Origin of the sequence: uncultured Phascolarctobacterium sp., assembly GCF_905212365.1 — a bacterium.
In the GTDB taxonomy this organism is placed as follows: Bacteria; Bacillota; Negativicutes; order Acidaminococcales; family Acidaminococcaceae; genus Phascolarctobacterium_A.
Genome location: NZ_CAJMEH010000010.1, coordinates 1 through 43,277, shown reverse-complemented (window position 1 = coordinate 43,277; position 43,277 = coordinate 1). Strand labels below are relative to the sequence as shown.

Sequence of the window (43,277 nt, the reverse complement as noted above, 5' to 3'; positions counted from 1 at the left end):
TCAAAAACCCGCCGCTGGTCAGCCGCACCCGGTTGCAGGCCGCGCAGAATTTATTGTGCAGCGGCTCGATAAAGCCGATAGGCACGCCGCAGCCCGCAGCGCGGTAATAAACCGCCGGGCCGTTGCCGTAGGACGCCCCGTCAGGCTGCAGCTCAACGCCTGCCTGCGCCAGCAAAGCGCGCACCTGCGCTCCGGAAAGCCCTTGCAGGCCTTGGTTGCAGGCCAGCGGCATCAGCTCGATAAAGCGCAGCGGCGTACCGCAGCTGTCGGCAAAGCACAGCAGCTCCCAAAGCTCCTGAGGCGTTCTGCCAGCCAAAGGCACACAGTTCAGCTTACAGGGCAGGCCTGCCTGCACCGCCGCCTTGACGCCTTGTAAAGCTAAAGCCAGCTCTCCGCCTGTCAGCTGCCGGTACAGTGCCGCATCCACCGTATCCAGGCTGAAATTTACGCCGTCCAGCCCCGCCGCCAGCAGCTGCGGCAGATGAGCGGCAAAACAGCTTCCGTTAGTCGTCAGGGTTACCTGCCGCACTCCCGGCAGCTTTTTCAACGCGCCGATAAAAGCGGCAGCCCCCGCACGCACCAGGGGCTCGCCGCCCGTTATCTTAAATCTGTCCACACCTAAAGCGGTAGCGCAGCGGCAAATACGCAGCAGCTCCTCGTAGGACAGGGCTTCGCTGCCCGCCGCGCCGCTGCCCTCCTGCGGTCGGCAGTAGCGGCAGCGCAGATTACAGCGGTCGGTTATCGAAACGCGCAGATAATTTATCCTGCGCTTAAATTGATCGTACATCAAAGCTTATTCACCCAAGGCTATTTTTTCCGGCGTCAGCGGCAGCGTGCAGATGCGGTGCCCCGTAGCCTGGTAAATAGCGTCGGCAATAGCGGGGGCAGGCGTGTTGATGACCAGCTCTCCTATGGATTTAGCGCCGAAGGGACCGCTGCTTTCATAGCTGCAGGCAAAGTCCACATGGAGATGCCCGATATCCTCGCGACAGGGGATTCTATACTGCATCAAAGAATTTTCGCAGACGCGGCCCTTGGGGCTGTAGGTAACGTTTTCCATCAGCGTCATGCCGATGCCCTGCAACAGGCCGCCCTCCGTCTGCACTCGCGCCAGATGCGGATTGATAGGCGTACCGCAGTCCACGGAAGCATAATAATTAACTACCTCGGTTTCGCCGGTCAAAAGGTCGGTTTCCATTTCGGCCACTCCGGCCATAAACGGCGGCGGCGACAGCACACTGTTCATCTGCACCGTTTCCTCCAAGGCGATATCGTTATCACATTGTGAGGCAGTGGCTATATCAACAAGGGAAATAGACTTGCCATCAGGCGCGTTGCGCACCATTCTGCCGTCGAAAATTACGTTCTCTATGGCGCAGCCCAGCTTTTTAGCGCCTAAAGCGCAGATTTTATCGCGCAGCTTATTGGCGCAGGCATAAACGGCATTGCCTGTAATATAGGTCGTGCTGGAAGCGTAGGAGCCGGAATCGTAAGGAGACGCATCCGTATCCGCGCCGAAAACCGTAATATCGTCCATGGAGCAATCCAATGCTTCTGCGGCCACCTGCGCCAGAATCGTATCGCAGCCGGTTCCCATATCTGCCGCGCCGATAAGCAGCGTATAGCTGCCATCGTCGTTCAGCTTCAGCGTTGCGCCGCCCACGTCGCAATAAGGTATGGACGAACCCTGCATAGCGATAGCCACGCCCACGGAGCGCACCTTGCCGTTGGGCAGTACGCGCTTCGGGAACTTTTCATCCCAGCCGCTCATCTGCCGCACCTGCGCCAGGCATTTATCCAAGGCGCAGCTGGTATTGGGCGCATTATAATAAGCGGGCATCATATCGCCCTCGCGGGTAATATTCATCTCGCGCAGGGTAATAGGATCTATGTTCAGCTTATGGGCCAGCTCGTTGACCGCCGTTTCCACAGCAAAGATTCCCTGAGGTGCGCCATAGCCGCGGTATGCGCCCGCAGCCTGCAAATTGGTATAAACCACATCGTAAGCAAAACGGAAAGCCTCCGTGCGGTACAGGGGAATGGATTTATGCCCCGACAAGCCTACCGTGGTGGGGCCGTGCTCGCCGTAAGCGCCCGTATTGGAAAGAGTGTAAAGGTCGATAGCGCGAATCTTACCTTCTTTAGTCGCGCCCAAACGCACCCTGACCTCCATTTCATGGCGGGGACTGGCCGCAATATGGCATTCCTCGCGGGAAAAAACCATCTTGGAAGGCTTTTTCAAGCGCCAGGTAACGAAGGCCGGGTACATTTCGCTAACGCAGCTCTGCTTAGCGCCGAAGCCGCCGCCGATACGGGGCTTAGTCACGCGAACCTTGGCTTTAGGCAGATGCAGGGCGTTGGAGATAATGCGCCGCGCATGGAAAACTATCTGCGTAGAGCTTACCACATGCAAGCGGCCGTAGGTATCGATAGTGCAGAAGGTGCAAAACGGCTCCATCATATCCTGCTGCACCGCCTTCACGCGGCAGGTGCGGTCGATGATAACGTCGCACTCCGCCAGCACAGCGTCCACATCGCCGTCGCCGCAGACGTCGTGAGCGCATAAATTGCGCTTATTATCCGCTCCTACAGGCGCGAGGGACTCCCAGGTCGCCTCAGGATGCACCAGCACAGGATTATCCAGCGCCGTATGAAAATCAAGCACTGCCTCCAGCACCTGATACTTAACCTTGAGCAGGGACAAAGCCTTGTCCACCGCTTTTTCCGTTCTGCCGGCAACTATGGCCACCACGTCGCCCACAAAGCGCACATGGCGGTCCAGCAGCAGACGGTCGTAGGGACTGGGCTCCGGATAGGTCTGGCCTGCATAGGTGCAGCGCCGTCCCTCCTGGTCCACGTCCTCATAGGTAAAAATAGCCTCGATATCCGGCACCTTGGACGCTGCCATCTTATTAATGCTTTCGATAATGGCGTTGGCGTGGGGCGAACGCAACACCTTAACGATCAGGCAATCCTTGGGCGCAAGATCGTCGGTGTACACGGGCTGACCAGTTACCAGCTGCATAGCGTCCTTTTTACGATAAGACTGATTAACGATCTTCATGCCTCACACCTCCCCTGCCCGCGCCTTTTTCCAGGCGATAAAGGCCTGAATGCCGCGCAGCTGGCCTTCATAGCCCGAACAGCGGCACAAGTTTCCGGCCAGATATTCCTTAATTTCCGCTTCCGTCGGGTCGGGATTATCCCGCAGCAGCGCCAAAGCGTTCATAATCATGCCAGGATTGCAGAAGCCGCACTGCTCCGCTCCCTGGTCGGCAATAAACGCGCCAAACTCCGCCGCCTCCTTCTGCAAACCCTCCATGGTCACTATCCTATGCCCGTCGGCTCTGGCGACCAAAACCGAGCAGGACAGCACCGGCAGATCGTCTAAAAAAACCGTACACAAGCCGCAGTTGCTGGTATCGCAGCCGCGCTTGACGCTGTAACAGCCCTCGCTGCGAACAAAATCCAGCAGCATCGTATCCGCATCAACAGAACGGGTTATTTTTTTGCCGTTTAAAGTCAGCGTAATCTCCATCAGTCTTTACCTCCTAAGGCCAAAACCGTGCGCATAGCTAATACGCGAATCAAATGAGTACGGTAGGCGGCGCTGCCGCGGGGATTACTGGAAGTAGACAGCCGGGCGGCGGCATAATCGGCCAGAGCCCGCGCCTTTTCCTCCGTAATCGGCAGCGAGGCAAGCCCCTGCGTATCCTTGAGCAGCGCAGCCCTGGCCGGACGCGCGCCCACGGCCAGCTGTACGCCTGCGCCGGTCAGCGCCGCCGCGCAGGTCAGCACGGGAAAATCAGTCTTGGATATCCGCACTGACTGATAGCAGCATTGCAGCTTTTGCTTAGGAATAATCACATACGCCAGAATATCGCGGTCATATTTCATATTGACAAAATCGCTCAAAGGAATCGTGCCTGCCTTATACAGCTCTACGCTGGCATCCAAAGCCAGCAAAATAGTCAGCACGTCGCTGAAGCCAAAGCGGCCGAATACGCTGCCGCCCACCGTAGCCAAATTGCGGAACTGCACGCCCACAATATGACGCAGCGCCTCCTTCATAGCGCCGCCGGTGTAATCCGCCAGCCCGGCGTGCAGCTCCAGCTGCCGCAGCGTTACCATAGCGCCGATGCGGAATTCCGTATCGCTTTCTTCTATTTTATCAAGGCCCAGAGCGGACAAATCGATAAGCGTCGCCACATTGCCCTTGCTTAAACGCATCCACATCATACCGCCCATAACGCGATTAGGACGCTTTTGATTCAGCTGCCACGCCTCCTCCAGCGTCGCCGCTTTTTTATATTCGCGAACTGTCAGCATAAAAATCCTCCCGAAAAGTACTTGCAATCATGTCTAATTTATCACCTTATCAGCTGATATGCCTATATAGTTACTATTTTTCTTCAGCTATTTACTTGATTCTTTTCTGAATATCTTCCACAGACGGAAATTGTTTTTCTAGTTCACCAGTCAATTTGCTAGTCACTTTATATTCACTCACACCAATGGGTTTGGAAATATCTTTAAGTGAATATTCAGCAACGAGATCATTTTTACTCTTACATAGGAGCAACCCAATAGAAGGATTGTCATTTTCTCTTTTCAAAATACCGTCTACTGCGGATAAATAAAAATTAAGCTGCCCAGCATACTCCGGTTTAAAATCACCAGTTTTCAATTCAATCACCACATAACAGCTAAGATTAATATTATAAAACAGTAAATCAATGAAAAAATCATCGCCGCCCACATTCAGATGATATTGATTTCCTAAAAAAGCAAAACCTGTGCCAAGTTCCAGTAACAACTTAGTCACATCCCGCACTAACGCCTGCTCAATATCACGCTCCCACATGTCCTCCTTAAATGGAATAAAATCGAACACATACGGGTCTTTCATAGTCTGAACAGCAAGTTCGCTCTGTGGCGAAGGCAAACGGCGTTCAAAGTTAGAAACTTTATTTGCCAATACCTGTCGCTCGTATAAATTACTCTCAATTTGATGTATTAAAACATTTCTTGACCAACCGTTCTTCCAACAAGCTTCGGCATACCAGAGACGTTTGTCAGCGTCCTGCACTTTATCCATCAATATGGTATTGTGCCCCCAAGGAATTTGTGCAACAGCCTGTTGCACAAATTTGTAATTCTTGTAAGTAGAAGCAAATTTTGCCATATACTTTAAATTTCTTACGGAAAATCCTTTTTTATCGGGAAACTCTAAACGAATATCTCGTGCCAAATTCTCTATGAACTTATTGCCCCAAACTTTATGATCATTAATGACGCAACCAATATCATAATATAGCAACAGTAGTTCAGCATTTGTACGAACTATCGCTCTATACTGCGCCTTCTTTATCTCTTTTTTGATATTATCCACGACAGAAATATACTCTGTTGAGTTCATCAACATTCTCGATACTACCTCGCTCTCAACATTTTACAAGAATAGCAATCTTATCAATTCTCTTTTCTTTCATTCATTTGCTCTTTAAATTACTACTACATTTTATCATAAGCCGCGCGCTTTTAAAAGGATTTTGACCCTGACGGCTAGAATAATAACTATATCTTTTATCGGACAAGGCCAGTACTACGCGGCCTTGACAGGTGTTTATGATGAAACAAAATACCCTTTACCCCATCGGCTGCATTATCATGGCGTCGGGCAGTGCTCTGCGCTTCGGCAGCAATAAGCTGCTGACGAGCTTTAACGACCAGCCGCTTATCCAGCATATTCTCGATATTACGAACGGACTGTTTATAAAGCGCGTCGTCGTTACCCGCTACGACAAAATTGCCCAAATCTGCCAGCGGCAGGCCATACCCTATATTCTGCACAACAAGCCTTATCTCAACGATACTATTCGTTTGGGCATGGCTTATCTGGAGCCGCAGAAGCCGCTCGGCTATCTGTTCTGCACCAGCGACCAGCCCTTTTTGCAGCAGGCCAGCCTGCGCCAATTATGCGGCAGCTTTCTTTCCGCGCCCTACGCCATCGAACGTCTGGCCTACGGCAGCTCGCCTGGCAATCCCATGCTCTTTCCTCAGGACCTAGCCGAAGAATTAAAGACGCTGCCCCAAGACAGGGGCGGCAGCGCCGTAGCAAAAAAATATCCTGAACGAGTACGCTTAGTACAGGTTCAGGATAAGTACGAGCTTTTTGATATCGATACGGTGCGCGACCTGCGCCAGGGGCTTAATCTTGCGGCAGCAAAACGTTCAGAACAATAGCCACAAGCGCCGCGGGCACAATGCCGGAGCCGCCGAAAATCAGCTTGACAGATTCCGGCGCGCTGACTAAAATGCCGGGGTTAGCGCCCATGCCATAGCCCACGCCTAAAGCGACGGCCACAATGGTCAGATTGCGCGGCGTTAATTTTTCCTTCGTAATCAGCAAAATACCGCTGACCACAATGCTGGAAAACATCATAACGGCTGCGCCGCCCAAAACCGATTGAGGCATAATGGAAACCAACGCGCCCAGTTTGGGAATCAAGCCGCACAGAATCAAAAAGACCGCGCCGGTGGCCAACGCAAAGCGGTTGACAACCTTAGTCATAGCTACCAGGCCTACGTTCTGGCTGAAGGAAGTGTTGGGCAGCACGCCGAAAATCGCCGCAAAGCTGGAGCCCAGTCCGTCGCAGATAACGCCGCCGGATAATTCCTTATCCGTAGCCTCGCGGTTCAGGCCGCCCTCCATAACGCCGGAAATATCGCCGACGGTTTCCACGGCTGTAACGATAAACATAATCATTACTGGAACGATGGCGCGCATATCGAAAACGATATCCACGGGCATAAATTCCGGCACGGCAAACCAACCGGCGTTCGCCACCTTATCCCAGTTCAGCGCCCAGGATTTAGTATATTCCACGCCCTGAGCTGTTACGCCGGTAGTGGGCAGGAACAGCCCCATAAGTATAGCGGCGAAATATCCGGCAATGATGCCGAACAAAATGGACGAAGAGCTGAAAAAGCCTTTGGTGCCGTGCTTAAAGACTAAAATAACAACCAATACGAAAAGGCCCAGCAGCAGGTTTTCCATTGAGCCAAAATCCTTAGCCTTAAAGCCGCCGCCGAAGGAGCCGATGCCCACGGAAATCAGCGACAGGCCGATGGAAAGCACGACGGTACCGGTTACAACAGCCGGGAAAAAGCGCCGCAGCGGCTTGAGGAAGAAGCCGAGGATGCCTTCAAAAATACCGCCTAAAATGGACGCGCCCATAATCGCTCCGTAGGCTGCCACCCCGCTGCCCATAGTAGCGACAACGCTGCTGAACACGCCGATAAAGCCGGAGCTGGTACCCATAATAATGGGCACCTTGCCGCCGCAGGGACCGATAGCATACAGCTGTACCAGCGTCACAATACCGGCGATAATCATAGCGTTCTGCAGCAGGCTGATTTGCAGCTCGACAAAGGCGTTGTCGCCCATAATGCCGCAGGCGCCGCCGATAATCAAAAGCGGCGTTAAATTGCCGACGAACATGGCCAGCACATGCTGCAGGCCCAAAGGAATAGCCTGACCTAATGGCATTTTCCCCTCGAACTGATAGGCTGCCTTGGATAAATTAACATATTTTGCCATACAAACACCCCTCATTTGCTTTGGAATACACATATTTTAACGCATAATGCCTCTTACTGTAAAGATATTTAGTAAAGAACGTAAAATCTTTTACAGAAAGAGGCATCTTCATTTCTTTATTTATCTTTAGCGGCGCGCACCTGAATCAGCTGCGCCGCAATGCTCACGGCAATCTCCGCCGGAGTTTCGCTGCCGATAGCCAACCCGATGGGTGTTACTATACGCGCCAGCTGCGCTTCCGTATAGCCTTCGGCCAGCAGCGCCTCCCGCGCCATGCGCGCTTTATTCCTGCTGCCCATAATGCCAATGTAGCAGGCAGGAGTATTGAGTAAATAACGCTCGCACTGCGCGTCATACACATGGCCGCGCGTCATCACCACAGCATAATCCTGCGCCTGCACAGCGCAGGCCTGCGCTAAAGCGTCAAAGCTGACCTGCTCCACCTTTTCAGCCATCGGAAAAACCGCCGGGTCGGCAAATTCTGCCCTGTCGTCCAGCACGACGCAGCCAAAGCCCAAACGCCCCAGCAAAGGCACCAGCTCCCGCGCCACATGCCCAACGCCGAATACGTATACCAAGCCGTCATAGCCGTACTGCTCGGCGTAATAATCCACGCCGTCCAGCGTAAATTTACCGCGTCTGCCCTTAAGCGGCAAAGCACCGGCTACGCGCAGGGAGCCCCGGCCTAAGGGCAGCAGCAGCCACCAGGGCCGGCCGCCGGACGCAGCGCGCAAAACAGCATCTGCCAGCTGCAGGGTACTCTCCCCCGCCGCCAGATAGCAGAACTGCACACGGCAGCTGCCGCCGCAAGCCATACCGGCAGCAGGCGACAAATCGTACACCTGCTCAAAGCTTGCCGCCTGTTGGCTCTGCAAATGCTGCTGCGCCTGCTTCACGGCGGCATATTCCATAGCTCCGCCGCCAATAGTGCCGTAAATCAAGCCGCCGGCGTCCACCAGCATGTAAGCGCCGCTGCTGCGCGGCGACGAGCCCTCGCTTTCAATAAGCGCCGCCAAATAGCAGGCTTTATTTTCTTCGGCGGCCTTTTTTATAGCTTGAAATAAATTTTTCATCTCGTTTTCCCCGCCGCTTTACTCATGGCCGCGGGCGTAAGCGGACACCAGCTCCAACACCGAACCGGCAATGCAGCGCGCCTTGTCGGAAATAGTGAAGCAATTGGCCAGCTCCTCCCTCCGCGGGTCGATGTCGGCGATTTTAAAGCCCTCCGTCACAGGATAACCCTCGCGAATCATGCCGCGGATAATGCCGCTCAGCGTCGCCAAAACTGGCGTCACCCTGCCGTCAGCGCCGGTAATTTCCGCAATCAGCTGCTCCTTTTCCACCACCGCGCCGATATCCTGCACAATATGCAGCGTACCAGCGCAGGGCGCGTGCAGTACCCGCTCCTTAGTATAGCCGCCGATGTTTCCGGGCACGCCGCTGTTGGGCGCAGCATAACCCTGCCGTATAATGCGGCCCAGATTATGCCCGCGCTTGGTTTCCACCACCGCATCCACATCAAGCCCCGCCGCAAAGCCGGGACCCAGCGCTATGGTCAGCGCCGCCATGTTCTTATGCGTGCCTAAATTGCGCTTGGCGATAATGGCGTCGATTAAAATATCCGGCGCGAAGGCGTTCACGCAGCTGGCGTCCTCGTCCACCAGCACCGGCACCGCGCCCTTATCCCAAACCGCAGCAGCCTCGTCCAAATTACGGATAAGCACGCCAGTCATATCCTCGACAACGGTTTTACCCTGATAAACCGCTTCGCACAGCGCCACCTGCCGCCGAATAGCCGCCGGGTACCTGCATTCCAGCACCAAGGGCGCAAAGCCCGCGCTCCACAAACGGTGAATAACGCCGGTCGCTAGGTCGCCGCCGCCGCGCACAATAATTTTCGGTTTGCGCATCTTCTGCATAATCATTCCTCACATTTCCGCTTCGCCTACGCGTTCCACTGCAAAGCTGTCCAGCTGCGCCAAAAGCGGCCCTGCTTCTTCAACAGGCACGCGCCAGGCCAACCCGCAGCCTGCGCTGATGCTTTGCGGCGTGGGTATCAGCCGCCCCGGCAAATGCTGCTCTGCGCAGGCCTCCTCCAACGCCAGAGCCGCTTCCGTCGTAGCGAAGGTTAAAATAATATACTTACGTTTCTTTCTCATGCTTCCACCAGCTCCCGCAAAGCCTTTACCGCCGCGTCCACCTCCACCAAGGTATTGTAGGGACCAAAGCTGAAGCGCACCGCTCCCTGACGCTCCGTGCCCAAGGCCTTATGCAGCAGCGGCGCGCAGTGTGCTCCTGCGCGGGTACAGATACCATACTGCTCCCACAAGGCGTCGCTGACAGCGCCCGCGTCCTCGTCGCCCAAATTAAGGCTGATGATGCCCACTCGCAGGCTGTTTGGACGGTAATCACCATACAGCCTGATGCCGGAAATATCCTTCACACCTTCAAGGAAACGCTGCGCTAATTGCAGCTCATGGCAATGCACAGCCGCAGGCTCTAACGCGGCGTTATCCTTGCGCGCCAGCAAAGCGGCGTGCAGCCCCGCGATACCCTGCACGTTAGGCGTGCCTGCCTCCAAAGCCGTGGGCATTTGCTGCGGATGGCAGGGCAAAAAGCTCTGCACACCGCTGCCGCCAACCACCAGCGCCGGAATCTGCAGGCCGGGGCGCACGTACAAGCCGCCCGTTCCCGTAGGCCCTAAAAGGCTCTTATGGCCCGTAAAGCACAGCACGTCCACAGGCGTGCGCTGCACATCTATGGGCAGGCACCCGGCGGTCTGCGCCGCGTCCACGATAAGCAGCAAACCGTTGGCCTGCGTAAAAGCGCTGACGCGCGTCAAATCCACCACATTGCCCGTCACGTTAGAAGCGTGCGCCAGCACCACGGCTTTCGTATTGCTTTGCAAACTGCGTTCCAACTCGTCGTAATCTATGCGTCCGCAGGAGTCGCATTCCAGCCGCGTCACCTGCAAGCCCCGCTGCTCCAGCGCATACAAGGGCCGCAGCACCGAATTATGCTCGCATACCGTCGTAATCGCGTGGTCGCCAGGCCCCAGCAGACCGAAAACAGCCGTGTTCAGCGCCTGGGTAGCGTTATAAGCAAAGGCAATGCGCTCCGCACCGGGCGCATTGAACAGCTCCGCAACCAGCTGCCGAGCCGCGTGTATTCTGCGCGCCGCCTGCAAAGCAGGCTCGTAAGCGCCGCGTCCGGGGTTGCCCAAAGCGCCCATAGCCTCCATAACGGCATCAGCTACCTGCGGCGGCTTGTGCAGGCTGGTAGCCGCATTATCAAAATACAGCACTTGCCATACCTCCCCGCTCCTTACTTAGGGCTTGATTACGCTGCTGGCCTGCAGCATTTTTTCGCAAATCACATACATATTAGTCACGCCGCCCACCTGCAGCTGCTCGGCCAAGCCGTAATGGTTCAGGCAGGTGCCGCAGGTCAGTATTTCCACGCCCTGCGCCTCCAAAGAACGCAAATCCTCCAAGGCAGGCGAACCGGCGCAGGTCAAATGCGCGCCGCCGTTATAGAACAAAATCGTCTGGGGCAGCACGTCCTGCTGGGTTAAAGCAAAGATAAAGCCCTTCATCAGCAGCTTGCCCAAAGCAGGGTCGCCTTCGCCCATGGTTTCGCTGGTTATAGCCACCAGCTTGCTGCTGCGCGCATCCACACGGCATTCCTCTGCCTGCTGCGCAGCTTCTTCGGCAACAGCTTCGCCAATAGTCAGCAGCACTTGGAATTTGCCTTCCTCTAATTTAGAGCTGCTTACGCCATAGCCCTTTTGGTTGGCCATCTTCGTCAAATTCTGCACGGCGATTTCATTATCCACCCATACCTCTACCTGCCCGGAGCCTTGCAGCTCCTTAATGGCGTTTTTGGTTTTTACTACCGGAATCGGGCAAGCGTCGCCCATTGCGTTTACTAACATAGTTTTACCTCCTTGTGGAATTTTCTAGTAAGATAATATGTATTTCTTTTTTATAGCGATTTATAATACTTTTCAATCATAGCTGCCATCATCTTTCTCCGCTCGGCAAGGAATGCATCATAATCTTTTACATCCATGTGGATTACAGTTACAGGAATAGCATTCTCCGTCAGATTTTTCGTCAATTCCGCTTCATCAATAATATTTCCGATTTGTACATTCTTCGTCTCACATTGCTCAAGAATGGCTCCAAAATAATCACGTGGAACAGCGTCACTTATAGCTTTCTTCTGCACAGTCTGGAAAAACAGGCGCGTCGTTTTAGCATTTTTATCATAATCGAATGCCGTTGCGTATAAATCCGTAACCTTTTGGTAAAACTTACGCTCCGAAAGCCTAATCTCCCGAATCTGCTGCAGCTGCCGCTCGAAATATTCGTCCGTAAACATATGCCCTTTTTTCAAACGCTCAACGTCCATCGTCCAGCCCTGAATAGTATGGTCTTTAACGATTTGCCCCGCCCACTTACGGAACTGTACGGCGCGCTGCTTATTCACCTTAAAGCCCACAGCAATAATCAACTGCAGATTGTAATGCGTAAGCTCACGGTTGACCTGACGCGTTCCCTCATCTTGAACTATTCGGAATTTCCGAATAGTTGCCTCTTTGCTCAACTCTCCATCCGCATAAATTTTTTTGATATGCTCATTAATCGTAGGCAAAGCTACGTCATACAGCGCCGCCATCATTTTTTGCGTCAGCCAAATATTTTCATCTTCGTAGCGCATTTCATAGCAGTTACTGCTATCTCCCGTAGCCGCCACAAAAGTAAGATATTCAGCGGCGCTAGAGCGCACTATATCCATGTTCTTTTTTACCATAGGATGATTCCTTTCTAGTTGCTGCAATAAGCTATTATTTACCTCACAACAATTTCCGTCTCCTGCTTATCCATCAGCGTGCCGATAATTGCCGCAGGTATGCCCTGCCGCCGCATTTCAGCAAGCAACTCATCGGCAGCATCCGGGCTAACTGCCGCCAGCAAGCCGCCGCTGGTTTGCGGGTCGAACAGAACCTCCTCCATAGCGAAGGGTACGCCCTCAAAGCGCACGTTGTCGCCCACATAATTGCGGTTGCGCTGCGCCGCAGCCGTCAGCAAAAATTCGTCGGCATAAGCTAACGCTTCGTCGAAAACCGGTATATCTCGCTGCTGCAGCACACAGCCCAAGCGCCCATCTAGCATTTCGTGTAAATGCCCCAGCAGCCCGAAGCCGGTTACGTCGGTGCAGGCATGCACAGGATATTTAGCCAAAATCTCTGCCGCGTACTTATTCAAAGTAGTCATGGAAGCCGTAGCCTGCTCCATTGCCGCAGCCGAGGCCGCGCCCACCTTATTGGCGCAGCAGATCAGCCCCACGCCCAACCGTTTGGTCAGAATCAGCTTATCGCCAGCCCGGCCAGTATTATTTTGATACATTTTGCGCGGGTCTACTATACCCGTCACGCTCAGGCCGTATTTAACGTCGCTGTCGGCAATGGAATGGCCGCCTGCCAGATTACCACCTGCCTCATGCACCTTTTCCGCGCCGCCGCGCATAATCTCTCCTAAAATATTCAAGTTCATAGTTTCCGGAAAGCACACGATATTCAACGCCGTTTTCACCGTGCCGCCCATAGCGTAAATATCGCTCAAAGCGTTAGTCGCAGCAATCTGCCCAAAAAAATACGGATCCTCCACCATAGGAGGGAAGAAATCAAGGGTCTGCACAAAGGCCAAATTCTCTGTCAGCTGGTAAACGGCAGCGTCATCATGGCTGTCATAGCCCACCAGTAAAGCATCATCAGCAGGGCCTTTGGGCAAGCGTTCCAGCACCCGGCTTAAAATACCCGCACCCAGCTTAGCCGTACAGCCGCCGCCCTTACAAAATAATTTACTTTTCGTCTGCATCTTTACACCTCGTTTCCGCTTCGCCCCGCAGCCACAGCCGCTCCGACGGCAGCCCCGCCGCCAGCGCCAGCTGCTGCAAGCGCCGCACTCGTTCCGATTGTACCATATCGCATTTATTCAGCGCCACATAATAGCTGCGGCCGCCTACGTTCTTGCGTGTTCCCCGCTCACTCAGCAAAAGCTGTACCAGCAGAGCTTCGTCGATCAGCAAATTACAGGACGAAGCAAAAAGCTCCCTTCCCAGCTGCCAACGCAGGCAAGCCTCCTCCAGCGTGCGTCCTAAAGCGTCCGCCCCCGCTACGCCGATAACGATATCGCATTCCGGCAATATTACTGGCTCGTGAGCCGCAGGCACTTTACAGGGCAGCTGCTTGGAGCCGTCCGCTTCAATCAGTACAATTTCAGCGCAGGATGCCGCCTGCCGCCAAAGCGCGCCGTCAGGAGCCGTAAGCTTGCCCGTACCAGGCTCGCAGCTGCCAATAACGGCAAATTCTCCTTGCCGCCATAAGTCCTGCACCTGACGCCAATCCTCTGCGTAGCGCATGGCAGGATGCCAGATGTGAGTCGTCGTCGTCACCAGAACGTGCCTTCCCTGTCTGGCAAAAAATGCCGCCAGCTGGTACATAATCGTGGTTTTGCCGCCGCCGCCCACCAATGATATAATGTGCTTTTTACCGTCGCGTAAAAAATCCCATGGACAGCCCTGCATCACGCCACCGCCTTTAACCTAAATAAACATATTATAACTACATTATACCATGTCTGCCGCTGCTCTGCCATCGCCTATGGCTCGTCAATCGCTAAGCATTCACGATAATAAGGGCACAAAAATAACCCGGCTCTGGCAAAAGAACCGGGTTAAATAGTGCGTTAAGATTTTTATTTGCCTTTGGAAACGTAAGCAATAACCTCTTCGGTCAGGTCTACGCCGCCCAAAACCATAACGTCGGCTTGCACCACATTGGTAATGCCGTGGCTTTTAGCAACTGCGCTGATAGCTTTGCGAATTTCATTGCGAATAGGATTAATCAAAGCTTCTTCTCTTTTGCTTACCTGCTGAGAAAGCTTTTCGCCTAATTCCTGCTTGCCCTTATCGTCCAGGCTGGGAGCCTTTTCATTAAACTCGTTTTGAGCTTTTTGACGCTCTAAATCAAGGGCGCTCATAGCGGACTGAAAACCAGGATGACTGCGGAAAATACGGTCAACGCTAACGCAGCCCAAATCGTTTTCAGCGGCAAAAGCAGAACCCATGCAGCCCAAAGCCAGCACTAAAGTCATAATCAAGGTCAATACATATTTTTTCATTAAGAAAATACCTCTCTTCGTCGAATTATTGTACAAAATATAACGTACCTTATTTATCTTATCCTATTTTGCGAAAAAAAGCAAATTATACTTTATTATAATTCGATACTTTTTACACGCTCAATAGCAGCCTTGGCTTCAGCGATAAGGCGCTCCATAACCTCCTGGCAGGAAAGCACGTCGTTCAGCACGTTCAGGCTCTGTCCGCACATTACAGTGCCGTTGACAGTGTCGCCCTCCAAAATACCCTTGCGGTTAGTGCCGGTGCCCATAGCCATCAGCTCCTCCTTAGGCGCGCCGGCGATTTCCTTAGCCGTATAAGCGTCAGTAAAGGCATTAGCCAGGCAGCGCACGCCTAAATTGCGGCTGTAGCCAGTAGCCACGCTGTCCGTATCCGTAGCCTTAACGATGGCTTCTTTAGCCGCGGGGTGCGCCGGGCATTCGGTAGTCAGCAGGAAGCGGCTGCCCATTTGTACGCCGTCAGCGCCCATCAGCAGCGCCGCAGCCAGCGCGCGGCCGTCGCTGATGCCGCCTGCTACCAAAACGGGAACGCTGGTAACATTGGGCAGAACATTTTCCATCAGCGCCATAGTAGTCTGCTTGCCGATATGGCCGCCAGCCTCCATGCCCTCGATAACCATAGCGTCGGCTCCGGCAGCTTCAATGCGTTTAGCCAGTTTAACGCTGGGAACAACAGGAATAACCTTAATGCCTGCTTCATGGAATTTAGCGATATGAGGCACCGGATTGCCTGCACCCAAGGTAACGAACGCCACCTTTTCCTCGCACAGCATCTCGATAATCTCGCCAATATTAGGCGCCATCAGCATAACGTTAACGCCAAAGGGCTTGTCGGTCAGAGTTTTAGCCTTGCGTACCTCCTCGCGGGTCCATTCGGTAGTACGTCCGCCGCTGCCGATAATGCCTGCGCCGCCTGCTTTGGAAACGGCGGCCGCTAAAACTGCGTCGCTGGTCCAGGCCATACCGCCCTGAATAACGGGATATTTAATACCTAATAATTGCGTGATTCTTGTTTTCATAATACAAAGCGCCTCTTTCTCACAGCCTACCAAAAGCACAGCGCTGCATGAAATTATTTGTCGTTTTTATTATATACTAACTTTCCTCGCCTGATAGTGAAATATTTGGAAAATCTGCACAGAATGTAATTATTGTAACTAAACTGCGGCTCTGTTTGTCAGAAGCTGCACCAAACAGTCATTTTTCACGCATAATATTTGACTTTTGTCCGCAAAAAATGTAAAATTTTTTAAGTACCCCTTAGGGGCGCACGCTGCCCAATCAGGCAGTATGGATTTTGTTAAAGGGAAAGAGGTCTAAAAATTATGCGCAGTACAGAAGTAAAAAAGGGTTCTACCCGCGCAGCCCATCGCTCCTTATTTTACGCTATGGGTTATACTGAAGAAGAATTACAAAAACCTTTAATCGGCATTTGCTGTGCCGCTAATGAAATCATCCCCGGCCATATGCATCTGGATACCATCGCTCAGGCAGCTAAATACGGCGTGCTGGAAGCAGGCGGCACTCCTATCGAGTTCCCCGCCATCGGTATCTGCGACGGTATCGCCATGGGCCACGACGGCATGAAGTATCCTCTGGCCAGCCGCGAGCTGGTTGCCGACAGCATCGAAGCTGTTGCCAACGGCCACGCTTTCGACGGCCTGGTACTCATCCCCAACTGCGATAAAATTGTTCCCGGTATGCTGATGGCGGCAGCCCGCCTGAACATTCCGGCCGTAGTAGTAAGCGGCGGCCCCATGCTGCCCGGACGCCTGCACGGCAAGGATATCAGCGTATCCACCGTTTTTGAAGCCGCTGGTCGTTTTGAATCCGGTCAAATCGACGCTTGCGAGCTCAGCGAAATCGAGCATTGCGCCTGCCCCGGCTGCGGCAGCTGCTCCGGCCTGTTTACCGCCAATACCATGAACTGCCTGACGGAAGTTCTGGGCATGGGCCTGCCCGGCAACGGCACTATTCCCGCCGCCTTTAACGGCAAGCGTATCGCATTGGCTAAGCATGCAGGCATGGCCGTAATGAAGCTGGTAGCTGAAAATAAATGCCCCCGCGACATTATGACTATGGACGCCTTTAAAAACGCAATCACCGTAGATATGGCTATCGGCGGTTCCTCCAACACCGCGCTGCACCTGCCCGCTATCGCTCACGAAGCAGGTATTCAGCTGCCTTTGGAGCTGTTCGACGAAATTTCCAAGCACACTCCTTATCTGACCAAACTTAGCCCCGGCGGCAGCCACCACATCATCGACCTGAACGAAGCAGGCGGCATCCCGGCAGTAATGCACGAGCTGGACCGCTTGAACATCATCAATAAAGACTGCCAGACCGTCAGCGGCAAGACTATCGGCGAAATTATTGAGCATGCTGAAATTCAGCGTCCCGACGTTATTCACAGCATCGAAAACCCTTACAACAAGACCGGCGGCATCGCCGTTTTGAAAGGCAATATCGCTCCCGAATGCTCCGTAGTTAAGGAATCCGCCGTCGACCCCTCCATGAAGGTATTCAGCGGCCCAGCCAAGGTTTACAACTCCGAGGACGAAGCCATCGCCGCTATCTGCGGTAAAGAGGTTCAGTCCGGCGACGTTGTAGTTATCCGCTACGAAGGCCCCAAGGGCGGCCCCGGTATGCGCGAAATGCTCAACCCCACCTCCGTGCTGGCAGGCATGGGCCACGACAAAGACGTTGCCCTGCTCACCGACGGCCGTTTCTCCGGCGCAACCCGCGGAGCCTGCATCGGCCACATTTCTCCGGAAGCCCGCGAAGGCGGCAATATCGCTTTAATTGAAAATGGCGATATTATCGAAATCGATATTCCCAACCGTACTCTGAACGTCAAGGTATCCGACGAAGTGCTGGCTGAACGCCGCGCTAAATGGGTTTGCCCTGAGCCTAAGGTTAAATCCGGTTATCTGGCCCGTTACGCAGCGCTTGTTACCTCCGCCGCTACTGGCGCCGTACTGAAGGTTCCCGGCCAGGACTAAGCTTCAAACGCCGAAAGTAAATACAGCATAGTAAGTAGCCGTGCTCCCGCAAGGAAGCACGGCTGTTTTGCGTGTTATTTAACTGGTTTCAGAAAAGCCGTAGTTCTTAAAAATCCTATCAAACTCATCATTGGTTGTAGCCAAGCGCACGCTTTCACGCACTGCTCTTTGTGAAAAGTCTAAACGCACATACTTGCCGTGGGTTTTGCGTATCATTTGTACGCGTTTTACATGCGGTTCATCTTCAACATATTTGGCGAGACTTTTGGCTTTGGCTAAATTGTCTTTAAAATCGTCGCTGTGCGGTTCCAAAATATCGATTACGTAATCGATTTGCGGATCGCTGCGGACAATTATAAAGTCTGGATAAAAGCCCTTGACTTGACCGTCTATCTCATAAGGCAAGCACAAGCTCCAATCTTTTTTTGCGGGATTACGCAGCCAGCAGATGAAATCGGGACGAGCCATTTCTTCTTCAACGACTTCTTTTTCCCAAGAATTTAATTTGATTTTAGCGATACCGTTATCGTCCGCATAAAGATGGTTTTTATATACTGTTCCGTCTTCGTCAAGTTTGGCGTTAATTATTTCCGGCAAAAGTAAGATGTGTTTGCTTATCGCGTCGCTGTCGGTTACTATTTTGCGATAGCGGCTAAAACATTTTTCACCTTTAAAAACGATATAATTGCGATATTCATCGTCTAACGCGTGGAATTTTTCTTTCGCATAGTCGTTGAGCTTCTCCAAACATTCATGGGAAGCGGCGAAAAGAATGCAATCTACTTTATAGCCGTTGGGTTCGTTATCGTCCCAATAATATCGCGCGTAATGTTGCGGCAATCCGAAGTTTCCCAGCTTGGCGTTGGCTATCGTCAGCTGTGGGTCAAGAATTTCATCGGAGGCGATGAATAAATCTTTTTCCTGTAGGTTTTGCACTTGAGCGCCGAAAATATCGAAGACGTGCATGGATAACTTCATTTGCAGCATTTGCTTTTTAGCGGCGCTGTATTGTCCTGCTGCTTTAAGCTGTCCGATATAAGCGCGGATTAAATTTACCATATCCTTGGTAACTTCATCTTTTGCCGGCCTGTATACGTCGTAAGAAGTTAAGAGTTCGCTGAGCGCCAAAACTGATTTGAGATAATTATTTATTTGCACACTTTTTACGGTATAAGTGGTCATGCCAAGACCGTTGATGTGCTTGAGGACTTTTTCCCTGTTAAGCGTAGGAAAGATTTCCATTTGTTCCGCTTGTTCAGCAATTATGTTAGGCGTTGTTGGAACGTTTTGAGTGGCGTTATTTGCAAATTGCATTGGCATTGGCGGTATGTTTTGCGGGTTAGCGTTTGCCATTGCCGTTTGCGTTTCCGTAGTGTTTGAAGAGGCTGGCTGTGTATTGGCTGTTGCAACCTGCGGCGTAGTCTTATCGCTATCGCATTTTTTATGAAGTACGATTGGTTGAGGCGGCAGGACGCTTTCGTTTTCATCTACCGGAAACAAAGTGGGAGTTGCCTGCGCCATTTGCGCCATCGGCACTATACGCGGACGCACGTGCCAAGGTACGTATACGGGATTTTCTATATCTTCCTCATCGACGATCGTCGGAATATCGTCGACTTCCGAACTTTGCAGCTCGGCGACTACTTTAGCCACGTTATCCTGGTTGAAATATGGCAGGAACAAGCGCACATCGTTTAAGTAATCGTCAACTAAAACTTTATTTTGCAACGGCGTGCGCACCATGCGTCCCAAAAGCTGCGCTATGTAGGTCGTATCTTCGGCGGTACGGAAGGACATCATCGTTTCCGCACGTGGGCAATCCCAACCCGTGGAAAGATTTTCTTTGAACAAGACTACTTTAATTTTTCTGTCGTCGGCAATATCTTCCGGCTCGACATGAAATATTTTTAGCCCAGCAATTTCTACATCTCCCGTAGAACCAAAAGTATGCACGACCTCACCGAGATTAAATTTGCGGCCAAGGCGTTTTTCTATATGCGTAACGACGTCGGCTATATCGGTATGGGAAATAGTCGTGCTGTTGCCGGCCTGCACCTGGATAATAAAAGCCGGTTCTACCTGCTTATAATGCTGCTGCGTGCAATATTGCCGCCAGTGCTTGCACTTTTCCTGCCATTCGTCCGTTGCTTTATCCAAAACGGCCATATCATTATACCGCTGCATATCCTGCGGATGAATAATAATGATACGGTCTTTCAAAAGCCCGGATTCCCTGACGCTTTCCGCGCTGATACGCTCATAATATATTGTAGAGGACAAACCTTCAACCAATTTATTAAAACGCTGCGCCGTAGCGCTCATGCCGATTACTAAAGGCATGGGCGACAAATTATGCTTAGGGCTGCCCTTTAAGAACCGCTGCATGATGGATGTAGCCTTGCCTGCGTCGTTTCCCAACGAACCGCGGTGGGCTTCATCGATGATAAAATACAGACGGTCGGACTTCGTTTCCAAAGTGTTTTGCAAAGTTTCCCAAATCGTGTACTGCCTGCTGTCGGAATGTTTGGCAAGATTGCTGCTTTTGCTGAGCTTTTGCGTGTTGAGAAAATAAATGCAGCCGTCGCTTAAAAATTCCTGGTCAAAAGAATTATCTTCGATAGTGACGCACTGCCCCAACCGGATTTTATCGGTCTTCGCTTCAATTTTTTGTTGCGATTGCGCATTAAGGCTTGGAGAATCGGAAAGCCAGACAAAAATGGCGTCGGCTTGCGGCAGATAAGCATCCGTACCGCAAAAAATATCTTCAATAAGGGCGGATATAATTATCGTTTTGCCCGCGCCTGTAGGCGCTTGCAAAGAAACTACCTGCGGAGTTTGCGTGCGCTTGAACGCGCCGAGAGCTTCAGCTGCTTTTAGCCGCAAATTTTTTACAGCGCCGCTTTGAAAAGGAAATAATTGGCACTTCATGTTAGCTTCTCCTATAGTTGATGCTGAAATTATCCAGATAGTCGCGGTATAATTGGAAGGTATGCTCTACATTAAGTTCGTTTATTTTAGCGCGGTACCCATCTTCGTAATTAGTGACGATATAAACATAATTTATTTCAGTGTGTGCTTCAAGCTGCTCTTGAAAATCGGCAAAGCAGTTTTCGTTGATGAGCACGGCGAAACGGTTTTGCGGCAAAACCAGCATATCGGGGACTTCGCTGTGTTCTAACTTGGGGCAGGAGCCGACAGCTCCTGATTTTAACCATAACAGAGGCAACAGCTCTTTAAACTGCCTGCCAAGAGATACGGCTGTTTTGTCCAAAAATCCCAGCTTAAAGAAAGCGCAGTTGGCGGCAAAGCCGTCGGCCATGGGCTTGCCGCTGCCGATATATGCACCCTTCAAAGGATTGCCGTTGATATCTACGCCTTTAATAGAACATTTTGTGCGCGGCCAGGTAACGTAACGCGCAATGCCTAAGTTTTCCCATTCCGCGTCGCCGGGGCGATAGCCTTTTTGAGTTAAACTTTTCGCCTCGTCCACGGAAACCTCGTTATTCGTTACCATTATGCAACGGCGTCGGCCGCCGTCTTCGGCGTTCAATAAATTGACGGCGTGCAGCGTAGTGCCGCTGCCGGCGAAGAAATCGACGATGAGGGCGCGGGGCTTGTTAGCGACAAAAAATCTTATTGCGTCATGTACAGAGTAGAGTGATTTTGGAAATGAAAATCTGCTGCCAATAATATTTTGGATTAGTTTGCTACCAAATTCGGTAGCATTATGGGTAGGAATCCACCATTGATTACAAGGAATAAATTCTTTAATATAATTATCGTCGTTTAAAATCAATGAACCATCTTCGTTTTTTCCTATGGTCACTATCTGGCCGCTTTCCACTTTTTTTTGCCAACCTTCAGAGATATATCTTAAGGTTATACCCCGATTAGTTTGCAAACTAATGCGTACATAACCTTTTTGCTGTATAGACAAAAATTTATCACGAGAATATTGCCATCTACCTTCAGTACCATCAGCGTGAATAGGGAATATTGCTATTTGCCCTTCGGGAACTACAATACTGTTTTTATCTACATCTTTAGCTAATGGTAAACCTGCACCGATAAAATGTTTCTTATCGCCACTTATAAATATAGGATAAAAACAGCCAGGGGAATCTTTACGTAAAGAGCCAGAGCCACTTCTCATAAGACTTCCCCAACGTACAGTTTTGGTTGTGGAAGTTTTTATGTTTCCTGACCATTCATCAGGAAGTGGCAATGCTTTAACATCACACAAACCTAATCTAATAATAAAAATATATTCATTTACTCTAAAAAATTCTGAATTTCGTGCGACTCCTTTAGAATTTATAGCTGAACTAATCATCTGTATTCGTGCTTCAGGAAACATTTCCTCCAGCAAGCAGCCTAAATACAAATATTCTTTTTCATCAATAGTTACAATTAGTACGGAATCTTTAGGGTTGAGCAGTTTCTTTGCCAACGCCAAACGCTTTTCCATAAACGACAGCCATTTGCTGTGACGGTAAGCGTCGCTGGCATCTACGTAATTATTATTGTACTTCCAATCCTTGGCTCCGGTGTTGTAGGGCGGGTCGATATAAATGCAGTCTACTTTGCCGTGGTACAGATAATCCAAAAGCTGTAAAGCATGGTAGTTATCCGCTTCTATGAGCGTGTGCCACAAATCGCTGCCAGGGGCGTTGCAAACGCTGTCGACGGGCTGCAAATAAGGATAGATGGGTTCCCCGAACGTGGCGACAACGACTAAATCTTTTACCAAAAAATTTACGCGTTCGCCTGCATCTTGCTTAATGCAGTCAGCGATGCCGTTTTCCACCGATAATACTTTATAAGCATCGGACAGGGAAGATTTTTTTGGCGCAACGGTTTTGCCCGGCGTTACGGGGACGTTGTATAAAGGCGTACATTCCGGCAAATGATTTTCAAATACAAGGCCGAATTTTTTCCCTTTTTGCATTTTGCTGATTTCTGCGGCGATACGCGCGCGCAAATCTTTATCGGATATTTTATTGATTAAATCGTCTATGGCTGCCATTGCTACACTCCTATGATAATTTTAGGTGGGTCTTAGATGTATAGAATTTGAGTTTAATTTTATTTAATTCTACACTGCCGACCAAAAATCCCCCTTATAAAAAATAATATTTTTTTAAGCGGGAATCGTAGGAAGCGGCTTTTGCTTTCAGTTTCTAACGCAAAAACGCCCGGCCTGCTTCCTCAAGCAAGCCGGACGCTGTAATAACTGCGATTATTTACCTGTTCTGCCGCGTTTCGTAAAGGGAATTTCCTTAGCGCACAGAGGGCAGCTATCAGGATTAAAGGTTTCTACATTCAAATGCAGCAAAGCTTCGGTGCGCACGCCAAAGTCCACCTTGCCGCCGCTGCGGTCAACCAAAAGGCCCACGCCTACCAGCTCGCCGCCGTGCTCCTTAACGACCTCCATAACCTCTTTTACGCTGCCGCCGGTAGTAACGATATCCTCTACCACCAGCACACGGGTGCCTTCGGGAATCTGGAAGCCGCGGCGCAGAGTCATCTTGCCGTTTTCACGCTCGGTAAAAATAGCGCGAGTACCCAAAGCCTTGCCCACCTCGTGAGCCAGCAGAATGCCGCCGGTCATGGGGCCTACAACCAGCTCCACGTTATCGTTTGCATAACGGCGGGCGATCTCCTGGCACAGACGCTCAGTATATTTCGGATGCTGCAGCACGTTGAATTTTTCTACATACATAGGGCTGTGCAGGCCGCTGGTCAGCAAAAAGTGGCCGTGCAGCACAGCTTCGGTTTCCTCGAGCATTTTTAAAACGTCTTTTTCTTCTAAAACTGCCATTTGCTATATCTCCTTCTGCGTAAATTACGCCTGAATTTCTTCCACGATGGCTAAAGCCGCAGCCTGCCTGTTTTCAGCCTTGGTAATAGGACGGCCGACAACGATATGGCTGGAACCGTTTTGGAACGCGCCCGCCGGAGTGGCAACGCGGCTTTGGTCGTCCAAGGACGCGCCTGCCGGACGCACGCCGGGCGTGACAATCAAAAAGTCGCTGCCGCAGGCTTCACGGATAGCCGCAGCCTCGCGGGGAGAAGCCACCACGCCGTCCATGCCTGCTTCCTTAGCCAATTTAGCCAGGTCGATAACCTGCTCGGCAATGGTATTTTTATAGTTCAGACCGGCAAACTGCTCGTCGTCCATGCTTGTCAGAATGGTTACGGCGATCAGCTTCGGCGCAGGACGGCCTGCTTTTTTAGCCGCTTCATGCACAGCCTTAACAGCCTCGGCCATCATTTTTTTGCCGCCCACTGCATGAACGTTCATCATATCGGCGCCCAAATCGCTGAGCACCGTTAAAGCATGAGCCACAGTATTAGGAATATCCTGCAATTTCAAATCCAGGAATACATGCTTGCCCTGAGCCTTCAAAAAGCGAATGATCTCGCTGCCCACGGCATAATACAGCTCCATGCCCACCTTGTAATAGCTTACGGCGTCGCCCAGCTCCAGCACGCAGGATTTAGCCTGCTCCAAAGTGGGGAAGTCTAAAGCTACTATTAGCCTGTCATCAGATTTTATAATCATAATAATTATTTCTCCCGAAATGCGTTATAAGCGTTGCTCCCTCCGTCTGCTCGCCAGCTCGCATCCACCTCCCTCCAAGAGGGAGGAAAAATTAAGCTTATAAGAGTACATTTGTGCCCCCTCTTAGAGGGGGCTGTCACCGAAGGTGACTGAGGGAGTTTAATTTATTATTTATATAAAGGCATACTATATTTGCCCTCTGGCAGTGCTAGACCAACAATGTCAGTAATTTTCTCTAAATTATGGCGGTCCAGATAAGCCAGCATACCATGAGCGATAGTTTCGGCAATATCGGGCTGCACAAAATTAGCCGTACCGACAGCTACAGCGCTGGCCCCGGCCAGCATAAATTCAATAGCGTCCTCAGCGCACATAATGCCGCCCATACCAATGATGGGCACGCGCACAGCCTGCGCTACCTGATATACCAGGCGCACTGCTACCGGACGCACTGCCGGGCCGCTCAAGCCGCCGGTGATATTGCCCAGTACCGGGCGCTGACGCTCGATATCGATCTTCGTTCCCAAAAGGGTGTTGATCATGGAAATAGCGTCCGTCCCTGCCGCCTCTACAGCCTTCGCCATAGCGACAATATCCGTCACATTGGGCGACAGCTTGGTAATCACCATTTTCGAGGTATTTCGCTTCACCTGCGCCACAACCTCGGCAGCTGCCTCCGGACAAGTGCCGAAAACAATGCCGCCCTCTTTGACGTTGGGGCAGGAAATATTTATCTCTACGGCGTCCACTCCGTCCACATCCAGCTTTTTGGCAACCTGGCCGTATTCCTCAGGCGAATGACCGTAGATGTTGACAATTACCGGCACGTCGTATTGGCGCAGCTCCGGCAAGGTATGCTGCAAAAAGTAATCGCTGCCGGGATTTTCCAAACCGATGCAGTTAAGCATACCGGAAGGAGTTTCCACCGCCCGCTGGCCCTTATTGCCTGCCGCTGGCAGCAGCGAGGTGCCTTTAACGGTTACAGCGCCTACCTTTTCCAAATCGAGAAAATCGGTAAACTCCAGGCCGAAGCCAAAGGTGCCGGAACCGGTAGTAACGGGAGTCTGCATTTTCAGCCCGGCAATATCCACTGCCAGACGTCCATCATACAAATTTACCATTCGCCTACCTCCTCCGCCCAAAATACGGGACCGTCCTTGCACACCTTAATGCGTTTGCCAATGCCCTCGCAGGCGCAGGACAGGCACGCTCCCAAGCCGCAGGCCATGTATTTTTCCAGCGACACCTGACATTTAACGCCCGCTTCCAGGCACGCGCCAGCCACGGCGCGCATCATGGGCACAGGGCCGCACACATAAACGCAGTCGTAGCCGCCCTTAGCCAGCAGCTCCGGCAGCAAGGCCATAACCGTGCCCTTGACGCCTGCGCTGCCGTCGTCAGTCGTCAGATAAACATTCTGACACAAGCCCTCGTACAGCTTCGTCCAAAACAGCTCGTCCGCCGTGCGTCCGCCCATGAGGATATCCGTGTGGCCGCTGCCAAAGCCCTCCGCTAAAAAGAGCAGCGGAGCCAAGCCTAAACCGCCGCCTACCAGCAGCGGCTTTTGCGCGCTCATATCGAAGCCATGGCCCAATGGTCCCACGATGCTCAGCACATCACCGGCGCAGACGTCCGCTAAAATATGCGTAGCCTCGCCGATAATGCGGTAAATCATAGTAAAGGTGCCTTGCTCCCGGTGTACGCCCGCTACGCCGAAGGGACGGCGCAGCAGCGGCGCAGTATTTTTGCACACCTGCACGTTGACAAACTGTCCGGGAACAGCCTGCGCCGCGATTTCAGGCGCGTATACGTCTATCAATTTTGTGGTACTGTTGAGAATACGCTGGCCAATCACCTTGGCCGACGCTATGGTCTTAGCCATAATCAATCCTCCCAGCTCAAGCTTAAATCCTGCAAAGCGACAACGCTGACTACACGGCGGCGGCGCATAGCGCTCATAACGCGCTGCAATTCACGCGCCGTATCCATGGAGGTCAGGCAGGGAATAGCGTGTTCTACCGTAGAACGGCGAATCTTGAAGCCGTCGCGCTCGGCGTCGCGGCCATGGTTGGTGGTGTTGATAACCATGCTGATACGTCCCGCTTTGATGTCGTCCAAAATATTGGGATGACCTTCGCTGACCTTCGTAGCCACGTTCACATTAACGCCCTGCTCCTGCAGGTATTGGGCGGTACCGCCGGTTGCGGTGACAATATAGCCCAACTCCTCAAAGCCCTTGGCGATTTCTACCGCTTCCGGCTTATCCATATCGGCCACGGTAATCAAAATGGAGCCTTCGTGCGGCACGTTGATGCCGGACGCCAGGCAAGCCTTGTACAGCGCGCGGCTGAACTGATAATCGCAGGCCATTACCTCGCCGGTGGACTTCATCTCCGGCCCTAAGGTAATATCTACATTGGACATTTTATTGAAGGAGAATACGGGAGCCTTAACGGCATAGTAGTCGGGGAACAGGCGCAGGCCCGGCTTAAAGCCCTGCTCGCGGATGCTCTTGCCCATAGCGCATTTCGTAGCCACATTGACCATGGGTACGCTGGTTACTTTGCTCAGGAACGGCACGGTTCTGGAGGAACGCGGGTTAACCTCGATAACGTAAACATGCTCGTCGCGCACGATGTACTGAATGTTAATCATGCCCTTAACTTCCAGCCCTAAGGCCATTTTATTGGTGTAGTTGATAATCGTTTTAATAACGGATTCGGACAGGCTGCGCGGCGGATATACGGCAATGGAGTCGCCGGAATGTACGCCTGCGCGCTCTACGTGTTCCATAATGCCGGGGATCAGCACCTCTTTGCCGTCGCAGATAGCGTCGACTTCCACCTCGGTACCCTGCAGGTAATGGTCAACCAGCACAGGATGCTCGTGGGAAGCCTTTACGGCGCTGGACATATAGTGCTTCAGCTCCTCGTCGTTATAGACGATTTCCATAGCGCGGCCGCCCAGTACATAGGAAGGACGCACCATAGTAGGATAGCCTACGTCGTGAGCCGCAGCCAAAGCGCCTTCGGTATCGAATACGGTATGGCCCTGCGGGCGGGGAATATCACAGTTGGTCAGCAGCTCGTCAAAGCGCTCGCGGTCCTCGGCGCGGTCGATGCTGTCGACGCTGCTGCCTAAAACCTGCACGCCAGCCTTGGACAAGGGGCCTGCCAGATTGATGGCCGTCTGGCCGCCGAACTGTACGATAACGCCCTCCGGCTTTTCCTTGTCGATAACATTGAGCACGTCCTCCACCGTCAGCGGCTCAAAATACAGCTTATCGGAAATATCGAAGTCGGTGGAAACTGTTTCCGGGTTATTATTGATGATGATGGTTTCGTAGCCCAGTTCCTTCAACGCCCAAACGCAGTGTACAGAGCAGTAGTCAAATTCTACGCCCTGACCAATGCGGATAGGACCGGAGCCCAGAACGACTACCTTCTTCTTATCCGTTACCTCTACCTCGTCCTCAGTTTCATAGCAGGAGTAGTAGTACGGCGTAGCGGCTTCAAATTCTGCGGCGCAGGTATCAACCATCTTGTAGGTCGGGATAATTCCCCACGCTTTACGCAGGTCGCGGATTTCAAACTCTGTTTTGCCAACACGGGCAGCAATCGTCTTATCGGCAAAGCCCATCTTCTTGGCCTTACGCAGCAGGCTGGCAGTCAGCTCGTGCGTTTCCAGCGCGCGCTCCATCTTGACGATGTTCTGAATCTTGGACAGGAACCATTTATCTATTTTCGTAATGCTGTGAATATCGTCGATAGTAATACCGCGGCGCATAGCCTCGGCGATTACAAAGCAGCGTTCGTCGTCAATCAGCTTGATGCGGTCATGGATTTCTTCGTCGCTCAAGGCCTTCAGCTCCGGCATCTCCAGATGCGTCAAGCCAATTTCCAGGCAGCGCACAGCCTTCAGCATGGAAGCCTCCATGGAGCGCTCGATAGCCATAACCTCGCCGGTAGCCTTCATCTGCGTACCCAAAGTGCGGTCGGCAGTGACGAATTTATCGAAAGGCCAGCGCGGGAATTTAAGCACGATATAGTCCAGCGTAGGCTCGAAGCAGGCCTTGGTCTTTTGGGTAACGGCGTTTTCAATCTCGTCCAGATTATAGCCCACGGCGATTTTGCTGGTTACTTTAGCGATGGGATAGCCCGTGGCCTTGGAGGCCAGAGCGGAGCTGCGGCTTACGCGGGGGTTTACCTCGATAACGTAATAGTTTTCAGAATAAGGGTCCAAGGCCAGCTGTACGTTGCAGCCGCCTACTACGCCCAGCTCGCGCACGATGTCGATAGAAGCCTGACGCAGCAGCTGCACCTCGCGGTCGCTCAAGGTCTGCGCCGGAGCCACAACGATAGAATCGCCGGTGTGTACGCCTACGGGATCCAGGTTTTCCATGGAGCAAACGGTAATACAGTTATCGGCAGCGTCGCGGATAACCTCGTACTCTATTTCCTTCCAGCCGGCAATGCTGCGCTCGATAAGGCACTGGCCGATGGGGCTGTAGCCCAGGCCCTTTTGCACGATATCAACCAGCTCGTCCTCATTGTCGGCAATGCCGCCGCCAGTGCCGCCCAAGGTATAGGCCGGGCGCACAATCAAAGGATAGCCGATCTGGCGGCCAAAGGCGCAGGCTGCCATAACTGTTTCTACAATAGTGGATTCGGGAATGGGCTGATGGATTTTTTCCATCGTTTCCTTAAACAGCTCGCGGTCCTCGCCTCTCTTAATAGCGGAAATCTGCGTGCCTAACAGGCGTACCTTGTATTCGTTCAGGATGCCCTTTTCCTCAAGCGCCATAGCCATGTTCAGTCCCACCTGGCCGCCCAGGGTTGCCAGCAAGGAGTCGGGACGCTCGCGTTTAATAATATTTTCCAAAAATTCAATGCTGATAGGTTCTACATAGACGCGGTCGGCAATATGCACGTCGGTCATAATCGTCGCCGGATTGCTGTTGACCAGCACAACCTCCAGCCCTTCTTCCTTCAAAGCACGACAGGCTTGAGTACCGGCGTAGTCAAATTCCGCAGCCTGACCGATGATGATGGGGCCGGAACCAATCACGAGAACCTTTTTTATATTGCTAAGCTTCGGCATGATTAACGACCCTCCATCATATCAATAAAATGCTTAAACAGGTATTCATGGCCGCCGGGGCCGGGGCAGGCTTCCGGATGGTACTGTACAGTAAAGGTGGGATGCTTGGTATATTCCACGCCCTCGATAGTGCCGTCGTTCATGGAAATGTGGGTAATATTAATGCCCTTGCCCTCCAACGATTTTTCGTCCACCGCATAGCCGTGGTTCTGGGAGCTGATGTAAATGCGTCCGCTGCGCAGATCCTTAACCGGCTGGTTGATGCCGCGATGGCCAAATTTCATTTTATAGGTATCGGCGCCGTTAGCCAAAGCCATCAGCTGGTGCCCCAGGCAGATGCCGAAAATAGGACGGCGGCCAATCATTTTCTTAACGTTTTCGATAACCTCCGGCAAATCCTTGGGGTCGCCGGGGCCGTTGGACAGGAAAATGCCGTCCGGATTATAGCGCAGCACTTCTTCGGCGCTGGTATCAGCGGGGAAAACGGTCAAATGGCAGCCAAAGCTTGCCAAATAGTTGAGGATATTTTGCTTAATGCCGAAGTCCATAACGGCTACGTTCAGCTTGCCTTCGCCCAGGGAATATACTTCCTTGGTCGTAACCTGCTGCACCTGGTCGTGAACGTCGGGAGTAGCCAGCAGCGCCTCCACCTCGTCCTGAGGCATTTCCGCCGGAACGATAACGCCCTGCAGAACGCCGTAATTACGCAGCTTGCGCGTAATTGCGCGGGTATCCACGCCTACCAGCGTAGGAATATCCTGCTGCTCCAAAAACGCCTCCAGGCTTTGCTCGTTGCGCCAGTTGCTGGGGTGATCGCACAGGTCGCCGATTACATAGCCCTGGAAGAAGCATTTGCGCCCTTGGTTGAACAAGGGGCTGCAGCCGTAGTTGCCTACCAGCGGATAGGTCATAACGACGATTTGGCCGCAGAAGGACGGGTCGGTCAGCGTTTCCTGATAGCCGCTCATGCCGGTAGTAAAGACAACCTCGCCCACCGCGTTGCGCTTGCCATACAAAGTGCCTTCATAGACGCTGCCGTCCTTGAGGACTAATTTTCCTTTTCTCATTGTTTTGTGCATACTACACCATCTCTCATCACAAATTTACCATGCAGCATAGTTGCGACGGCTTTGCCCTTGCAGGCCTTGCCCTCGTAGGGGGTGAACTTGCCGCGGGTATAAAATTTGGAGCTGTCAACAGTCCATTCTTTATTCAAATCCATAATCGTAATATCGGCTACAGCGCCCTCCTTTAAGGTGCCGCCCGGCAGGCGGAACAGCTTGGCAGGCTCGCAGCTCATCTTACTGATGATGGTATTTAGGTCAAAAATATTCTTATGATACAGGTCGGTCAGCATAACGGCCAAAGATGTTTCCAAGCCGCAGAAGCCGCAGGGAGCATAACGGAACTCCACGTCCTTTTCCTCCGGCGCGTGGGGAGAATGGTCGGTTACGATGCAGTCCACCGTGCCGTCCAGCACAGCTTCGCGCATAGCCTGCACATGGTCCCAGCTGCGCAGCGGCGGGCTGACGCGGGTTGCAGAATTATAGTTAGCGCAGGCCTCGTCTGTCAAAGTAAGGTGATGCACCGTTACCTCACTGGTAACATTGACGCCCTTTTTCTTAGCCTGACGGATAATATCAATTGCGCCTTTAGAGGCCACATGGCAGATATGCACATGCGCGCCGGTGTATTCGGCAATAATGCAGTCGCGAGCCACGGCGATATCCTCGGAAATGGCCGGAATACCGGGCACGCCGATGCGCGCGGAAACAGCGCCCTCATGCATATAGCCTTCGGCGTTCAGCTCCGGGTCGATGGCATGGCACAGCAGCGGCTTATCGAAAGCCGTAATATATTTAGCCGCCAGCGTAAACAAGCGGGAACTCTTTACATAATGGCCGTCGTCGGAAAAGCCCATAGCGCCTTTTTCCGCCATGTCGCCCATCTCGGCCAGCTCCTCGCCCTTTTCGCCCTTGCTGATAGCGCCGATAACCTCTACGTTAGCGTAGCTTTCCTCCGCAGCGCGCTGCTTAATGCCGCTTACTACGATGGAGGTATCGATAACGGGCTTGGTATTGGGCATGCAGGCCACGGTGGTCACGCCGCCGGCAGCGGCAGCCATCGTACCGGAAATAATATCCTCTTTTGCTTCCAGGCCGGGCTCACGCATATGCGTATGTACGTCGATCAAACCAGGCGTTACCACAAGACCGGCAGCGTCGTATACTTCGTCGGCAGCTTCGGCGATATTTGCGCCCAAAGCTTTAATCTTACCATCCTCTACCAGAATGTCCATTACTGCGTCCAGCTTTTGGCTGGGGTCAACGACCCTGCCGTTTTTAATCAACGTTTTCAATGTGTTTACCTCCTGTCAAAGTCAAGAATAAGAGCGCCATACGTACTGCCACGCCGTTTTGTACCTCGGTACGGATTGCGGCATTATCACAGTAGCCAACCTCCCAGGAGATTTCCAGACCGCGGTTCATGGGGCCCGGATGCAGTACGGTTACATCGGGTTTAGCCAGCTTCAAACGGTTTTCGTTGATGCCGAAAATGCGGGCATATTCGCGGGGAGACGGGAACAAGCCCTTCTTCTGGCGTTCCAGCTGAATACGCAGAATATCCACAACGTCAGCGTCCGCAATAGCGTCCTCTACACGTTTATGTACGGTTACGCCAAGAGCCTCCACATCATGGGGCAGCAGCGTCATGGGGCCTGCCACATGCACCTCCGCGCCCATTTTAGTCCAGGCGGCAATATTGGTGCGCGCTACGCGGCTGTACAGAATATCGCCGATAATAGCCATTTTTAAGCCCTTCAGGGTTTTGCCCTGCTCGCGGATGGTGAACATATCCAGCAGGCCCTGGGACGGATGAGCGTGAGCGCCGTCGCCCGCGTTAATGATTACCGGGTCGGCAACCTGCGCTGCATAAGCTGCAGCTCCTTCGATGGGGTGACGCATAACGATAGCGTCGCAGGCCATGGACTGCAATGTCAGAATAGTATCGCGCAGGCATTCGCCTTTAACCACGCTGGAACTGCTGGTGGTAACATTAACCACATCAGCCCCCAGGTACTTGCCTGCCAGCTCAAAGGAAGTGCGGGTACGGGTACTGGGCTCATAGAACAAATTGATGATGGATTTGCCGCGCAGAGAAGGGAGCTTTTTAATATCCCTCTTCATAACCTTCTTCATTTCCTCAGCTGTCTTTAAAATCAATTCGATTTCTTCCACGCTGAGGCTTTCCAGATCCAGTATATCTCTGCCTCCCAGAGATACATTTGATTTAGCCATTAGCTTTACCTCCTGTATATTTTATGCTCTTGTAATGAATAAAAAATAAAAGCCTTCTCGTCCCATGTAGGTACAAGAAGGCCCTTGCTTGTCAACAGTAGCTTAACCTTGCAGTCTCACGGGACCAATTTAAAGGTGCATTTAATTGATTGTATATATTTTACACCCCAACGCTCTATCCGTCAAATATTTCGCGCAAAATTTTACGCTTTTTTAATCAGAAAAACACACTGGCCGCGGCGGGGTTTTTAGGTGTATAATAATTATTATATTACTTTTACTTGCACGCTTCCGAAAGGATAAAATTATGAGAAACGCCATCGTAGATAATATCAGGGCGCTGTGTATGCTGGGCGTTATCGGCATCCACACCGGCAGCCTGGCGCTGACGCCCAACGATTTCACCTTATACTGCCTGCTGGAAATTTTAAGCCGCTACAGCGTCCCCGCCTTCTTCTTTATTTCCGGCTACGGGCTGTGCTGTACGGATAAAACTTTACTCAGCGGCGGCGCGCTGCCCTATGCTGACTTTATGAAGAAGCGGCTGCGCGGCGCAGGGCTGCCCTATCTGAGCTGGTCGCTGCTTTATATGCTGTACTTCTGGCTAATTCTGCCGCCTGGTTTCGTCAGCTGGCAGCCGCTGCACGTGGCCTTCGTGCTTTTCTTCGGTCTGGGTTGCTACCATTTGTACTTTATGGTTATCCTGCTGTGGTTTTACGCTTCCTATCCATTATGGCGCGTTCTGCTGCGCGGCATCGTCAAGCACGGCGCGGCTGCGGGGCTGGCGCTGCTCCTGCTTTTCCAGCTGGCCTTCAACTGGTGGACCACCCATCCCGACGTCGCCCCCAGCCAATGGAGCCCGCTGGCGAAAAACTTTTTCGTTTACCGGCTCAACTACCTGCCCTTGCATTACCTGCTGATTTTTATGGGCGGCTCTCTGGCTGCCGTCTACTGGGATAAATTTCTGGCCTGGCTGCGTGCTTATCCGCTGCCGGTGCTAGCTCTTTACCTGGCGAGCGTCGTTTACGACGCGGGCAGCGCCTACTACGCCTTTCGCTATCAGGGCTATACACTTATCGATTTGGCAAACACCTATCATCAGCTCAGCCACCAGGGATTACTGTACACCATTGCCTCTCTGCTATACTTCTGCCTGCTGCTGGATTGGCTGGAGCGCCGCGTGCAAAGCGGCAGCGCCCCTAAAGCTGCCGTTTGTTTACAGCGCATCATCGAGCTTTTAGCCGCCAATTCCATGCTTATTTACTTTATCCATCCCCTGCTGCTGGACTGGCTGACAAGCTTTTATAATAAATTCGGCATCGTGATGACCGCGAAAAAGGTCTGCCTGTCCTATGTGCTGCTGGTAGCCGGTTCGTTGCTGGCCAGCCTGCTGCTGCAAAAAATTTTCCAACGCAGCAAAATATTAAGCCTGCTCTTTACCGGCAAGCGTTGAATTATCTTATCGCTCTTATGGTCAGCCTGGCGCTGGCCATTTTTATTGGGCACAGCAAAAGCGGCGTCCTTGCCTTCGCCGCCATGTACCTCAAGCTTGTGCTCCAGAAGTAAAAGCTAATATTGCCTCTGGTAAACAGCCTTTATTTGATAATGTTGACGCCCTGTTCGAAAAACTGGAGAACGACTGATGAGCTGCAAATTTACTTTTACTCCCCGCTTCCAAAAGCATTTTGCTGCCCTAAGTACAGAAACAAAAAAGCAATTAATTTGAACTGTCAGGCTTGATGCTTGACAGTTATTTTTATCAATCCGTAATTCCGGACGGAAAGCTCCGCAAAAAATATTTGTCTGCCGGTGTTTTTCGTATTATAATGATGTCAGAATAAAACACAAGAGGAGGATGCTTATGTGCCAAACCCCAGATTGGTCCGCTGGTGACCGCTATCTGCGCGAAAACGTACCAGAGCTTGCCCCATTAGTCGAAAAATACTCCCCCTGCCCCTTGCGGGCCAAACCCCAAAGCGACTACTTTACAATTCTGCTGACGGGCATCGTATCCCAACAGCTACCGCCCGACGTCAGCCAAAGGCTGATGCAGAAGCTGGAACAATTAGTCGGCAAACCGATTATGCCTCAGGCTATTTTGGACGTTCCTGAGGAAAAGCTTTTAGGCATCGGCCTGGTTAAACAAAAAATCGATTATCTGATGGCCTTTGCCAACGCTATTACGAGCGGTCAGATAGTCATGGAAAACTTCGTCAATATGACAGACAGCCAAATTACCAAGCAGCTTTTGCAGGTGCGCGGCCTGGGTCAATGGACCATCGAAATGTTCCTGCTGCTGGCCCTGTGCCGCACGGATGTAGTCCCCACCGCGGACTTCATCTTTAAGAAGGAGCTGCAGCAGCTGCTGGGACTGGCCGCCGTACCCAAACGCGGACAAATCAACCAAATCACCGAGCCCTGGCGTCCCTGGCGTTCCTTGGCCGTGTGGTATCTGTGGCAGCACGCCAATAATAAATAGTAGCTTAATATAAAATAGTTCTATAGAATTATAAATAAAGGCCAACCACATGACTCATAAAACAACTTTAGACTACTACAACGCCAACGCTCAGGACTTTGTCCAAGGTACGGTGCGTGTAGATTTCCATATAACTCAAGATAAATTTTTAGCATTACTGCCAAAAGGAGCGGCCATCTTGGATTTTGGCTGCGGCAGCGGCAGGGATACCAAATATTTTTTGGAACGCGGCTTTACTGTTGACGCCACCGACGGCTCGATGGAACTGTGCCGCTTAGCCAGCGAGTATGCCGGTATCACGGTAAAGCAGATGCTTTTCCAAGAGCTGGCGACAGTAGAAAAATATGACGGCATTTGGGCCTGCGCTTCTATCCTGCATCTGAGTTGGGAAGATTTAATTGTTGTACTGAAAAAAATGCTTCGGGCATTAAAAAACGACGGCGTAATTTATACGTCTTTTAAATATGGGCAATTCACAGGCGAACGCAACGGCAGGTTTTTCACCGATTTGGATGAGAAAGGTTTGCAAACCCTGCTCCAAAAAGTCGATGAATTGGAAGTAAAAAAGCTGTGGATTACGGACGATGTACGTCCTGGCAGGAGTGAAGAAAAATGGTTGAATGTGCTGGTAGCGAAGCGCAGCAACAGGAAATAGAAGTTGAGCCCATTAGCGTTATCACCGGCGACAACAACTACAAAAAATTTCTCTATTACCAACTGAAAATGAGCATTCAGCAGGCGGACGCCATTGATATAGTTGTTTCCTTTTTGATGGAAAGCGGCGTGCGCATGCTGCTGAAAGACTTGCAGGCAGCTTTAACGAGAGGCGTGCGCATCAGACTGCTCACTGGCAACTATTTGGGCATCACCCAGCCTGCGGCTCTATATCTGATCAAAAAAGAACTAGGCAACAGCGTCGACTTGCGTTTTTATAACGATACTACACGCGCCTTTCATTCCAAAGCTTATATTTTTCATTACGGCGACGACGGCGAAATTTTCATCGGCTCCTCTAATATTTCGCGCAGCGCCCTGACTGAAGGCATCGAATGGAATTATCGACTAATCAAACGCATTGATCAGGAAAGCTTTGCTTCCTTTTATGAAACATTTAATCGGTTGTTTGATAATCATTCCATTGTTATTGACGACAAGGTACTGCAAAGCTATTCCAAAAGCTGGCGCAGGCCTTCTATTGCCAAAGATTTAGAGCGCTACGAAATAACCAACGATGAAAATACCCATGTGAGCAGCTTATTCCAACCTCGCGGTGCGCAAATCGAAGCCTTATATTCTCTGAACAATTCTCGGGAAGAAGGCGCGACTAAGGGTGTTGTGCAAGCTGCTACGGGCTTAGGTAAAACTTATTTGGCTGCATTCGATTCAGTTAATTTCAAACGCGTACTATTTGTTGCTCATCGCGAGGAAATTTTGCGTCAAGCGGCAGAATCTTTTAAAAACGTACGTCCTAACGATAGTTGCGGCTTTTTCACAGGTCAGCAAAAAGACACGGATAAACAGCTGGTTTTCGCTTCTGTGGCAACTCTTGGCAAAGAGCAGTATTTAAACGAAAAATATTTTCCTAAAGATTATTTTGATTATATAGTAGTGGACGAGTTCCATCATGCGGTTACTAAAATGTATCGCAATATCGTAGAGTATTTTACGCCCAAGTTTTTGCTGGGACTGACGGCTACGCCGGACCGCATGGACGGCCGCAATATTTTTGAGCTCTGCGATTATAATGTTCCCTATGTGATTACTCTACAGGAAGCTATAAACAAAGGCTTGCTAACGCCCTTCCATTATTATGGGATTTATGACGAAACCGATTATTCCAGCATGCGTTTTATAGGCGGACGTTATAACGAGCAGGATTTAAATACGGCCTATGTAGGCAATCAACGCCGCAACGAATTGATTTATAAGCATTATTTAAAGTATCGTTCTAAGAAAGCATTAGGCTTTTGCTGTTCCCGCATGCATGCGGAAATGATGGCCAAAGATTTTTGCGAGCGCGGTATACCGGCAGTAGCTGTGTACAGCGACGCCCAAGGAAGGTTTTCTGAGGACAGGCAACGAGCTATTTCTAAACTGCTTAAAGGCGAAATTAAAGTGATTTTTTCTGTTGACATGTTCAATGAAGGCGTGGATATTCCTGCCGTGGACATGGTAATGTTTTTGCGTCCGACAGAAAGTCCCATCGTCTTTTTGCAGCAGCTGGGTCGTGGTCTGAGGCTGTACAAAGGAAAGCATTTTTTGAATGTTTTAGACTTTATTGGCAATTATGCCAAGGCCGAGCGCGCTCCTTTTTTGCTGGCAACCAAGACAACTAACGAAGGCCGGATTTTATCTCGCGGAGAGTTGGAATACCCTGATGACTGCATTGTTGATTTTGATATACCGCTTTTGGATTTATTCCAACATCTGGAACAGCGCCATCGGCACATAAAGGAACGTATTCGCCAAGGTTTTTTGCAAGTACAAGAAACTTTGGGGAAGACGCCCACCCGCATGGAACTGTTTACCTATATGGATGATGAGATTTATTATCTGTGCCTAAAAAATGCCAAAGATAATATTTTTAAAAATTATCTGGCCTATAAGGAGCAGTTGGGCTTATTGACGAAAGCAGAGGCGGAACTTTGCAGCAACGTGGGCAAGGAGTTTATACATCTTTTAGAAACTACAGATATGACCAAAGTGTATAAAATGCCGGTACTGCTCGCTTTTTATAATGGCGGAAAAATACGCATGGCTGTAACTAAAGATGAGCTTTTATCCAGCTGGAAGGACTTTTTCAATAACGGAACAAATTGGAAAGATTTGAAAAAAGGAATTATCTTAGAAGAATACAAGAGTATAAGCGACAAGGCTCATTTGAGCAATATTTTGCGTAACCCGGTAAAGTTTTTAAAAGCTTCCGGCAGAGGCTTTTTCGTAGAACGCGACGGCTATCCTATCGCTTTAGCAGATTCTTTGGCTGGCGTAGTACAGAACAGCGCTTTTGTAGCGCAGCTAAAGGATATCATTGAGTACAGAACTATGGAGTACTATCGAAGCAGGTACGAAGCGAAGAACTAGAGCGCACAGAAAAAACTCGACTACAGCTTTCCTCATTATAAGGAAAATTGTAGTCGAGTTTTGTTGTCTTTAACTAAAATTTTACTTCACTGGGCTCGTAATCCACCGTCGTTTTCACAAAAGCAATTTCATTGCAGTAAGGGTATTGAGGGCAGTAAACGCATTCCTTCCATACCTTTTGGGGCAGCTTGTCCTTAGCCGTTTCAATATAGTCGCATTTAGCGAAAAAGCCCGGCTGATAGGTCAGGGTAAAGAACATGGTCACGCCGCGTTCTATCCCCTCCTGCTCCAGTCTGGCAACCAGCTGGCGGCCAATACCGGTGCATTTCAGGCTGGGCTCCACCGCCAAACTGCGGATCTCAGCCAAACGGTCCCACACGAAGTGCAGCGCGCCGCAGCCCAGCAGCCGGTTGTTTTCCACGGCGATAATATAATCGCGCAGATTTTCATAAATAGCGTTGCGGGCACGGGGCAGCATCAAGCCCTCATGAGCATAATAATTCAACAGCTTGTGGATATTTTCCACATCGCTGAATTTAGCAGGACGAAAAATAATCATGGGCAGGACTCCTTGATAAGATGAACTGACAGCCCGCCGTACAAACGGCGGACTTGCTTCGTATATCTTACCACTATTCAACATATAGTACAACTAAAAAATAGCTTCGCCGTCATAAGAATATTTATAAAAGCAGCACAGCTCAATGGCAAAGCAAACTGCTACAGCCGCTCGCTAAGCATGTCGGCGGCGGCGCACAAGGCAACAATCATAGCGCTGGGCCGCGGCGGACAGCCAGGCACGGCAATATCCACCGGCACTACGTCGGCAGCCTTGCCCACGATGGCATAAGTAGAGCCATAGGTAGCTCCGCCTGCTGCGCAGGCTCCGCAGGCCATCACTAGGCGCGGTTCGGGCATGGCCTCGTAGGTCATGCGCAAAGCCTGCTCCAGATTGCGCGTCACTACGCCCGTCACCATCAGCATATCCGCGTGGCGCGGCGAAGCCACAAAGGCGATGCCGTAGCGGTGCAAATCGTAAACAGGATTGCTGGCAGCGCCCATTTCAAAATCGCAGGCGTTGCAGCTGCCGGCGTCCAAATGGCGCACATGCAGCGAACGTCCCAGCTTAGCCGTAACCGTCTGGCTGACCTCCGCCTGACTTTCGCTCAAAATATCCGCTAAGCGCTCCTTATTGCTGTGGGTCAGCGCCTTCTCAGCGCAGGCCTCCACGCAGCGGCCGCAGAACAGGCATTTATGGTAATCTATCTGCGGTCTGCCCTGCTCCATAGCCACAGCCTGCACAGGACACGCCGACGCGCATTGGCCGCAGCCGATGCAGCCGTCGGCGCAGCGCCGCTGCCCGCGCAGCCGCTTGGAGCCGGTCGTTTCTATATTTTCCGTAGCAATTTTACCTGCTAAAATCGCTTCCAGCATTTTTAACATCTTGCCACCTCCTAGCGGTCTATGCAGGCATAGCACAGCTCAAAGCTTTTATTAATCAAAGGGAAATCAGGGATAATATCGCCCTGAACAGCCACCGTCAGCGCGGGCCAGTTGGGATAGGAGGCAGAGCGGATAAAGCAGCGGTCAATACGGCCGTTTTCATCCAGCAGCAGCCAATGAATATTATCTCCCCTTGCCGATTCGCTGATGCCCCAGCTGCCCTCCAAGGTACGCAGCTGGCCTAAATCTACCTGCAGCTCCGTATCGGCGTTGCGGCGCAGCTTGGCAATCAGCTGCCGCACCAGGCTGATGCTTTGAGCGACCTCGCCCACGCGCACCTTAATACGGGCTTCCACGTCGCCGGTATGCTCCACCACCACGTCGAAAGCCAGCTCGTCGTAAATACCGAAGCCCATATCCTTGCGGCTGTCGCGGGCAATACCGCTGGCGCGGGCACCCACACCCACCATAGCCAAATCGAAGGCAGTATTTTCACGAACGATGCCCGTGGTACGGATACGGTTGACGAAATTAGCCTGCTCCCACATGATATGCACCATATCGGCGTAAACCTTTTCCACCTCTTTGAGCACGTCCTCTATCTCTTCCAAAATTTTATCGTCGGCGTCCATAGCCACGCCGCCGGGAACAATCAGCCCTCGCAGAAAGCGGTTGCCCGCCAGCAGCTCGTTGAGCTGCATCAAGTATTCCTTTAAGCGCGCGCCCATGCTGATAACAGGCGAAAAGCCCACGCCGGCGCAGATATTGCCCGTATCGCCCACATGGTTGTACAACCGCTCCAGCTCCAGCGCCAGCGTGCGCAGCAGCCAGGCGCGGTACGGTACCTGCGCCTCCGACAACTTTTCCACTGCCTGGCAGAAGCTCAGGCTGTTGGCAACGCTGCAAGCGCCGCAAATACGCTCGATGACGGGCATAGCCTCCCAAGGCGTCTTGCCCTCCAAAGCCTTTTCAATGCCGCGATGAGTAAAAAACAGCTTGGCGTCCAGCTGCAGCATGGCCTCGCCTGCCTGGCTGAAACGGAAATGCCCCGGCTCGATGATGCCTGCGTGAATGGGCCCGACAGGGACCTCAAACAGGCCCTCGCCTGTTGAAGTCATCATTTCATATTCACGATGGCCATGGCATTGGCAGTCCACCGGCGTTTGCTTGAGCAGCGGGTGGAAATCGGGAGGAAAGCTTTCGTGCAGCACCAAAGGCCGCAAATCGGGATGCCCTTCCGGCACTAAGCCGAACATATCGTGCAGCTCCCGCTCGTACCAGGCGGCCGCAGGCAGTAGCGTGGTCAGACAGGGATAGCTGAAGGGTCCTTCGGCGGGGAATTCCGTTTTCAATACGTCCAGACTGCGCTTTTCCGCATTATAGAACAGGCAGTAAATCGCCAGACCGCCGCCGCGCAGGGTTTCGTCCGCGCCGAACATAGCGGCCAGCGGATGTTTACCGCCGCCGCTGCAGATATTAGCGGCGCCGCGCAGATTTTCAGGTTTTACCAGCATAGCATCAGCCTCCTATAACGCGCACAGCGCAATTAAGCAAATTATTCAGCCAGGGAATGGCTTCAAAGCCTGCGCCCACGGCACAGGTAGCCAGCAGCAGCAGCGCCAGCACGGCAATATCCATGGAACCCAGCAGCTCGCCCAAGGGCTTACGTCTGGCGCTGTCCCCCAGCATGCGCATACCATGATACAAAATGCCGATCAGTACGCCTGCCAGCAGCACGATGAGCAGGCTTCCGGCCAGCCAGTGGCCCTCGCGGAACAAAGCCGCCATAATATAAAATTTACTGAAAAACAAGCCCATGGGCGGCAGGCCCAAAATGCCCAGCATACCGGTCAGCCAAAAGGTTGCCGTATAGGGCACATCCTTAATCATGCCGTGAATACGCATCATATTGCGGGTCTGATACTCCTGGATAACAGTACCCGCAATATAGAACAGTACGAATTTAATCATAGCGTGGCTGTACATATGCAGCATCACAGCCTTGAGGGAAAAGGCAGAAAAAGCGCCGATGCCCGCTACCATAATACCGATATTTTCCATAGAAGAATAAGCCAGCAGACGCTTAATATCGCGCTGCACCACAACGAAGGGCACGGCCACCGCCACCGTCAGCACGGCGAAGAACAGCAGCATGCTGCTCATCATGGCGCTGCCAGCAGTAGGCAGCAGAATCACCAGATTACGCAGCAGCACATAAATGGCGCAGCTGCACAACGCGCCGCTGAGCATACCGCTGGTCAGCGACGGCGCTTCGGCGTAGGCGTCGGGCAGCCAGGTATGCATGGGGGCCATGCCCGCCTTGGTGCCGTAGCCGATAACGATAAAGAGCAGCGCCAGCCGCGTCATGGACGGGTCCAGCACGGAAGCGTTCTGATGCAGGTACAGCCAGCTCAAGGCCTTTTCCGAGCCTAAAGCGTCCAGCTGGGCGTAATACAGCACCAGCGTACCCAGCAGCGCCAGGCAAATGCCTACGGTGCAGACCATAATATATTTCCAGGTGGCCTCCAATGCGGCGCGGGTAAATTTAAAGGAAATCAACAGCGCCGAAATCAAAGTGGTGGCTTCGATAGCGACCCACATAAGGCCCAGATTTTTCACCAGCAGCACGATGAACATGGTCCAGCAAAATAGCTGCATCAAAGCGAAATACCGGCCCGTTTGCAGCTGCTCGCCTTTCAGTACACCGCAGCGCTCCTCCCGCGTCAGGTAGGAGCGGGCCGTCCAGCTGGCAGCCACGTACAGCGTCGTAATTATGAGCAGCACCCAGCAGCTCAGGGCGTCGATATAAAAATAATCGTCCGCATAGGGCTGGGAAGGATTAAAATTGGCTGCCAAAAGCAGCACCGTCAAACCCACGGCCGTAGCCGTCAGGCGGTGCAGCCAATGCAGCGTTTGGTTGGCAAAGCGCCCGGTCAGCGCCAGCACGGCGCACAAAGGCGGCAGGCATAACAAAGGCAAAATATATTCCAGCATGCTCCACCTAACCTTTCAGCTTGTCCAGCACGTTTGTATCCGTCGTTTTAAAGGACAGACGCAGGCGCGAGGTCAAAATAACCAAAATAACCACGGCGATTAAAACGTCCAGGAAAATACCCAGCTCGATAATCAAAGGCAGGCCCTCCGTCATAATCAGGCCCAACAGATAAATGCCGTTTTCCATAGTAATCAGGCCAATCATCTGCATAATAGCGCGGCTGCGCATAACTATCAGCGTCAGTCCCGTCATAATCATAAACATGGAGGCCGCCATAATATCGCGTCCCGCAGCCATGGGCAGCAGGCCGTCGATAACCATGTAGCCCAGCGCCAGGCTGCAGGCCGCCACCGCCGTGGAATAATTGACGTTGATATCGCTGACGATTTCCCGCTCGTCCCGCAGCTGGTGTACTACTTTAAGAATAGCATAGGGAATGAACATCACCTTGACGGCAATGGTCAAAAGCCCCGGCAGCCATCCGTGCAGCCCGCCGCCA

General features: G+C 51.8%; 37 protein-coding genes. 6 read left to right on the top strand and 31 right to left on the bottom strand.

Translation table 11 applies throughout. The features are described from left to right. The 5 genes from QZ105_RS03170 to QZ105_RS03150 all read right to left on the bottom strand — a co-directional run. Positions 1-787 (bottom strand): radical SAM protein (locus QZ105_RS03170; RefSeq protein WP_293728405.1); only part of this gene is annotated, 787 nt, incomplete at its 3' end. 6 nt (positions 788-793) lie between these two features. Continuing rightward, a complete protein-coding gene (locus QZ105_RS03165) occupies positions 794-3,064 on the bottom strand; it encodes a molybdopterin cofactor-binding domain-containing protein (protein ID WP_293728404.1) in 2,271 nt (756 codons plus the stop codon). A gap of 3 nt (positions 3,065-3,067) precedes the next feature. Further along, positions 3,068-3,538 carry a (2Fe-2S)-binding protein gene (locus QZ105_RS03160; RefSeq protein ID WP_293728403.1) on the bottom strand — a complete coding sequence of 157 codons (471 nt, stop codon included), beginning with the start codon at positions 3,536-3,538 and terminating at the stop codon, positions 3,068-3,070. Beyond that, positions 3,538-4,329, bottom strand: a complete 792-nt coding sequence (locus tag QZ105_RS03155; protein WP_293728402.1) for an FAD binding domain-containing protein — start codon at positions 4,327-4,329, stop codon at positions 3,538-3,540. The genes QZ105_RS03160 and QZ105_RS03155 overlap by 1 nt, the downstream gene beginning before the upstream one ends. A 91-nt stretch (positions 4,330-4,420) precedes the next feature. Further along, positions 4,421-5,419, bottom strand: a complete 999-nt coding sequence (locus QZ105_RS03150; RefSeq protein ID WP_366935973.1) for a PDDEXK nuclease domain-containing protein — start codon at positions 5,417-5,419, stop codon at positions 4,421-4,423. A gap of 209 nt (positions 5,420-5,628) precedes the next feature. Here QZ105_RS03150 and QZ105_RS03145 point away from each other — a divergent pair, with 209 nt between their 5' ends. Then, complete coding sequence (locus QZ105_RS03145) at positions 5,629-6,246, top strand: nucleotidyltransferase family protein (protein WP_293728400.1); 618 nt, start codon at positions 5,629-5,631, stop codon at positions 6,244-6,246. On the opposite strand, the gene QZ105_RS03140 is transcribed toward QZ105_RS03145, so the two are convergent. The 11 genes from QZ105_RS03140 to QZ105_RS03090 all read right to left on the bottom strand — a co-directional run bounded on the left by QZ105_RS03140 (position 6,212) and on the right by QZ105_RS03090 (position 15,830). After that, positions 6,212-7,603: a solute carrier family 23 protein gene (locus QZ105_RS03140; protein ID WP_293728399.1), complete on the bottom strand. Its 1,392-nt coding sequence runs from the start codon at positions 7,601-7,603 to the stop codon at positions 6,212-6,214. The genes QZ105_RS03145 and QZ105_RS03140 overlap by 35 nt on opposite strands. Positions 7,604-7,719: 116 nt before the next feature. Continuing rightward, on the bottom strand, positions 7,720-8,676 hold the full coding sequence (locus tag QZ105_RS03135; protein WP_293728398.1) for an XdhC family protein: 957 nt from the start codon (positions 8,674-8,676) through the stop codon (positions 7,720-7,722). Positions 8,677-8,694: 18 nt separating this feature from the next. Next, a complete protein-coding gene (yqeB, locus tag QZ105_RS03130; protein ID WP_366935972.1) occupies positions 8,695-9,513 on the bottom strand; it encodes a selenium-dependent molybdenum cofactor biosynthesis protein YqeB in 819 nt (272 codons plus the stop codon). 18 nt (positions 9,514-9,531) lie between these two features. Continuing rightward, the gene (locus QZ105_RS03125; protein ID WP_293728396.1) at positions 9,532-9,762 is read right to left on the bottom strand and encodes a DUF3343 domain-containing protein; all 231 of its coding nucleotides are present in this window, start codon (positions 9,760-9,762) and stop codon (positions 9,532-9,534) included. After that, entirely contained in the window at positions 9,759-10,907 is a 1,149-nt protein-coding gene (locus QZ105_RS03120) for an aminotransferase class V-fold PLP-dependent enzyme (RefSeq protein WP_293728395.1), read from the bottom strand. The genes QZ105_RS03125 and QZ105_RS03120 overlap by 4 nt, the downstream gene beginning before the upstream one ends. A gap of 24 nt (positions 10,908-10,931) precedes the next feature. Beyond that, positions 10,932-11,537, bottom strand: a complete 606-nt coding sequence (gene yedF / locus QZ105_RS03115; protein WP_293728394.1) for a sulfurtransferase-like selenium metabolism protein YedF — start codon at positions 11,535-11,537, stop codon at positions 10,932-10,934. Between the two features lie 50 nt (positions 11,538-11,587). Next, positions 11,588-12,418 (bottom strand): RhuM family protein, encoded by an 831-nt coding sequence (gene rhuM, locus QZ105_RS03110; protein WP_366935971.1) that lies wholly within the window; start codon positions 12,416-12,418, stop codon positions 11,588-11,590. Positions 12,419-12,456: 38 nt separating this feature from the next. Then, positions 12,457-13,485, bottom strand: a complete 1,029-nt coding sequence (gene selD, locus QZ105_RS03105) for a selenide, water dikinase SelD (protein ID WP_293728392.1) — start codon at positions 13,483-13,485, stop codon at positions 12,457-12,459. Further along, a complete protein-coding gene (gene yqeC / locus QZ105_RS03100; protein ID WP_293728391.1) occupies positions 13,469-14,194 on the bottom strand; it encodes a selenium cofactor biosynthesis protein YqeC in 726 nt (241 codons plus the stop codon). Before yqeC ends, selD begins: the two co-directional genes overlap by 17 nt. Positions 14,195-14,364: 170 nt before the next feature. Beyond that, on the bottom strand, positions 14,365-14,790 hold the full coding sequence (locus QZ105_RS03095) for an OmpH family outer membrane protein (RefSeq protein ID WP_293728390.1): 426 nt from the start codon (positions 14,788-14,790) through the stop codon (positions 14,365-14,367). A 95-nt stretch (positions 14,791-14,885) separates the two neighbouring features. Next, complete coding sequence (locus QZ105_RS03090; protein WP_293728389.1) at positions 14,886-15,830, bottom strand: nitronate monooxygenase; 945 nt, start codon at positions 15,828-15,830, stop codon at positions 14,886-14,888. A gap of 306 nt (positions 15,831-16,136) precedes the next feature. Here QZ105_RS03090 and ilvD point away from each other — a divergent pair, with 306 nt between their 5' ends. After that, on the top strand, positions 16,137-17,813 hold the full coding sequence (ilvD, locus tag QZ105_RS03085) for a dihydroxy-acid dehydratase (protein ID WP_293728388.1): 1,677 nt from the start codon (positions 16,137-16,139) through the stop codon (positions 17,811-17,813). A gap of 78 nt (positions 17,814-17,891) precedes the next feature. Here the strand turns inward: ilvD and QZ105_RS03080 are convergent, their stop codons facing one another. The 10 genes from QZ105_RS03080 to QZ105_RS03035 all read right to left on the bottom strand — a co-directional run bounded on the left by QZ105_RS03080 (position 17,892) and on the right by QZ105_RS03035 (position 32,777). Next, positions 17,892-20,741, bottom strand: coding sequence for a DEAD/DEAH box helicase family protein (locus QZ105_RS03080; RefSeq protein ID WP_293728387.1), 2,850 nt, complete (start codon positions 20,739-20,741; stop codon positions 17,892-17,894). Position 20,742: 1 nt separating this feature from the next. After that, the gene (locus tag QZ105_RS03075) at positions 20,743-22,839 is read right to left on the bottom strand and encodes a DNA methyltransferase (protein WP_293728386.1); all 2,097 of its coding nucleotides are present in this window, start codon (positions 22,837-22,839) and stop codon (positions 20,743-20,745) included. Positions 22,840-23,052: 213 nt separating this feature from the next. Beyond that, the gene (gene pyrE, locus QZ105_RS03070; protein ID WP_293728385.1) at positions 23,053-23,634 is read right to left on the bottom strand and encodes an orotate phosphoribosyltransferase; all 582 of its coding nucleotides are present in this window, start codon (positions 23,632-23,634) and stop codon (positions 23,053-23,055) included. 24 nt (positions 23,635-23,658) lie between these two features. Further along, on the bottom strand, positions 23,659-24,378 hold the full coding sequence (pyrF, locus tag QZ105_RS03065; RefSeq protein ID WP_293728384.1) for an orotidine-5'-phosphate decarboxylase: 720 nt from the start codon (positions 24,376-24,378) through the stop codon (positions 23,659-23,661). 167 nt (positions 24,379-24,545) lie between these two features. Beyond that, a complete protein-coding gene (locus QZ105_RS03060) occupies positions 24,546-25,499 on the bottom strand; it encodes a dihydroorotate dehydrogenase (protein WP_293728383.1) in 954 nt (317 codons plus the stop codon). Next, complete coding sequence (locus QZ105_RS03055) at positions 25,493-26,260, bottom strand: dihydroorotate dehydrogenase electron transfer subunit (RefSeq protein WP_293728382.1); 768 nt, start codon at positions 26,258-26,260, stop codon at positions 25,493-25,495. The genes QZ105_RS03060 and QZ105_RS03055 overlap by 7 nt, the downstream gene beginning before the upstream one ends. Positions 26,261-26,262: 2 nt before the next feature. Beyond that, the gene (gene carB, locus QZ105_RS03050) at positions 26,263-29,478 is read right to left on the bottom strand and encodes a carbamoyl-phosphate synthase large subunit (RefSeq protein WP_293728381.1); all 3,216 of its coding nucleotides are present in this window, start codon (positions 29,476-29,478) and stop codon (positions 26,263-26,265) included. A 2-nt stretch (positions 29,479-29,480) separates the two neighbouring features. Continuing rightward, positions 29,481-30,557, bottom strand: coding sequence for a glutamine-hydrolyzing carbamoyl-phosphate synthase small subunit (carA, locus tag QZ105_RS03045; protein ID WP_293728380.1), 1,077 nt, complete (start codon positions 30,555-30,557; stop codon positions 29,481-29,483). Beyond that, positions 30,542-31,837 (bottom strand): dihydroorotase, encoded by a 1,296-nt coding sequence (locus QZ105_RS03040; protein ID WP_293728379.1) that lies wholly within the window; start codon positions 31,835-31,837, stop codon positions 30,542-30,544. Before QZ105_RS03040 ends, carA begins: the two co-directional genes overlap by 16 nt. Further along, entirely contained in the window at positions 31,821-32,777 is a 957-nt protein-coding gene (locus QZ105_RS03035) for an aspartate carbamoyltransferase catalytic subunit (RefSeq protein WP_293728378.1), read from the bottom strand. Before QZ105_RS03035 ends, QZ105_RS03040 begins: the two co-directional genes overlap by 17 nt. A 307-nt stretch (positions 32,778-33,084) precedes the next feature. Here QZ105_RS03035 and QZ105_RS03030 point away from each other — a divergent pair, with 307 nt between their 5' ends. The 4 genes from QZ105_RS03030 (at position 33,085) to QZ105_RS03015 (ending at position 38,340) form a co-directional block, all read left to right on the top strand. Then, the gene (locus QZ105_RS03030; protein WP_293728377.1) at positions 33,085-34,230 is read left to right on the top strand and encodes an acyltransferase; all 1,146 of its coding nucleotides are present in this window, start codon (positions 33,085-33,087) and stop codon (positions 34,228-34,230) included. A 408-nt stretch (positions 34,231-34,638) separates the two neighbouring features. Next, positions 34,639-35,256 (top strand): hypothetical protein, encoded by a 618-nt coding sequence (locus QZ105_RS03025; protein WP_293728376.1) that lies wholly within the window; start codon positions 34,639-34,641, stop codon positions 35,254-35,256. A 49-nt stretch (positions 35,257-35,305) separates the two neighbouring features. Then, entirely contained in the window at positions 35,306-35,911 is a 606-nt protein-coding gene (locus QZ105_RS03020; RefSeq protein WP_293728375.1) for a class I SAM-dependent methyltransferase, read from the top strand. Beyond that, the gene (locus tag QZ105_RS03015; protein WP_293728374.1) at positions 35,869-38,340 is read left to right on the top strand and encodes a DEAD/DEAH box helicase family protein; all 2,472 of its coding nucleotides are present in this window, start codon (positions 35,869-35,871) and stop codon (positions 38,338-38,340) included. Before QZ105_RS03020 ends, QZ105_RS03015 begins: the two co-directional genes overlap by 43 nt. A gap of 73 nt (positions 38,341-38,413) precedes the next feature. On the opposite strand, the gene QZ105_RS03010 is transcribed toward QZ105_RS03015, so the two are convergent. The 5 genes from QZ105_RS03010 to QZ105_RS02990 all read right to left on the bottom strand — a co-directional run. Next, positions 38,414-38,896 (bottom strand): N-acetyltransferase, encoded by a 483-nt coding sequence (locus tag QZ105_RS03010; RefSeq protein ID WP_366935970.1) that lies wholly within the window; start codon positions 38,894-38,896, stop codon positions 38,414-38,416. A 164-nt stretch (positions 38,897-39,060) separates the two neighbouring features. Then, positions 39,061-39,783 (bottom strand): NADH-quinone oxidoreductase subunit NuoB, encoded by a 723-nt coding sequence (nuoB, locus tag QZ105_RS03005; protein WP_293728372.1) that lies wholly within the window; start codon positions 39,781-39,783, stop codon positions 39,061-39,063. 11 nt (positions 39,784-39,794) lie between these two features. Beyond that, positions 39,795-41,297, bottom strand: a complete 1,503-nt coding sequence (locus QZ105_RS03000) for an NADH-quinone oxidoreductase subunit C (RefSeq protein ID WP_293728371.1) — start codon at positions 41,295-41,297, stop codon at positions 39,795-39,797. Positions 41,298-41,301: 4 nt separating this feature from the next. Further along, on the bottom strand, positions 41,302-42,777 hold the full coding sequence (locus QZ105_RS02995; RefSeq protein ID WP_293728370.1) for a proton-conducting transporter membrane subunit: 1,476 nt from the start codon (positions 42,775-42,777) through the stop codon (positions 41,302-41,304). A 7-nt stretch (positions 42,778-42,784) separates the two neighbouring features. Further along, a partial coding sequence (locus tag QZ105_RS02990) for a hydrogenase (RefSeq protein ID WP_293728369.1) occupies positions 42,785-43,277 on the bottom strand: 493 nt, incomplete at its 5' end.

Bases quoted from the DNA above. Each gene is read 5' to 3' on its own strand.
- QZ105_RS03150 (WP_366935973.1), bottom strand. From the start codon at position 5,419: ATGAACTCAACAGAGTATATTTCTGTCGTGGATAATATCAAAAAAGAG.
- selD (WP_293728392.1), bottom strand. From the start codon at position 13,485: ATGCAGACGAAAAGTAAATTATTTTGTAAGGGCGGCGGCTGTACGGCT.
- QZ105_RS03080 (WP_293728387.1), bottom strand. From the start codon at position 20,741: ATGAAGTGCCAATTATTTCCTTTTCAAAGCGGCGCTGTAAAAAATTTG.
- pyrE (WP_293728385.1), bottom strand. From the start codon at position 23,634: ATGGCAGTTTTAGAAGAAAAAGACGTTTTAAAAATGCTCGAGGAAACC.
- rhuM (WP_366935971.1), bottom strand. From the start codon at position 12,418: ATGGTAAAAAAGAACATGGATATAGTGCGCTCTAGCGCCGCTGAATAT.
- QZ105_RS03035 (WP_293728378.1), bottom strand. From the start codon at position 32,777: ATGGCTAAATCAAATGTATCTCTGGGAGGCAGAGATATACTGGATCTG.
- QZ105_RS03090 (WP_293728389.1), bottom strand. From the start codon at position 15,830: ATGAAAACAAGAATCACGCAATTATTAGGTATTAAATATCCCGTTATT.
- QZ105_RS03000 (WP_293728371.1), bottom strand. From the start codon at position 41,297: ATGCTGGTAAAACCTGAAAATCTGCGCGGCGCCGCTAATATCTGCAGC.
- yqeB (WP_366935972.1), bottom strand. From the start codon at position 9,513: ATGCGCAAACCGAAAATTATTGTGCGCGGCGGCGGCGACCTAGCGACC.
- pyrF (WP_293728384.1), bottom strand. From the start codon at position 24,378: ATGATTATAAAATCTGATGACAGGCTAATAGTAGCTTTAGACTTCCCC.
- ilvD (WP_293728388.1), top strand. From the start codon at position 16,137: ATGCGCAGTACAGAAGTAAAAAAGGGTTCTACCCGCGCAGCCCATCGC.
- carB (WP_293728381.1), bottom strand. From the start codon at position 29,478: ATGCCGAAGCTTAGCAATATAAAAAAGGTTCTCGTGATTGGTTCCGGC.
- QZ105_RS03060 (WP_293728383.1), bottom strand. From the start codon at position 25,499: ATGGTAAATTTGTATGATGGACGTCTGGCAGTGGATATTGCCGGGCTG.
- QZ105_RS03125 (WP_293728396.1), bottom strand. From the start codon at position 9,762: ATGAGAAAGAAACGTAAGTATATTATTTTAACCTTCGCTACGACGGAA.
- yedF (WP_293728394.1), bottom strand. From the start codon at position 11,537: ATGTTAGTAAACGCAATGGGCGACGCTTGCCCGATTCCGGTAGTAAAA.
- yqeC (WP_293728391.1), bottom strand. From the start codon at position 14,194: ATGCAGGGCTGTCCATGGGATTTTTTACGCGACGGTAAAAAGCACATT.
- carA (WP_293728380.1), bottom strand. From the start codon at position 30,557: ATGCACAAAACAATGAGAAAAGGAAAATTAGTCCTCAAGGACGGCAGC.
- nuoB (WP_293728372.1), bottom strand. From the start codon at position 39,783: ATGTTAAAAATGCTGGAAGCGATTTTAGCAGGTAAAATTGCTACGGAA.
- QZ105_RS03160 (WP_293728403.1), bottom strand. From the start codon at position 3,538: ATGGAGATTACGCTGACTTTAAACGGCAAAAAAATAACCCGTTCTGTT.
- QZ105_RS03025 (WP_293728376.1), top strand. From the start codon at position 34,639: ATGTGCCAAACCCCAGATTGGTCCGCTGGTGACCGCTATCTGCGCGAA.
- QZ105_RS03135 (WP_293728398.1), bottom strand. From the start codon at position 8,676: ATGAAAAATTTATTTCAAGCTATAAAAAAGGCCGCCGAAGAAAATAAA.
- QZ105_RS03020 (WP_293728375.1), top strand. From the start codon at position 35,306: ATGACTCATAAAACAACTTTAGACTACTACAACGCCAACGCTCAGGAC.
- QZ105_RS03030 (WP_293728377.1), top strand. From the start codon at position 33,085: ATGAGAAACGCCATCGTAGATAATATCAGGGCGCTGTGTATGCTGGGC.
- QZ105_RS03075 (WP_293728386.1), bottom strand. From the start codon at position 22,839: ATGGCAGCCATAGACGATTTAATCAATAAAATATCCGATAAAGATTTG.
- QZ105_RS03095 (WP_293728390.1), bottom strand. From the start codon at position 14,790: ATGAAAAAATATGTATTGACCTTGATTATGACTTTAGTGCTGGCTTTG.
- QZ105_RS03155 (WP_293728402.1), bottom strand. From the start codon at position 4,329: ATGCTGACAGTTCGCGAATATAAAAAAGCGGCGACGCTGGAGGAGGCG.
- QZ105_RS02995 (WP_293728370.1), bottom strand. From the start codon at position 42,777: ATGCTGGAATATATTTTGCCTTTGTTATGCCTGCCGCCTTTGTGCGCC.
- QZ105_RS03015 (WP_293728374.1), top strand. From the start codon at position 35,869: ATGGTTGAATGTGCTGGTAGCGAAGCGCAGCAACAGGAAATAGAAGTT.
- QZ105_RS03165 (WP_293728404.1), bottom strand. From the start codon at position 3,064: ATGAAGATCGTTAATCAGTCTTATCGTAAAAAGGACGCTATGCAGCTG.
- QZ105_RS03055 (WP_293728382.1), bottom strand. From the start codon at position 26,260: ATGGCTAAGACCATAGCGTCGGCCAAGGTGATTGGCCAGCGTATTCTC.
- QZ105_RS03145 (WP_293728400.1), top strand. From the start codon at position 5,629: ATGATGAAACAAAATACCCTTTACCCCATCGGCTGCATTATCATGGCG.
- QZ105_RS03140 (WP_293728399.1), bottom strand. From the start codon at position 7,603: ATGGCAAAATATGTTAATTTATCCAAGGCAGCCTATCAGTTCGAGGGG.